Here is a 57,671-nt window from a genome sequence, read left to right as displayed (position 1 = left end):
ATTCCAAATTTCGGTCGACTGTTGTTGTAGCCACTGCGACTCAGGTTGATCGGCTCCTCTCCTCCACTCGCTTTCACAAGCCCGATGTCTTCATTCCAGCGATTGGTTGCGAGGTACTGAACAAGGAGCCATTTGCTGTCTGGTGCCCAGGTGAAATACTGATCACCATCGGCATAAGAGTAGTTTTTGCTTCCCGGAAGAACTGTTCTTGTCTCACCACTTTCGATGTTCAGCACCTTTAAAGTTGTACGATCCTCGAGGTAAGCCACTTCTTTTCCATCGGGTGAATACATTCCCTGGAATTCTTCTTCGTCTGTTGCAACCAACGGCTCTTCCTTTATCACAGTGGCGTTGTAGAAATATTTGTCTTCTTCTCTACCGAGCGAAGCCTGATAAATGTTCCAGGTGCTATCTCGCTCAGTCGAATACAAAAGGTGTTTCCCATCAGGGCTGAACTGGACGGAACGCTCCATCTGTGGAGTGTTCGTAATTCTCTTCGTGTTGCCGTACTCGATTGAAGTCACGAAAACCTCACCTCTTTCTACAAAAGCGATTTCCTTTCCGTTTGGTGAAACGTCAAACTCCTCCGCTCCGGACTTAATCATTTTCACCACTGTTTCATTGTAGCGATCGTCCGTAGAAATTCGGATATCGATCAATTCGGGTTCTCCACCTTCAGTCATTTTGTAAATCTCACCATCATAACTGAAAAGCAGTGTTCCACTATTTGCCCGCGACAAAAAGCGAACAGGGTGTGTGTCGAAAGATGTAACTTGAGTGGTGTTCGATTCTGAACCTGAAGAAATATCAGTCTGCCAAACGTTAAACGAACCGCTTCGTTCGGTAAGGAAGTAAATAGAAGTGCTGTCCTTCCAAACCGGGTTGCGATCTTCGCCTTCCCAGGCAATTACTTTTTGGTACTCACCGGTATTTGTGTTGTAAGTCCAAATGTCTCTGGTGACAGACGAAGTGTGATGCTTACGCCACTCGTTCTCATAACCTTTCCGATCATGGAAAATCAGCTTTGAGCCATCCTTATTGTAGCGTGCCAACTCAGCTGGCGTAGTAATCACCTGCATTTCTCTTCCACCATCCACACTCACTTTGTAGAGTTCTGAAAGCACTCCAGAAGGAAACTGAATCGACTCAGGCGCATCCAGTCTCGATGAAGTGTAAATCACATGTTTGTTGTCTGGAGTGAAATCCGAAGGATGGTCATCTGCAGAGTGATAAGTCAGTCGCTTAGCTTCCCCGCCTTCTGCCGGAATCACAAACACATCGAAGTTTCCGTGACGATCGGAAGCAAAAGCAATGTGCTTTCCATCCTTGCTCCATACAGCCTCGAAATCGTGGGCTTCGTGAACTGTCAGTCTCTCGGCATCTCCTCCATTAACGGATACTTTGTAGAGATCACCGCCATAAGAAAACACAACTTGCGACCCATCGGGCGAAATGGCCGGATAGCGCATCCAAAGAGGTTTTTCTTGAGCAAAAGAAATAGTAGAAAATAGACAAAGCAGAGCGATAGTAAGCAGACGCATGATTAGAGTGGTTTTGGTTAATAGATGCTGAAATTAGGGAAAACGCTAGAACTCCCTTTAAGCGCTATGTGTTAAAAAAAGCGAAGTGATGAACCTATCCAAAGAATTCTCCTAGAATCTCATCACCTCAATGCAACCAAAGATGATTATAATTTGTTTAGTCTTGCTACTCCAATCATCAGCTTTGATATATTTTATTTCAAAATAATATTTTATCGCAGATTATCTGCAACTAAAATATTATTCCATTAGTCTTTCACCCCACAAAGTAAATCCTTTAGATAGAGAATAAATTTCGGTTGGCTTTCTCTATCGGACAGCCCATTTCCCGATTTTCAGGAAAATGGGCTTTGTTCTTTAACAGCAAATCCAGAACTAGCAAAATTAAATAACAACCCTCAATAAGGCACTAATCAACAACACATTATTCAATCTATAACTGATAACCATCAATCCTCTCAAAGCCAGATCAGAAGTTATTTTGCAATCACCTGCAACTTTCCCAAAGTGGAATGAGTCTTTACACCGCCAGCCTCAATTAAAATACTTATAACCATGTTTAGAAACACCCTTATACTTTTAGGCTTCCTTTTTTTTGCTTTTTGCCTAAATGCTCAGCAAACTCAAACGGTCTACACTTATGGTCAAATGACCAACACCAACGGAGCCTCAATTGATATTACATTTGTCGTAGACGCAGGTGGAATAGTGACCACAGGAATGGCAACCACAGAGCCCGATGGTGGCTTCATCACTCAAATTTCATGGGATGGCTCATCCTGGAGCTCAATAACAGCAAGCTTCATGAATTGCGACTCCACACTCACCTCAGTTGTTTTGAACAACAATCCGAATGAAGTAGACAACCCTGTTGATATACCCTTTGAACTCAATTACTGTGAGGCGTTGAACATCTCTGGTTGCACTGATCCAGCAGCATCTAATTACAATCCCGATGCTAATACAGATGACGGCTCCTGCATTTATGAAGAATGCGAGGGAGTTGAATATCTACTCACAGTTTCTACAGAGTCGTTGGGAAACAACCTCGACTACGAATTGATTTTTAACAATGAGTACGTTTCCAGTTCTACTTCCAGTAATTCGGCTACTCTCAGTCTGCCGTTTTGCCTCGAAGACGGTTGTGGAACACTGATCCTAGAACCAGGTGATCAAAACACAGGCGGAACTTATTTTAATTTCACTACTGGATTTGATTCGTTCGACTCAGGTCAGATCTACCCGGGCGAGCAAGTTTTTGTCAACTTTGGAAATCAGGAAGATTGCCAAATGCAAAACATTCACTTCGGTTGCATGGACAATGAGGCACTCAACTTCAACCCCTGGGCTACAGTTGACAATGGCAACTGCGAGTACGAAGGAACCGAAGAGGTCGAAAATGATCTATGCGAAAATGCTGCCCCACTTCTTGAAGGAACTCAACTTATCAGCAACGTAGGAGCAAATTCCAACGAAGGAATATTTGGCGACTGCTGGGCCTTTGGAAATGGAAAAGGTGAACAGTCGAGCGTTTGGTACACTTTCACTACACCCGAAGAGCCTGCAGCCATAACCATCGAAGCGATCACTGACGGCACAAACACTTTCACCGACACACAGTTTGGACTGTTTGAAGAATGTGGCGGAGAGATGATCTTTTGTGATGGCAACTCTGGAAACGGATTGATGTCAAAGTTCGAATTCGAATGCGGAGAGCTTGAGCCAAATACCACTTACATCCTTTTGGTTGACGGTTACCAGGGCGACAACGGAACTTGCTACCTCGAATACACGGTGGATGGCTCATGTGAAGGAAGTGACGAATGCGAAGCAAATCCAGCTGTGGTAAACATTGTCACAAACACCTGGTCGGAAGAAATCTCGTGGGCGATTTTGCAGGAAGGTGAGATTGTGGCAGAGGGCTCCGACTATGAAGAAAACAATTACCAGTACACTGAAGAGATTTGCCTGGAAGACGGCTGTTACACCTTTGAGATGTACGACTCCTACGGTGATGGTTGGAATGGTGGTGAGTTCTCGATATGGCTTGAGAACGGAACTTTTATCACCAGCGGAGAGCTAGAGACGGGAGAGTATGGCTCAGTAACTTTTGGTGTAAATGCAGATTGTGAAGAAGAAATTGAAGGGTGTATTGATCCAGAAGCCTCAAATTACAATCCAGAAGCTACTATTGATGATGGTTCTTGTGAATACAGCGATTGTGAAGCGAACGAGATTCTGGTTCAACTAAATGCAGGACCGGGAGCGCTTTTTGAGTGGTCTTTCGAGAATACTGAAGAATACCTTGAGGGAGGTGGATACGATGGTCAGGGCGCAATCGAAGAGTACACATTTTGTGTTGAGGATGGCTGTTATAATTTTACAATCTACGATTTCTCTGATAGTGATTGGACAGGTCTGGTTTGTATCTACATCAATGGTGAGGTATACTTAATTGAAGAAATCTCTAACGACACAAACCTCTCTTTTGACATCCCTGTCAATAGCAATTGCAGTGACGAAATTGAAGGCTGTACTGATCCTGAAGCCCTTAACTACAACCCCGAAGCTACTGTTGATGATGGCTCTTGTGAATATGAAGAAGTACCATGTGAGGCAAACAATGTTCAGGTGATTATTGAAACAGAAGCATGGGGTGGAGAAGTATCCTGGGCCATTTACGGAGACGAGCAACAAACTATAGCAGAGGGTGCAGGTTATCAAAGTTATTCTACCTACACCATCGATTTGTGCCTGGAAGATGGCTGCTATCAATTTGGAATGTACGATTCTTACGGTGATGGCTGGAATGGCGGAACTTTCACAATTCTACTTGAAGGAGATGTAATTGACTCTGGAACACTTGAAGACGGAGATGCAGATTGGGAAGGTAGCTTTGACTCCATTGACTTCAGCATTAATTCTGACGATTGTTTCTTTCAGGGCTGCACCGATCCGGAAGCCGAAAACTACAACCCAGACGCCACTATCGATGACGGCTCTTGTATTTATCCTTCGGAATGCTCTATCTCATTTGATCTCACGGCAGACTCATTGAACCTCAACACGCTTTTCGTGATTCCTTCGGATAGTATCGGGGATGCTGTTGGCGTGCTTTGGGATTTTGGAGACGGGTCAACTTCTACTGACCTCTTCCCAGACCATGAGTACGAGGGTGACGGACCATACAACCTATGTCTCACGGTTTATTTTGAAGTTGGTGAAAATGATACTTGCGATGTGACATTCTGCATGGAGATAACAGCGGATATGATTCCAGACCTCATCCCTGGTGCTGGAGGAAACAGTACTGGCTTCTTCATTAACATTATCGAAGATGCTTCCACCATTGGCATCGATGAAGAGCAGCATTTGGAAAGCATCGAAGTGTACCCAAATCCCGCTACGGATTTCGTCATGCTTTCATCGAATGTGCACTGGAAAAGTGAAACGACTGTTACCGTTTACAATGTCCACGGAGCTACCTTGAAATCCCAAAAAGTAAATTTAGAACAAAACGGTGGAGAATATAAAGTTGACATTTCTCAGTACAGCTCTGGATTATACTTTATCAATGTCAGCACTAAAGGTCAATACAAGACATTCAAGATTCTGAAAAACTAAAAACAAAAACCTTATAATTAAGCAAAACCCCGGGAGTTTACTCTCGGGGTTTGTTGTATTCTCAAATGCGCTGACTCCCTTTTATTTAAGGCATTTGCAACTTATCCGCTTTTATCTGTGTCACATAAAAAGACATCATCTAAAAAATCTAATAACCAATGTATAGAGCTACCTTATTAATCGTTTTTCTGATCACTTTCGGCTTCAATGCCAGTTCTCAGATAGAATTCAATTGTGACGACAACCAAACCGCTGTTCTCATTCAGCTTGACGTCAACCTCGAAGCAGAGGACATCGAATGGGGACTAGTCTCGGGAGATACGCTTATTGCTGATGGCTACACCGGTGCCACAGAATCTCACGAGCTTTGCCTCTACGATGGCTGCTACGAACTTTCACTTTACAACATCACCGATACTGAATGGGACGGAGTCGTTTCTGTACTGATGGAAAATGGCGTGGTGGCTTCGGCCGACCTCGACAGCGACCCAACAGTGCTTCACTTCGGAGTCAACTCCGAAGGCTGTGGAGAGGGCTGCACCGATCCGGATGCGCTCAACTACGAAGAAGATGCTACCATCGATGACGGCTCTTGCATTTTGCCTGGAGACTGCGATGGCAGCTGGGTAGAGATTGAGTTAGAAACAGAGTACGAGGCCGATGAAATTACCTGGTACTTGCTCAATGCAAATGAAGAAGAAATTTATGCTGGAACCGGCTTTGAGAATTTTTCAGAATACCATGAATGGCTGTGCCTGGAAGACGGATGCTACACGTTGCAAATGTTTGCAGTAAATGGCTGGAATGGAGCTGAATTTTCTCTATCAATAGGTGACGAAGAGATTTTCGAAACGGGAATGCCAGATGGAAACTTTGGATATATCAACTTTGGAATAAATGCCGAGTGCGATGAGACAGTCTACCTGGAAGGATGCACCGACCCAGAAGCTGTGAATTACGACCCAGAAGCGACTGAAGACAATGGTTCGTGTGAATATCTCGAGTGTGATAATATTCCTGTAACAATTGATTTCGAAACGAATGTGGGACTCGAGGACATAGAATGGGAACTCGAGCTTGTAACGTTTGATTTTGATATTGAAGAAGGGAATGCCGGTGGGTCCCAGAACATTAATCTCTGTCTTGCAGACAGCGGATGTTATGCTCTCAATTTGTCCGACAACTCTTTTACAGGATGGAATGGAAATGTGAGCATTATTGCCAATGATGAAGTTGTGGCTTTCTACGATTTCAATGATGATGCAACAGAAGCCTCCCTAAACTTCTCCTTTAATGTTGACCCCTGTGGTGAAGGCTGCACAGATCCTGCTGCCGTAAACTACGATGATGATGCCACGATCGATGATGGCTCTTGCCTCTATCCTGACGACTGCGAAGTAAGTTGGGTTGAACTTGAAATAGAAACTGAAGATGGCGGTGGTCAGGTTTCGTGGAACATCGTGCAGGACGAAGTAGAGATTTACGGAGACGGTGGATACGAAAGCTACAGCGAAAACTCACACTGGATATGTCTCGAAGATGGTTGCTATACTTTTGAGCTTTTCGACTCAGCTGGTAACGGCTGGAATGGCGGTGAGTTTAGTATCGAACTTGACGGAGAAGATATTCTCGAAGGTACTTTGCCAAACGGAGAGTACGGATTCATGCAATTCAACATCAATTCTCCAGATTGCGGTGACGAAGTGAGCCTTCCGGGATGTACAGACCCAGAAGCGACAAATTACTCTGAGGTCGCTACAGTGGATGATGGCTCGTGCATCTATCCTGAGTGCTCCGGAACAGTTGTTTCCTTTCAGGTGGATGTAAACCTCGGTGAGAATGACATCGAGTATGGAGTTTTCAGTGGAGACACGCTCTTTGCCGATGGCTACACCGGAGGCACCAACATCGTTGAAGTTTGCCTTCAGGATGGCTGCCACACTATTGAACTGTACAACCTCACCGACACACAATGGGACGGGGTAATCACTGTTTTTGCGGATAATGAAATGATAGCAGGTGGAAACCTCGGTGAAGGTGACCCGCACATCGTTTACTTTGGAATTAATGAAGAAGGTTGTGGCGAAGGCGAAATTGCTGGTTGTACAGACCCCGAGGCTCTCAATTACGACCCTGAAGCCAACGTGGATGATGGCTCTTGCATTTACCCGCCTGAGTGCTTCATCGACTTTGTTCTCACGGCCAGCGAAAACTTCCCAAATACCATTTTCGTGATCCCGAATGACAGCATTGAAGATGCAGAAAGCATTGAGTGGGACTTTGGTGATGGAAGTGTTTCAGGAGAAATTTATCCAGATTATGATTATGATGGAGACGGGCCTTACACCCTCTGCCTCACAGTAGTTTTCGAAACAGAAGATGAGGAAGAGTGTGAAGCGACTTTCTGTCTTGAGATTTCAGCGGATATGATTCCAGACCTCATTCCGGGCTTTGGAGGATCTGCAGGGTTTAGCATCAATGTAATTGACGATGCAAGCACCATCGGAGTCGGAGAACTCGAAAACGAATTATCTTTCGAATTCTATCCTAACCCGGCCGGAGATCAGTTGAATGTAGATGTATTCAATAGCACTTCTCCAGAAGCCGAGTTACTCGTGAGAGACCTCAACGGAAGAGTTGTGAAGTCGGTTGATCTCGATCTGGCTGGAAGTTCGTCAGAAAACTCCATTGATGTTTCGGAAATCAGCTCTGGTGTTTATATCATCACCCTAAAAACCGAGCAAAGCAACATCAACAAAAGAATGATTAAGAAATAACCTATACAGGTACACTCTAAATACTAATTATTGCAAAGCCCGCATTCTCTTCCCGGAGAGTGTGGGTTTTGTTTTTTAAAAAATTCCGTTCCTTCGCACCCCTCATCGCCACAGTCATGGAAAGATTCTATTACCTCATCCACATTCAGTATCTCGGCTTTCGGTTTCACGGCTGGATGGTACAGCCTGACGTGAAAACCATTCAGAAAATGGTCGACAAAACTGTGAGGTTCATCTGCGGTCACGAAAACTTTAAAACCCTCGGCTCTAGCCGAACAGATGCGAAAGTCTCTGCCACCGAAATGGCATTTGAACTCTTCATTTTCGAAAAGTTGGATGAAGTAGAGTTTCTCGATTTGCTAAATTTAAATCTACCCAACGACATCCGGGCGACAAGTGTGAGAGAAGTCGACAGCAAGTTCAACGTGATTCAGCACTCCAAGATCAAGGAATACATCTACTTCTTCGCCTTTGGAGAAAAGCCGCATCCTTTCAGTGCTCCTTTCATCGCCACTTTTCTGGAAGATCTGGATGTGGATGAAATGAAAAAGGCAGCAGCTCTTTTCGAAGGCCGCCACAATTTTAGGCAGTACTGCAAAAAACCGAGTCCGCACACTATTCTGGAACGAGAGGTTCTCACGAGCCACATCGAAGAAAACGACATCTACACCGCCAACTTCTTTCCTGAGAAATCCTTTGCCTACCGTGTGAAAGCTTCAGGCTTTTTGAGAAACCAGGTGCGACTGATGATGGGACAACTGCTCGAGGTCGGCCGGGGAAACAAAACGATTGAAGACATCCGCGAATCGCTCAAAGGCGAATCAGGTCAAACCTTCGACACCATCGCTCCGGCAGCTGGATTGGTGCTTCACAGCATTGAGTTTGAGTAGAGTGAAAGCAACAAAACCGAAGAGTCCTTACTTCTTCTTTCTGGCAAGGATATAAACCCGCGGAGAAGTCAGGTCGAGCAAATCAATGTTTGGATAATTTCTTTGACATTGCGTCAAAGTTTCTCTGTCAACCATTCGCAAGTGTTGCTCTTTAGGGAAAGGTATAATAGTGATATCCTCAAATCCAGCTTCTTCAAGTTGAGTTCTTACATCTTTTTGAGAAGTTCTGTTCAGTCCCGTCTTAAAAAAAGACATCGCCCTTTCTTTTTCCTCGGGTCGGATTTCTTCGAGATAGCGCGCAAAGTCTTCATCATTAAGCCTGACATGACCCCAGAGAAAATCCAGCGTACAAAAGCTGTGGCCACCATTTAGCGAAAAGAAAGGATTGTATTCGTGAAAAAGAATTCCATCATCTTTGAGCAAATTGTACATCGATTTGAATGCATTTGCTGTGTCGTGCACATGCTCGAGAACCTGCCAGCTACAAACTATGTCGAAAGTACCGGGCTCCAAACGAGAATTTGAAATATCATCTTCAACAAATTCAACTTTGTCGCTATCCGCACTCATTGACGCGATTCTCTCTCTTGTCGCTTTAAGTTCTGCATTTACCTCTTCAAGTTGCAAGCTCCTGTCATCATCTTTAGACTCCACAGATTCCACTTTATAGCCGGTGAATTCTGAACCAACCACCTTCTTCACACCGCATTCAGCTAAAGAATAAGAAGTCGCTCCAAAATTGCAACCTACCTCCAGAATTGTTGCATTGTCCAGGCTTTTGCCAAAAGAGCTTATCACCGGTGTTGCCTTTTCCACAGCAACCTGTCCAATTTGCTTTTGTTTGCGACAATACTCATCATTGCGCTCGGGTAAGGCTCCTTTTGCCAGCATTTCCCAGCCGGGCTTTACTTTGCTCCTGAGCCCAGAACGAAGCACAAATTTGTTCCCGTGAGAATCTGTGAACTCGCCACTCTCGGGAAACTTCGACAGATCAAAAGGTGATTCAAATATGTTCTGAATGAATTTATTTGTCTTTGCCTTGTTGATGGTATACTTTACAAGAGGGGTGACAAGATTTTTCATTGAGTACAAGTTAAATTTAATTGGATAACAATTTGCTAAAAAGCATCTCCTGAATAAAACTCAAAGACTGAGCAGGGAGCAAAGTTAATATTCTAAAAATTCAATCAAATATACTTTTTGCCAGCACTGGTACACTACAACATAGAATTTGAAGAATAGAACAAGATTAAGTCAGCGTTAGCGAACTCATCCGACTTTCGTCAAAAATCTCGTTGGCAATTTCGATTAGATCTTCAGAAGTCACTTCTTCGATCTTTCTAAAAACCTCCTGCAAAGAATCCACCCGATCGTAGAGCAGGTAGCTTTTCCCAAGCGCCAGCATCGTTCCCGCACCGCTGTCTTGAGCGAGGGCAATTTGTCCAATCAATTGCTTCTTTGCCTGTTGAAGCTGAGTGGCACCAAGTTTCTTTTCGCGAAGGCTTTTCAGCTCTTTGGCGATAAGGTTCTTACTCTTCTCGAAATAAGTAGGGTCGGTACCCAGATAGATCTCAAACACTCCCGTGTCTGAGTAAGGCGTATAGTTCGATTCCACATTGTAGGCAAGACCGTACTTTTCACGAATCCCCATATTGAGCCTACTGTTCATAGCCGGACCACCGAGGAAATTGTTGAGCACAACAAGCCCAGTCTTTTTGGGGTGATCGAAGTGATAAGCCGTTGAACCCAACAGGTGATGCACCTGGTGAGTATCCGCATCTTCTACTTTGTGTCGCGGCTCGTAGCCGGTGTATGGCTTGCGATTTTCTTCAGCCATGTGGTGTTGGTAACCACCAAAAAACTTCTCTGCCAGTCGCTTCACTCGTTTGAAAGGAATATTCCCCACCGAGCTGAAAACCATGTTTTCGGTGACGTATCTGCGTTTTTTGAAGTTGAAAATATCTTCCCTCGATAGAGACTTCACACTCTCCAGCGTACCGAGAATATTTCGTCCGATGGAATGGCCTTCGAAGAGCAGTTCTTCGAAGTCGTCAAAAATCTGCTCTCCGGGATTGTCGCGGTAAGAGTTGATCTCATCGATAATCACATCGCGTTCCTTCACCAATTCCTTTTCCGGGAAAGTAGCGTTCAGGCTGATGTCTGCAATGAGTTCCACAGCTCTTTCAAAATCCTTGTTGATGAAAGAAGCGTAAATCCAGATTTCCTCTTTGGTAGTGTATGCGTTGATCTCTGCCCCCACTCTGTCGAGACGGTTGAGGATGTGGTAAGGCTTTCGCTTCACGGTACCTTTAAAAATGGCATGCTCAATGAAGTGAGCCAGGCCTTGCTCGTGCTCTTCTTCATCGCGCGAACCGGCATTGATCACCAATCCGCAGTGAGCAACCTCGCGATTGGTCTCCTTGTGGATCAGTCGAATGCCGTTAGGCAGCGTGTATGTGTGAAACTCCATCATCTGAAAGGCCGACAAAGATAATCAAGTGAGTTGGTGAATTGCTATATCTCTAATGGCATTTCTTCTTGAACTCTTTATTCTTTTTGTTGAAACCCATCCTCGATTGGTTGACTCCTGGAACTTTTAAGAGTTAGGAAAAGTAAGCTTTTCAGTTTGCTCGAGCGCTGTCCTCCTTTGGAGGAGGTGGCTTTAACTTCGAAGCTCAGCGGAGAAGTTAAAGTCGGAGGAGGACTCATACCTGTATTAAATTTCCTGCATTACCCACTCGCCCCCAATTTGTTGCGCTTAACATTTTTTGATCAACCCGGTTGCAAAAAGGCGTAATTTCATCTGCCATAACAACATCACAAAAACCCTATAACCATGAAACCGAAAATGCTTTCATTTGCAATTGGCGTTCTCACGCTGATAATTTTCTCATCGGCTCCCACAGATGTGGCGGCACAACAAGGAAAATCCGCGAAAATGGAAAAACCCAAACAGTACCCCTTAGAAGACTTTTTTAGAAACCCAGAAAAATCGAGCTACCAGATTTCTCCCGATGGCGAGCACATCTCTTACATGGCTCCTTACGAAAACCGAATGAACGTTTTTGTGAGAAAAGCAAAAGGCGAAGAAGCCACGCGAATCACGGAAGTGACTGACAGAGATATTGCAGGCTACACCTGGGCCAACAACAATAGGATTCTTTACCTCAAAGATGATGGCGGAGATGAAAACTACGCGCTCTACGCAGTGAACCTCGATGGAAGCGACTTTAAAGAACTCACCAATTTCGATGGCGTTAGAACCCAGCTCATCGATGACCTCGAAGGTGATGACGACCATATTTTGGTGGGGCTCAATAAAAGGGTACCCCAAATTTTTGATCCTTACCGATTGAACATTGTGAGCGGTGAGTTGGAAATGCTTGCCGAAAATCCCGGAAACATCTCGGGCTGGATGACCGACCACGATGGTAAACTCCGAGTGGCACTCGCTACCGATGGTGTAAACCAAAGTCTCCTCTACCGCGACACCGAAGATGATGAGTGGGAAAACATCATGACCACAAATTTCAAAGAATCGATGTCACCGCTGTTCTTCACTTTCGACAACGAGGATCTTTACGTTTCTACCAACATCGGCAGAGACAAAAGCGTGATTGCTGTTTACGACCTCGACAAGAGAGAAGAAACCAAAGTGCTTTTCGAGCACCCGGAAGTGGACGTGTCGAGCTTGAACTACTCCGAAAAGCGCAAAGTGCTCACCAGCATTTCGTACACTACGGATAAGCGCCACCGAAAATTCCTCGATGACGAAACCGAAAAGATTTACGGATTTCTCCAAAACAAACTTCCTGGAAAAGAAGTGGTAGTTACCGGACTCAATAAATCCGAAGACAAGTTTATCGTGCGCACCTACAGCGACCGATCGCTCGGAGCCTACTATTTTTACGACAAGAGCACTGGCGAATTCAACATGATCGAAGAAGTGAGCCCATGGCTCGATGAAAACGACATGGCCGAGATGACTCCAATTACCTACAAATCGCGTGACGGCCTTACCATCAATGGATACCTGACTTTGCCGAAAGGCGTGAAAGCCAAAGATCTTCCTGTGGTAATCAATCCTCATGGTGGACCCTGGGCCAGAGACACCTGGGGCTTCAATCCCGAAGTACAATTTTTGGCCAACCGCGGATATGCTGTTCTGCAGATGAACTTTAGAGGGTCTACCGGTTATGGCCGTGAGTTCTGGGAAAGCTCGTTTAAGCAGTGGGGACAAACTATGCAAGACGACATTAGCGATGGCGTGAAATACCTCATCGACCAGGGCATTGCCGACCCGAATCGCGTGGCCATTTACGGAGGGTCTTACGGTGGATACGCCACACTTGCAGGATTGGCATTTTCGCCAGAGCTATACGCATGTGGTGTAGACTATGTGGGTGTTTCCAACCTCTTCACTTTTATGAGCACCATCCCGCCTTACTGGGAGCAGTATCGCCAGATGCTCTACGAAATGGTGGGTGATCCCGAAAGCGAAAAAGATTCGCTGATGTTGCGTGCAGCTTCACCGGTTTTCCATGCCGACAAAATTGACGATCCGCTGCTGATTGCCCAGGGAGCTAAAGACCCGAGGGTAAATGTGGACGAAAGCGACCAAATGGTTGCTGCCATGAAAAAACGCGGAGTGGACGTGGAATACCTCGTGGAGCCCGAAGAGGGCCATGGCTTCAGAAATGAAGAAAACAGATTCAAATTCTACCGCGCCATGGAAGCCTTCCTCGGCAAACACATCGGCACAGCCCAAACGGTGAAAGCGAAGAAGTAGAAAGAAACTCATTGGACATTAAAAACCCCGAAAGCTGGTGCTTTCGGGGTTTTTGTATTTTGGTGCTGTTTGCAAAGGAAAATTCATACTGAAAAAGCCATGATTAACTTTCGATTAGTCTTACTCTCCGTAGCTTTCACACTAATCACTAAAGCACTACTTGGCCAAACGCTTCTTATTGGATCAGGATTGCAAGAAGATACTTTATTGGTCCTATCTGAAAGAGATACCATTTTTCATGATGTCATCTCTTCTCAGGATCATATCGATATTTACAAGCAAGTACAATTATCTGAGGAAAACCGTTTGTTAAGTATTTATGTTAATGGATTGAGAGTTTCTACCCTCTTCCTTAACAAGAAGATTGTTTCAAGAAAAACCGAAATAGTAGTCGACTTTAACTTTGGTGAGTGCGATGGAGAACAAGAGCTTCTAAATGTAAGCTTCAAGTTTATTTGATGCTCAAACATCCAAACCACGGCCTCCAATAGATGGAAGCTTTCCAAGGGAAACACATCGGCACTGCCGAAATGGTGAAAGCGAAGAAGTAGAAAGCAATTCAATGGAAATTAAAAACCCCGGAAGCTGGTGCTTTCGGGGTTTTTGTATTTTAGTTCAGAATGATTATTCTAAATTATTCACATCTGAATTCTAGTAATTCACCTTCTACTCTTGACTCTTCGCATAAATGCTTTCTTGAATTTATTCAAATTCCTTTTGTCTTTCCCAAAGGTAATTGAAGACACACTCCCTCTGCTATTCATTAGAACCAAATCATCAACCAGGGCTAAATAGACAATCTCCCCCCAGGAGAACCAAGAAATCGGAGTAGAAGCAACATACTCCAATTCCGAGAGTTTCTCGTAATTCCAGTTCAGCTCTTCGAAACACAACTTAACATCTTCATGTACATCTGCGTCTGCATAATTTCCAATTTCTGTCAGCTTGAAAGATTTATTAATCGATAGGAGAATAAAAACTACTACGATGGTCAACAATAGGGATATGCATGTAAATAAGCTACTTGGTACTTTTCCATTCAGTACTTGATGAACAAAAGGCACAATAAAAACCAACCAAGGCACACCAACGATAAAAATCAAAGATAAGTAGGATAGAACTAAATCAAGCACACCAACTTGAACTCTCCTTTTACTTCTTAAAAAATCAATCTTCTGCTTTTTCATCAGCCTCATTAATCAAAGAAATCATTTGAATCATTAAAACTCATAAAAATCAAATCAAAGCCCTCGACAGCGGCAATGGAAGACAAACCAAACGAAGCCACTAGTTAATAATTAACTCTTTGTACGTCCACCGAAATATTTTATCGATTGCTATCAATTTTTGAGTCTTTTCCACAGAACAAAGTAGCTTGGCTTTTTCTACTCGATAATGATCATACTTCGTTTCGATGTCAAAACAACCTCGAATGCGATGAATAGCCGTTAGAAAATTTTGCAAGCTCATGCTGTAGCCATAATATCCCTCACCAAATAGCATGTGAGTTCTTGACTCAAAGAATTCAATACTATTTAAACCCGTATCTCGCTTTGCTTCCAGTCCTTTTGGCGGTGGTGGAATCAATGATGAACTATTGATGTAAATTGAGTCTTGGCAAATTGGTAGCTCTCCTTCATTTCCAGCACTCATAGTTTCCATGGCTCCATTAGAGGTATGGAGAAAGAGAAACAATCTCTGCCCAGTTCGATAGTCCGTCCAGCGGTGAGCACAAGGCCAGTCCTGAAATCTCTTAACTGTAACATTTCCTGTATCTCCAGTCACGCTTCCTTCTATTTCTAAAGTGAAGGTTAATGAGTCAAGAGAAATAATCTCTCCGTAGACTATCTTTTCGGCCTTTAGCATCATCGCATACAAGTCAACGGGCACGTAATCAGCCTTGGCTGTTATTGTCGAAAATGAAATCAGAATAAACGATAGAAGTTTCTTCATAACTGGTAGAACCATTTGACCAAAGCTAGTGCGGCTTTCCGAGAATTTGAAAGTATGGAAAAATACTTTCTTCAGACGTCCTGATCAACCGAAGAGGTGATGGCCGCTTTTACCTTATTTTTTGTTGGGCTTAACTTTTATTTGTTTTATTCAAGAAATATTTCTGGCCTCCAACATCTGACATACATGGACTCAATTTTCTGGTCAGGATAAATTACTGAAACGATAGTTAAACTCCCTCCAAAACAGTCGTCTGTTCCATAATCAAACGGATTTGAGTTCCAATCTTTGTTCTGAGCTAAATTTCGATGAATTTCAAAAATATCACCGTACTGCATCTTGTAACGTGTGTTTTCTGAATCAGGCTCAAATTCAATTTTCTCAAAATCATATGTTGGTCGGAAAACAGAATCTGTCTCGGTTGGAATGAAAAGATCTCTTTTAGCTATATAAATTGTGTCACCTTTTACAAATCGGAGTTGATGACTCGGACAAGAACCACAAGTTTCCTCGTAATCTTCGATCAAAATTATCGGTGTCTTCGAGTCGGAAAACAAAGCGCTTTTAAAATTTTCGGGAAGCATTGTTTCTCGAAATTTCTTTTGAGGACTGATTAAACCTACACCAATCTGGTAATGAGACTCTTTGATTGCCTGTTTTTGTGATCGATCTAGTCTATGATTCACTGTCGAACAGCTTGTTGTCAGAATGACTAATATGATGGTGAGAAGTTTCATTTCAAATTAAGCCCAACGGCTCGGGTATGAAACGTAGGGCATTTCGAAGCACTTAACTGTCCGCCCGAAACAAACTTGGTGAAGAGCCGAAAACTTACGGAAACCACTGTCCGCCCTATGTTTTATACCCATTGTTAGTGGCTGTTTTTATTTTCTTCGTCTTACCGTTATTTGGTTTTCATAAATGTCCAAAATACCTTCCACTTCTTGATTTTTGAAAAAGACAATCATATGTCCATTATCTTTCACGAAAACTTCTGGGTCGTAAGTCCAAATGCTGTTATCGGAAATAGTGTCAATTGTTACAAATTTATTATTCTCGATTTTGCTTAAGAATGTCATTTTAAAATCGGTAACAATATGATACAACTGTCCATTGTATGGAAATGTAGCCAGTGTCAATACACCAATACTGTCAACCAACTGTTTTGTCCCTTTTGTTGATTTTGATTCGTCATCTCCAACGTATCTAACAATGGTTTTTCCTTTTTTGCTTCTCGGTTTAGGCAACTCAAAAACGGTCATTAATTCTGGATTGCTAATTTCAAGAATTTCTGAAAAGCCACTTAAATGAGCCAAAGTATTTGTTATGTAATATTTTCCGTTCAGTTTATTAACCACAACAGGACAAGTAGAAGCGGCTGAATATTCAATGCCTGTCTTTTTGTTCTTAAATTTTATTGTTCCACCCCATTCGCCACTACAAGTTTTTGAAACAACGTATAAACTGTCTTCAAAAATATTGCTCGGATTCATCTTAAAGTCACTTCTGTTAATCCCGTCCAGTCCAACAACGTCTTTGATAATAAACGCGTTTTGTCCGAAACAATTCGTTGCCAAAAAGAGTGTCAATAATATAATTAGTCTGTTCATTTTTTGGTCGTCTTTAAATAGCCACAAACGTATCAATAAAGGAAGTATTACCTTTATCTAACTATGTCGGTTTGTTGTTTAAGTTATTGTTATTCAGTTTTGTACCCTCATAAATGGCATCAAGGAGGCTTGTGTTTTTGTGGAAATCTTTCCTGCCCACGTGCGCACATTTTTCGAAGTGCTTATCAATAGTTAGGTTTTCGAGTAGCTCGTATTTTAGTTCGTGCTTTTCCAAATATATTGAAAGCAAACTGATCTTTTGAGCTCCAACGATTGTCAATCGCACTTTAGCATTGCTGGCGGAAGCCTGAAGCCTTCTCTTCCTTTGAAAGATGTTTCAACGGGTAGCACTCACTTTGAATAGCACCTCAATCTGCGTTAGGGATTGCAGTGGAAATCCTTTATTGATGGGATTGCTTTTGTGCGCGTGGGGAGCAATAAAGATTGAAACGAAAAGCCCGACCCGCGAGGGTAACGCCCAAAATCAGGGAATAAAAAAAGGCTGTCCTCACAACGTGTTTGGACAGCCTTTTTTCGAACAATTATCACCTTAACTAATTAATCGCAAATTGATCCAAATTGACTTAAGAAATCGAGGAGATCGGTCGCATCGACCATATCATCTCCTGAAATATCTGCATCACAGTTTGAAGTGCAACCGAAGTCGCCCACCAAAATTAGCAAGTCGCTGGTACTGACTACCTGATTGCCATCCAGGTCTGCTGAACAGCCTGAAACAATAGGAGTTCCCTCGCAACCGCAATCTTCTGTGACCACATCATTTTCTGTATCGGGATTTCCATCATCACACGCATCTCCTATATTGGCTCCAAGCTCAACACAGTCTACTTCAGCCAGTGTGGTGAAAGAAACCGGACCTATCCATTCGCTAAATCCATCTCCGCAATTTGTTCTCACATAGACATCGTACGCAACTTCAGCGTCCAGTCCCATGGCAGAGTAAAATGGTTCAGAAACCGGGGTTCCGTTTTCAGGGACTGGATATCCAGAAGGCACTACTGCAATTTCCCAATCGGTCTGTCCATCTTGAACTGACCAGGAAATTTCCGCAGAGGATGAAGTCACTTCAGAAACTGACACTTCACCAGGGCCAAAGCAGCCTTCGGCAAAACGCATGCTGACAGCAAAAATATTTACCACTCCACCACCTGAGTCTTTTACAATATCGATGCTTTCAATTGTTTTGGACTGGTTGCCCGTGGCTACATCAACTGTAAGCTGATAAATTCTCGGGTTGTTAAAAGGAGTTTGAACAACATAATCTGCCAGGCTAATTCGACCGATACCAGAAATAATTACTGGCTGGTCATTAGAATTGAACCAATCGGGGATGATTGACGATTCAATGGCCTGCGATGTGCCGTCTGTAAAGTTGATCGATCCTGTGATAAACGCATTACCACTTCCGGAAACACCCGCCAAATAGATTGTCTGAGCAGGTGATGCATTGGCAATCTGCAATGTGCCGCCATTTCCGGCTGTTTCAATTCTCAAAGAGTTGTTTCCTTCGTAAGGATCGGCAAATGGTGACATTTGATAAGTCAGGCCGGGAACATTCGGGCTGGTTAGCATTCCATCTGCAGGAAGTCCCAGCCCCAGAAACGCATCTCCCTCCTGTTGCTGATAGTCTTCAGAGAAATAAGCATAACTCACGCCATCGAGGTCGTTTGTAGTTGTTGAGTCAGGTGTTCCAACTCCATTTGCAATCACATCATCAGAAAAACCTGAAGTCACTTCCAGGACAGTGTATCCACCAAAAGTGTATGGTCCTGCCCAATCGCTCCAGCCAAATTCTTCTCCGCAATATCCGCGAACGTAGAATTCGTAAATGGCTCCGCTCGACAGTCCATCGGCATCGAACGATTCAGTGGCTGCTGGCGAACCAGCTTCGGTGGGCCCTCCAGTTCCTTCGAGCTGCACAACTACTTCCCATTCTGTATGGCCTTCTGTACCTGTCCATGAAAGGTCGGCACTCGTGGCCTGAATGTTTGTTGCTGAAAGGTTGGTCGGCATTTCACAAGCAATTGGAGTCGTAAACTCTACAGGCCCAACCCAATTGCTAAAACTAGCACCACAGGAAGTTCGGATATAAACATCATAGGTAGTATTATCATCGAGTTCGGTAGCATCGTAAGTAACATCAGCTACTGATACACCGGCACCCGGAATCTCTGCGCCAGACTCAACGATTGCGATTTCCCAGGCGTCCTGTCCTTCGGGAGCTGTCCAGTCGATGGTAGCTGAAAAAGGAGCTATATCAGAAACTACTGGTTCACCAGGAATGATGCATGTTGGCGTAAAGCAAAGACTAGCTGCGAAGATGTTCATCACACCGTTTCCAGACTCTTTTACAATCTCCATGCTCTCAATTACCTTGGTCTGATTCTCCGGGTTGATAGGAATCTCTAATTGATAGACTCTCGGGTTATTCGGGTCACTTTCTACATTGTTGTTATTAAGGTTTAACCTACCCATACCCTGAATAATGATTGGCTGAGAATTTTGAAAATACCAATCCGGTACAAGGGTAGTTTGAATCGGTTGGGTTGTGCCATCTGCAAAATTGATGGTACCGTTAAGACTGGCACTGCCATTTCCTGAGACCCCGGCCAGGAATACCGTCTGAGCGGGTTGATCGTTGTTAAACTCTAAAAGTCCACTGTTTCCGGTTGTCGCAATTCTCAATGAGTTGTTTCCTTCATAAGGAGTAGCTTCCGGAGACATGTGGAAAATCAGTCCTGGTGTGTTCGGACTATTCAGAACTCCGTTGGCTGGCAATCCAAATCCTTGCAGTGGGTCACCAGCTTGTTCCTGATAATCTTCTGACATGTAGACATAATTGCCCCCATCAATATCGTTTGTAGTAGTAGTATTTGGATCACCAACTCCATTGGCGATAACATCGTCTGAAAGACCTGCTGTAATTTCCATAGCTGCATAACCACCGAACACAAAAGGTCCGGCCCAGTCGCTCAACCCGAGATCTACTCCACAGTTTCCGCGAACGTAAAACTCATATGTAACGCCCGGATCTATTCCAGTAACAAAAGATTCTGCCGGAAGAGTTACATCTGCCTCGGTAGGTACGCCTGATCCTTGCGGTTGTACGGCTACTTCCCATTCGGTTTGGTCGGGTGTGCCCTCCCAATGCAATTGAGCACTTGTAGGAGTTACATCCGACACGCTCAGATTAGTTGGCGCTGGGCAGGCAATGGTCGTTGTAAACCCGACTGGCCCTTCCCAGAAGCTGTATCCATCTGCACCACAATTGGCTCTCACGTAAACTTCATACTCCGTTTCAGAATCAAGATCAGATGCTGTGAAAGGATTGTCCATAGTTGGCGTTCCAGCCTCAGTTGGCTCACCTGTTCCGGCAGGTTGAACTACAACTTCCCAGTCTGTTTGTCCTTCTGTTGCAGTCCACCCAATCTGAGCAGAAAGAGCACCAACATCTGAAACAGATAAGTCATCAACGCGAACACATGCCGCTGTCGACTCTGAGCAGTAAACCTCATAATCCAATTCTGTTTGCTGACCTGTTGCGCAGGAGTTAGTGAAATCTGAAGTGAGGGTAATGTAGATGCTACCTGACGAAGCTTCAAATTCCATTCCTGCAAGTTCTTCACTGTCCACATCGCTGTTGTAGAGTACAGTTCCACTGTTGTCCGAGCCATCATAAATAACAAGGTCATCGTAAGTCTGCGTGCCAAAACTTTCTTCCATCGACCCAGCATTAAAGAAGAGGGTTAATGCTGTCCCATTATCGGACATATAACGGAAAGAAGTGTTTTCGTTGTTGGCATAGCAATAAGTGTAATTGTAAACACCCTGATCGCAGCCAATTTGTGCCGGAGTTGAAAAGTTCACTGGTCCTATCCATTCGCTGAAGCCATTCGCATCGCAATCAGCTCTCAAGTAAACTTCGTAGTCGACATCTGAGTCGAGGTTTGACAAACTGAGTGGATTCTCAGTTGTAGATGTCCCGGCTTCAGTAGGCTGGCCCGTGCCAGCGGGCTGCACTACATACTCCCAGCTACTCTGCCCCACAGCCGCAGACCAGCTCACTTCGGCAGAAGTTGGAGTTACATCACTCACTGAAAGGTCGGACGGTGCCACACAAGAAGGAGTTTCTTTGTAGCTCATTGCGAAAACATTCACAACGCCTCCAGATGAATCTTTTTCGAAATCCACGCTGGTTATTATCTTGTTCTGATTTACTGCTGCAATGGCTATTGATAACTCATAAACCCGTGGGTTGTTGAACGGATTATCCACATCTTCGCTAGCGAGATTTACCCGACCAATTCCACTAACTGCAGTGGGTAGGGAGGTTCCGTTGTACCAATCTGGAATACTTGTAGAAGGAATTGCCTGAGAGGAACCATCCAGGAATTGGATCGTCCCGGTAAGGCTACCGCTTCCGCCACCAGACATTACCAAAAAGTGAACACTCTCTGCCGGGTTTAGATCCGCAAAATCAAGAGTTCCTGTAGCTCCATTGGCTTCCAGCCTCATAGAGTTGTTACCAGCATAAGGCGTGGCAAAGGGCGACATTTGAAAATCCATTCCAGTTTCCGTTGGACTTTCAATTATTCCATTTGAAGGAAGTCCAAAACCAAGCGGTGCGTCACCGGCATCCAGTTGATAGTCTTCTGAAATGTAGACGTAATCACCTCCGTCAATATCGTTTGTAGTTGAAGATGAAGGTGTGCCAATCCCGTTGGCGATCACATCCTCCGTAAGTCCAGAGTTGAATTCTACCTGATTGTAAGTTTGTGCTGTTGAGAAAGCAGGATAAATCAGAACAACAAAAAGAGTCATTCCAACAAGCCGCTGGAGAGATTTAGTAAGCATGAGGTTAAAGTATTATAGTTGGTTAAAAATTTGGAATCAAGAATTCTAAAAAAAGTATTTTCTGCATTAAGTTTGTACTGCAGAGCCAAGGCTTAAACCTAGACAGAGTTAAATGTATAGCACCTACTAAAATCTAAAGAGAAACTCACTACACAATCAGTTCTCTTTCTTTAAAAACGACCTACACAACGAGTACCTCATATCTGCTTAGAGACCGTTATCCGGGAATTTAGCGTGGTTGCCAGACAGAATTAAACCAACTGTAGAGATCTTAATTTGCCGGTCTATCGAGTCCTTCCGAATCCTTCACAAATGGGGAAACAGAGATTGTTTTTCAAAATGTAGTTGAAAATTTAGTCAGAATTTCAATCAGACCTCACCACTCTGTTTCACACTTTCGATCCGCGTTAGGGACTGCAGTGGAAATCCTTTATTGCTTCCATCAGATAGCTCTGCGCGTGGAAGGAGCAATAAAGATTGAAAGGGAAAGTCGGCTGCACAGGATTTGCAATCCGCAACAACTCGAATAGAACAAAGAAAATAATCCAAAGCGACAAGCAGGACTGCCGTGCATTGGACAGGCTTACTCTATAACTCTAATTTTTCGGGAATGAAGCTGTGAAAGTAGTACCGACTTTTGGTTCGCTTGATACTTCAATTTTGCCCTTTGCAATTTCCATCCTCCTTTTTACAAGATACATTCCTATGCCGGCACCTTCAATGTTCTGGGGTTGTTTTCCGTGAACACGTTTATACTTCGAAAAAATATCCCTCAACTTGTCTTCTTTTATTCCAATTCCGTTGTCTGTGACAGATAACGTGATATAACCTTCTACTTCCCTAGTCCGAACCACAACTTCCAGCCTCCTGTCGGGAGATCTGTACTTTATGGCATTAGACAAGAGGTTAAGAATAACACTTCTCAGGTTTTTCCGCATGAAGTTAATTTTATCTACTTCAAAGTCGGTTTTAAGAACTGCTTTCGATTCTTTCAATTGATCACTCAATGTGGTTTTAATCTCCTTCAACAGGGTTTTCACGCTTATGTCTTGAGAATGCTCTTCTCGAATTTCCTTTTCTGTCAAAGCAATATCGGTTAGGTCATTTATAACATTCACTAGCCCCTGGGCTGATCTATAAACAAAGCTTCCGATATTCTTTACCTCATCATTATTCATTTGATCAAAATTTTGATACAAATGCTTACTGGACAATAAAAGGTTTCCAACTTCTCCTCTTAGGTCGTGTGATACGGAATGGATAAAGGTATCGTGGTCGTGAATGATTCTGGTGAGAATTTCCTGGGTTTTCTTCAGTTCAGTAATGTCGTTGAAAGTGATCACTACCCCATCAGTCTTATTACCCTTCTTCCTCACATACGGGTTTATGCTCATTTGATACCATTGGTCATTCAATGTTTGCACTTCACCGTCATAGCGATTCGAAGTAGCCATAACTTCCTCTATATCGGAGATCAGTGTTGTGAACTTGATATTGGATGAAATGTCGTGGAGCGGTCGGCCAATGTCAGATTCTTTCAAGTTGATCTGCTTGAATGCGGTTGGAGTGAATTTTCTGATGATTAAATTCCTGTCGACATACAGCTGGCTGTTGGTTGTACTTCTGAAGTAATTATTGAGCTCATCGTTCAGGTCGCTCAACTGTTTCATTTTCTGCTGATTGTCATTGTTGACCGTTTGAAGTTCTTCGTTAATAGATTGCACTTCTTCGTTGGTGCTCTGTAGTTCTTCGTTGTTTGAAATGAGTTCTTCGTTGTAAGCCTGCGCATTATCCACACTCACTTTCAAAGAATCCTCAGCCTCTTCCAGTTTCTGGCGCGCTTCTTTGAGCTCCTCTTCCAATTCAGTCACATACCTTTCAGCAAATAAAGACTCATCGAACACCTCCTGCTCCTTTTGTTTCGAGCTTTTCTTTACCACTTTGCGATCTTTATAAAGAACAAGGAGCAGCTTTCCTGAATTTTTGGTTTCAGGTAGAACTTTTACGATAATGTCTACTGAATATGCCTTTTTGTCTCTGGAGAACTTGACCTGCTTCAAAACAATTTCTTTCTTTTCTTTGACAGCTCTCTTCATACTGCTTGATGTAGCTATTGAAAGTTCACGTGGCAATAGCTCGAGCAACTCGAAATTGAACATCTCAGGCAGAAGGTATTTCTTATAATCCCCCAGGGCTTTAACAATCTTAAAATCCTCGTCTACGCACACTCCAGCGTAGTTCAACTCACTTAAGAGCTCATTGTTTAAGACGGAATACAAATGATTTTGCATTTCATTTCTTTCGGGCTTCTCGGCTGGTACAGGCCTTGGAGCTTGCCGGGTATAAGATGGCGGTGAATAGGTGCCGTTCTCCAAAAAGCTTGTGGGTTTAACGTTCTTAAAGATTTTCCATTTCTTACTTATCTCTTTAAAACTCCCTTTCACATTTCCTAAGCTTTCACTCGGTCCTAAGTGCAGGTAACCGCCATCATTGAGGCAAAAGTGCAGCGTACTCAGTACTTTTTTCTGAAGAAAAGGATTTAGGTAAATAAGCAAATTGCGGCAGGAAATGATATCCAGCTTATAATAAGGCGGATGCTTGGTAATATCGTGTTCTGCAAAAATTAGCATTTGCCTCAAGCGTTCCTTTACCTTGTATTTGCCATCTTCCTTATCAAAATACTTGCTAAGCCTTCCGGAAGAAATGTCCTTTTCAATGCTTTTTGGATAAATTCCTTTTGAGCCCACAGCCAAAGCTTCATGGTCCACATCTGTGGCAAAAATTTTAACCTCTATGCTCTTCTTCTTTTCAGTGAGAAATTCGTCAATTACCATCGCAAGGGAATAAGCCTCTTCCCCTGTGGCACATCCAATAGACCACACCTTCAAGGGAGCATCCGGTTCTTTGTTTTTAATAACCTCTGGCAGGGTTTCCTGTAATATTTCAAAAGGTTCAATGTCCCTGAAAAAGCTTGTAACGCTTATTAAAAACTCCTTGGCAAGCGCTTTGACTTCATCTGGTTTCTCCTTCAAAAATTCAATGTACTTTGGCAGAGAGTCAAATTTTCCGGCATTCATTTTCTTGATAATCCTTCTCACTAAAGTGGTCCGCTTGTAATCTGCGAAATTGAGAGACGAATGATCCTTAATAAGCGAGATTACCTCAAGAAGGTCCTTTTCGTTGTTATCAGTGAATTGGCTGTACAGAGCTTTATGATTCAGGTACTCTTTTATTTCTTTCATTATGAACTCAGGAGCTACAACCACATCGGCATAGCCCGAAGTTATGATACTCGCGGGCATATTTCCAAAGAAAGTTGTTCCGGGGTCCTGGGCAATTACACATCCCCCTGCCTGTTTGATGGCATCCGAACCTTTGGTCCCATCTTCGTTGGATCCTGAAAGAATGACTCCTATGCTCTTAGCTCCATAGTCTTGGGCTATGGAGCTAAAAAATAAGTCTATCACATTGTTATGCGGTTCTTTAGAATCCTCTAAAATTATTGTCCCATTTTTGATGACAACATTCTTTTTCTCACTCATCACATAGATAGTTCCGGGCTGTATGCTCATGTCATTTTTCACTTCAATAACCTTTTGACCACTATGCTTGGCGAGCAACTCAGAGGTATTACTCTTGTAATGAGGTGGGAGGTGTTGAATGATAATGAAGGAAGTGTTCTTGGGTGATGGGGAGTTAAAGAGTTTATAAATCGCCTCCAGACCTCCGGCAGACGCACCGACTCCAATAATGTATTGATCTGACAATTTGTTTTTTGGCTTGGTCATTTGATTTCGGTTAATTCAGTAAAAGGAAATTTCTCCTTTTACTGGATTTGACAAAAGGTACAACTTTTAAATACCCATGACGAATAAAAACTTGTAAACCAGTAAATTAAATCAGAAGAAGCCCGCAGCAAATGAGTTGAGTGAAAATTACGAAGGCTTTGAAACCCAACGCTGATTGCGTTAGGGATTGCAGTGGAAATCCTTTTATTGCTTCCATCAGATAGCTCTACGCGTGGAAGGAGCAATAAAGATTGAAACGGAAAGCCCGACCCGCGAGAGTAACGCCCAAAATTAGGGAATAAAAAAAGCCACAGTGCAGATCCTGAAACGAGTTCAGGATGACAGACTGTGGCTCTCAAATCTTATCTTAGTAAGTAGCTCGGCCTTACGCCTCCACTACGTCCATGTCATCGAGGATGTTCATTACTTCTCTCACTGAGTTGGCAGATTCGAGGAGTAGTGATTTTTCATCGTCATTGAGGTCGAGCTGAATGATTTGCTCGATTCCGTTTTTACCGAGTTTCACTGGCACTCCGAGGTAGATGTTGTTCAGGCCATATTCGCCATCCAACCATGCGCAGCAAGGGAAGATACGTTTTTGGTCTTTCACAATGGCTTCTACCATTTGCGCTGCAGCAGCTCCGGGAGCGTACCATGCAGAAGTTCCAAGAAGGTTTACGATTTCACCTCCACCTTTTTTGGTGCGCTCTACAATCGCCTGAAGTTTTTCTTCTTCGATCATTTCTGTCACTGGAATTCCGGCAACGGTAGTATAGCGCGGTAGTGGCACCATGGTGTCACCGTGGCCACCCATGAGCACTGCCTGAATGTCTTTTGGAGAAACGTTGAGCTCCTCTGCCAGGAATGCGCGGTAGCGAGCCGTGTCCAGGACTCCGGCCATACCAAATACTTTGCTTGAGTCTTTTTTGGCAGTGAGGTAAGTGCAGTACGTCATCACGTCCAATGGGTTGGAAACACAAATCAAAATGGCATCCGGAGAGTGCTTTATCACGTTTTCTGTAACGCTCTTCACGATATTGGCGTTGGTGGCGATCAAGTCATCGCGGCTCATGCCCGGCTTACGCGGCAAGCCCGAAGTGATAACAACCACATCAGAATCGGCAGTTTTTGAATAATCGTTGGTAGACCCCACAGTGCGGGTGTCATACATATTGATTGGTGCAGTTTCCCAAATGTCGAGTGCTTTACCTTCGGCAAATCCTTCTTTAATATCGAGAAGGACGACCTCGTTAGCAACTTCTCTTGTGGCCAAAACATTGGCACAAGTAGCTCCGACATTTCCCGCTCCAACTACTGTAACTTTCATGTTTTCTATCGTTTTTTAAAATGGATTAAAAATTGATCTTCAAACCAGCCGAAAGGCAGCTAAACTCTTGTCCGCTTTGCCTATGGCCTGCCGGACAAAAGTAATAAACTTCTGCCGGCCTCGGGTACTGGTTGTATAATATCTTTGCCCTTTATTTGTTTAAATTTACGAGACTTGATTTTACAACATGCGAACAACGATTTTAACTCTCTCTTTCCTTTTTACTTCTCTTCTCGCTTTTGCGCAACCCGACCTTCCAGAAGGTGAGGCCGGTGTGGACTACAACGTGGAAAATGCCAATGGCAAGCAAGGCGAATGGATCCGGGTTTACGAAGACGGAAGCCTCTACTACTCTGGTCAGTTCAAGAACGACAAACCCTTTGGTGTTTTTAAATACTACTACGAATCGGGCGAGCTAATGGCGCGTCACGAGTTTGTAGAAGGTCACACAGTGGTAGAAGGAAAAACCTACTACCGAAACGGAATGCTCCAATCGGAAGGTCGCTACGTGAACCAGAAGAAAACAGGCGAATGGAGATTTTACAACCGCGATGGTAAGCTGGTACGTGTGGAGCAGTATAAAAACGACATGGCCCACGGTCCGGTGAAACTCTACTACCCAAGCGGTGAATTGCTGGAAGAATCGACTTACGAAAATGATCAGCGCCAGGGAAGCTGGACGATGTACTACGACAACGGCAAGCCAAAAATCGAAGGCCAAAGCGTGGACGACAAGTACGATGGCGAATTTGTCTACTACTTTGAAAACGGGCAAAAACAGCTCGAGGGACGCTACGAAAAAGGAATTCAGGAAGGCCAGTGGATTGAGTACCACAAAGACGGCCGCATTCGACTGATCCTGCTTTATGAGGATGGCAAAATCAAGAAAAAACAATACATGAACGGTACTTTTCTGGATTACTATCTTACCGATATTCCCAAGAGTGAGTATCGCTACAAAGACGGAAAGAAGCACGGCATGTTCACCGAGTGGTACGATCAGGGGGAGTTTAAAAAAGTGCAAACCCAGGCAGAAGGTCCGGGGAGCGAAATGCAGTGGAAAGAAAAGCTAGTGGGGCAACAAGTTCGCGTGGAAGGCGAATACTACATGGGTGAACCTGATGGCGAGTTTGTATATTTCAATGAAGAGGGCCGCCTGATGAAAACAGAAATTTATGAAGAAGGCGAACTCGTGGAAACGATTGAAAATTAAATGCAAGTCTGATAGTCAGAAAGATTAAGGTGTTTGAAGTATTGGTTTTTAGAAGGTGTGTAGGCCGGATCTCGAGCGGAGTCGAGAGAGTGCCCGCAAGAGAAAACCTCGGTTCATCTTCAATAAGATCTCATTCTTGAAGCTATAAAACATCCTGACCTGCATGTCTCGACTCCGCTCGACAATCGGCTTGCCCTCGAATTGATCTTCAAACTGACTTATAAATTGCAATAGTTAATTTTTTAAAGTTCTCCCCATGCGCATCCCAACTGCTCTTACACTACTCTTACTTCTAACATCAAGCACCCTTTTTTCGCAGACGGAGCCGGGAAAATATTTGGTGTTTTTCACAGATAAAGAAAACACGCCTTACTCCATCGATCAGCCGGAGGAGTTTTTATCGGAGCGCGCCATTGAAAGGCGCGAGCGATACGACATCGCTATCACAGAGCTTGATCTCCCAGTGGATCCGAGCTACCTGAGTCAGTTGGAAGCGATTGACGGAGTTGAAATTATTCATCATTCAAAATGGTTTAATGCGGCTACCATTGCCACCGATCAAGCTGGATTGGAAGAAGCTCTCATGCTGCCTTTTATCAGCAGTTATAAAATGGTGGAGAATGACGAAGTGGACGAAAGTCTTAATGATAAATTCGCAACGCAGCCATCCAACAGAAGCTGCCAGTTTGCCTGGCCCGAAAGCGATTACGGACCTTCTTTTAATCAAATCGCTATGCACAACGGACATTTACTTCACGATGCAGGCTTTCGCGGTGAGGGAATGCAAATTGCTGTTTTGGATGCCGGATTCACGGAGGTCAACAACCTGGCTGTCTTTGACGATCTCTACGAAGAAAACAGGTTGCTCGGCACTCGCGATTTTGTGGATGGCGACAACGATGTTTACCACGGCAGCTCGCACGGAACTTACGTGTTGAGCACCATGGCCGGTTTTCTCACCGACTCAATAATCGGAACAGCTCCCAAAGCTTCTTACTACCTAATGCGCACGGAAAACTCTGTTTCGGAGTATGTAACCGAAGAAGACAACTGGGTGGTTGCTGCCGAATATGCAGATAGTCTTGGCGTGGACATCATCAACTCTTCGCTGGGCTACAGCACTTTTGACGATACCACTCAAAACCACACGTACGCTGACATGGACGGAAACACAACTCGAATTTCCAGAGCAGCCGACATTGCAGCATCGAGAGGAATCCTGGTGGTGACCAGTGCGGGAAACAGCGGAGCTTCCGATTGGCACTACATCACCGCTCCTGCAGATGCCGACAGTGCCCTCACTGTAGGAGCTGTTGCTGCGGACAGTACACACATTTTCTTTAGTTCATTTGGACCCACGAGTGATGGCAGAGTGAAACCAAACCTTGTTTCTCAAGGCTACCAGAGTGTGATCTGCAACTTTGACGGTGGTGTGCAAACCGGAAACGGGACTTCTTTTTCCAGCCCGATTTTGGCTGGAGTTGCAGCTTGTCTGTGGCAGGCGCACTATCAACAAAACAACATGACCATTCTGGGAGCGCTGGAAGAAAGCGCTACTCACTTCACCAACCCAAACGATTCGCTCGGCTATGGAATTCCCAATGCTTGGCTCGCTCACGAATCACTGCCGAACGACACTTCAGTACCAGAGCTAAACCTGCAAGAGGGCGTAGCTGTCTATCCTAATCCTTTTGGAAACGCATTTCAGGTCGCAGTGAAATGGGAAAATGCGCATTCCATCGAAGTCGAATTCTTTGACCTTGCTGGTAGAAAAGTAGCAACGGAAACAAGTCACGAATGCCTTCCCGGTGACGTCAGTCGAATTTCAATTGACGGAAGCAAATTGCCAACCGGCACTTACTTTGTCAGAGTGAAAAGTGATTCGGAAACTTTCGTGACAAAAGTCCTAAAGCGCTAGTAACGGTAGCGATTTTTCCACATGGCTTTTAGAGAAGCCAGCAATCCTTCTTCTCGTTTGTTGTTGCCCGGCTGATAGATTTTCTTGCCTGAAAGCTCCTCCGGCATAAATTCCTGGTCCTTAAAATTCCCCTCATAGTTGTGGCTGTACTTGTAGTTTTCGCCATAGCCGAGATCCTGCATCAGCTGAGTAGGAGCGTTTCGAATGTTCAGTGGGATGCCGAGGTTTCCAGTCTGTCTGACGATCTGCTGTGCATCGTTGATCGCAGCGTAAGCTGAGTTGCTCTTTGGCGAAGTGGCCAGATAGATGGCGCACTGTGAGAGAATGATTCTGCTTTCAGGCCAGCCGATTTTCGAAACGGCATCGAAGGTGGTGTTGGCCATCACGAGTGCTGTTGGATTTGCAAGTCCGATGTCTTCACTGGCGAGGATGAGCATTCTGCGAGCAATGAATTTTGGATCTTCTCCACCTTCAGCCATCCGCGCCAGGTAATAAACTGCAGCATTGGGATCGCTTCCTCGAATCGATTTGATGAAAGCCGAAATCACATCGTAGTGCATCTCTCCGGTTTTGTCGTACATCGACATGTTTTGTTGCACGACTTCCTGCACCATTTTGTCGTTGATCTCCACCTTCTTCCCTCCTGCTGAACTCACCACAAGCTCAAAAACGTTTAGCAACTTTCGAGCATCGCCCCCTGAAAGCTTGAGCAGGGCATCGGTTTCTTTCAGGGTAATATCGTAATCAGCAAGCCACTTGTCTTTCTTCATAGCCCTATCGATCAATTGAAGAAGATCGTCTTTTCCGAAAGGCTTCAAGACATAAACCTGACTTCTGGAAAGCAGTGCCGAAATCACTTCGAAAGACGGATTTTCAGTAGTGGCTCCAATCAAAGTGATCAGACCCTTTTCTACTGCACCGAGCAACGAGTCCTGCTGCGACTTGCTGAAGCGGTGAATCTCATCGATAAATAAAATCGCATTGTGCCCACCAAACATCCCTTGTTTTTTGACCCGATCGATCACTTCGCGGATGTCTTTCACTCCCGAGTTGATCGCGCTTAGGGTGTAAAAAGGTCGGTCGAGCGTTTGCGAAATGATAGTGGCGAGGGTGGTCTTCCCCACTCCCGGAGGTCCCCATAGGATCATCGAAGGAACAGTTCCCGACTCGATGACTTTTCTGAGAACGGAAGTTTTTCCAGTGAGATGTCCCTGAGCGAGGTAATCATCAAGCGATTCGGGACGCATTCGTTCTGCCAGCGGTGTAGATTCCATCTGGCAAATGTCCGAAGAAAAAAGAAGAGGTCAATGGTTTTTAACCAACAGGAAACGATTCAATTTTGAAGAGTCGTAGTGACATTTTTAATGTGTCCTGGCCTATGAAAGGAGAGTGCCATCGGCACGATTCACATTGTAGCCGATGGTTTTAACCATCGGGTTTAGGGCCACCCAATGAAAGAAAATGTCGTAGACATGGCCGACAATAACCATTGAGCTGATTGGTCAAAAATGGATTTGCCTGTGTAACTCATTGTAGTTCCTGAAAAATATATTTCTCGTCAAAATCCACATCATACCTTTTGAGAAAACTCAAGTATTCGTCTCTAAAGTTCGTCTTCTTATGATGCTCATCCTGATTCTGGATGTAACTGTAAACATCCTTTAATTGATTTTTACTGTGCGAAAAAACTCCGTATCCTTTTTGCCATTCAAACTTTGACCCTAGAAATCCATTTTCATTGATCCATTTGGATGATTTTGCTTTGACTGACTTCATCACCTCAGCCACCGAAACTTTAGAGGATAGAGCGAATAATGAATGAACATGGTCCGAAACTCCATTAGTTATTACAGACTGACAGCCAGTTTCATTGATCAGATTTCCGATTACGTGAAACAATTGATCTTGCCAGTCTTCTCCAATACATGCACTACGGTATTTTACTCCATAAATTGAATGCACATAGATTTGGTGGTAGGTATTTGCCATAGTTCAAACATCTTAGATTAATCCCTTCAATTTCGGGTTTTAACCACTGAAAATCAAATGAAGAAGTAACAAAAATGTCGGTCGTACCTACGGCACTTTGCTTACAACCTGGATTGAACCGCGGGTTAAAACCCGCGGCTACACAGTCGTCCGTGGCGACTGCCACTAATGGCATTCATCAATTCAAAATTAAATAGCAACAAAGTGCCATCGGCACGATTCACATCGTAGCCGATGGTTTCAACCTTCGGGTTTAGGGACACCCAATGAAAGAAAATGTCGTAGACATGGCCGAAAAAAATAAATTGATGTCTTTTCGTTGATGTCGGCCATACCTGCGACACCTGGCTTACAACTACTCATCCGAAACCTAGGGTTTAAATCATGGGCTATTAGAATGTCGTCCCTCTGGGACTCCAACCCACTAATAAAATCACTCTTGCGATCTCGTAAACTGCTTAAGCTCGTGCTCCGGAGGTCGGGTGTGCTTCCAGCGCTTGTGGCTCCAAAGCCAGTGTTCTGGCTGATCGATGATATCTTTCTCTAATCTACGCGTCATCTTCTCGGTGATTTCACCATACTCCGTTTCTCGCGGTTCTGGAACTAAATCTTCAAAGCTCACTTCGTAATATCCACGTTTCACTTTTGCAATCTTGCCATAAACCACGGGCAGGTCGTATTCTTTTGCGTAACGCTCAGGTCCGAAAAGCACAGGCGTATCCTGATTTAAAAAAGTAGTCCAGTACGCACGCCTCTTTTTGAACGGTGCCTGATCCATTATCAGGGCGAGAACATAACGCTCATCGTGATTCAAGTACTCTCTGAACTTATTCTTAAACTCTTCTGTGTTGAGCAGTGCTGTGCCGTATCTACCCCTTATGTGCTTCATTTTTCTCTCGAAAAAAGGATCGTTGAGCTTTTTGTAAATACCGAGTAATGTTCCCTTCATTACCGATTTCGAGGCAAGCACCAACAGCTCCCAATTTCCAAAATGCCCACAGACAACCAAACAATGGCGACCAGCTTCCGCATATTTGTCGACCACCTGTCGATCTTTGGAAACCATTCTTTTTGAAGCTTCGGAATAAGACATCGAAAAACCCTTTACTGTTTCGAGTAGCAGGTCGCAAAAATGGGTGTAGAACTTCCTCATTATTTTTCGGATTTCTCCGTCTGACTTTTCTGGAAATGAATTTCTCAGATTTGTCACGATAACCTTTTTCCGATACGGGAAAATGTAAAATAGAAATGCTGAGAACACGTCCGAAACTCTCAGAAGAATCCACATCGGCAACCAGCTGACGGGAAGTAAAATGCAGTAATAAAGCACGCGACTCAACATGTGGCAAAATTAAGATTTCAGTCAAACGGAAATCTTCAATCCATCGTGAGCAATAGAAATATTTTCTGGAAGCTCTTGGGATACCTCTTCATGAGTGCCCATCAGGTGACTTATGTGCGTGAAATAAGCCTTTTCTGGTTTTAGGTCTTTAACAATTTCAATAGCCTCCTCAAGGTTTAAATGCGACAAGTGCTCTTCCTTTCTGAGCGCATTCAAAACCAAAACTTTCACTCCGCGAAGCTTCTCGTATTCCTCGGGAGCTATGGTTTTCGCATCTGTGATGTACGCAAAATCTCCAATCCGAAACCCCAAAACAGGCATTTTGTAATGCATTACTTCCAGAGGCTTAAAGGTTAAGTCAGCAACTTCAAAACTGGTTTCTTTATCTATGTTTACGATGTTGAGCAACGGAACACCGGGATATTTTTTTTCGCCAAAAGCATAGTAAAACTCACGCTTCAGAGCTTTCTCGACAGCCGGTGTGGCGTAGAGATCCATGTCCTTTTTTTGCTTAAAGTTAAAAGCCCTTACGTCATCTGTTCCGGCAATGTGATCCTTGTGTTCGTGTGTAAAAACAATGGCTTCGAGCGACTGTACTTTTTCGCGAAGCATTTGCGCTCGAAAATCCGGGCCGCTGTCAATCACCACATTTTTGCCACCATTAGAGACCATGATTGAGGTGCGCAACCTACTATCCTTAAAGTCATTAGACTGACACACTTCACAATTACAAGCAATAACCGGTACACCTTGCGAAGTGCCCGTTCCCAAAAAAGTAACTTCCATAAAAGACGTTCATCTATTTACAGGATTCGACTTCAGGGGTGAAAATAAGCCTAATTTTGTACTAAACTCGCAAAGCGTTTAACTTTGTAAAAAAACATCAAGGACATTGGAATTAGACAGGGTTGTGTTATCAGCGAAGCAAAAAGCACTTCGCGTCAATTTAAACCAGGACATTTACGGAACCTTCGCAGAGATCGGAGCGGGCCAGGAAGTTGTCCGTCACTTTTTTAGAGCTGGTGGCGCTTCCGGAACAATCGCCAAAACCATGTCGGCTTACGACAAAGATTTTAGCGATGCTATCTATGGCAAGGAAGAGAAAGGTCGCTACGTTTGCAAGTCGCGACTTCTCAAAATGCTGGGCCATGAGTTCCACCTTATCGAAGACCGCCTCGACCGCAAAGACCACCCCAACAAACTATTCTTTTCTTTTGCCAACACTGTCGCCACAATCAATTTCCAAAAGACCATTCAGGGCCATGGCTGGCTGGGGATTAAATTCCAAACCAAACCAGAGAAAGAACCCAACACTGTCATCATCCACGTTCGCTTTCACGAAAATGAAGCGATTCTGCAACAGCTCACGGCCGGAGTCCTTGGCGTAAACCTGATTTACGGTAGCTTCTTCTTTTACAAAAAGCCAAAAGAACTGCTCCAGTCGCTCTACGACAACCTCAGTCGCGACCAGGTAGAAATCGATATGGTGCAGATGAGCGGACCTGATTTTGATGATGTTGACAACCGATTGCTCAGTCTCCAACTGGTAAAAAACGGCATGACCGATGCGGTGATTTTCAGTCCTGACGGCAGAAACCTCCAGGCAGCAGATGTGCTCTACAAGAAAAATATTCTTGCTATTCGCGGTAGCTTTCGTCCAGTGACGAAAGTGAACATCGACATGATTATGAAGGGCTACAACATGTTCGAGAAAGAACACAAAGTGGACCCCGACAACATTCAGGTCTTGTTTGAAATCACACTAAACAACCTAAAAGCCGAGGGAGACATCGATGAGAAAGACTTCCTCGATCGAGCCGATATTCTCTGTTCACTAGGTCAAACGGTTTTGATCTCGAACTACATGAAATACTTCAAGCTCGTTGAGTATTTCTCAAGGTACACCAAGAAGCGAATGGGCTTAATCATGGGTGTCAACAACCTGATTGATGTCTTCAATGAAAAGTATTACCGCAACCTCAATGGTGGAATTCTCGAAGCCTTTGGAATTCTCTTTTCTCGAGATCTCAAGATGTATCTTTATCCATGGAAAACGGAAGACGGCAAACTGCTCGACAGCGAAAACATGCCCATCCACCCTCGACTGCGACCGCTTTACGATTACCTGCTCAACAACAAGCGCATTGTTGACATCAAAGACTACAACCCGGAAGTGCTCGACATTCACTCGCGCGATGTATTGAAGATGGTGAAGAACAATGAAACCGGCTGGGAAGAAATGGTTCCGTCTTATGTAGATACAATTATCAAGGACAACGAACTATTCGGTTCTTCAAAAGAATCGGAAGACAGTGATGAGGAAAAAGAAAAAGTAGCTGAATAGATTTTAAAAAAGTAGCTATATTTCTTTCATGATTAAAAAAGACCTTCTTTTTAGCCTTAAGCTTTTGCTCATCGTAGGTGGAGCTCACCTTTTTACATCCGTTGCCCAGCAAGACTTTTCCTACTACACCGATTGGAAATATTACGCCTTTCTTGTCCTTTTGATGGTTGGTGGAGGAGCGGCTCATCACTACTTTGAGCTTTATAAAAACAAGAAGAAAAAAGAGAGCCTTACTTCTGAATCTTAAGAGTATGAACAGAAAAGATTTTTATTTCGGGCTGAAACTGATTGCTACAGCAGTAGCAGCAAATGTGGGAGTTGAACTTCTAATGGAGGGAAATCTCTCATCCCTATTTTCATGGAGGTTTACCATCGTGGTACTAACAATTTGCACAGCGGTCGTTTTCTTCAGGCATTTTTTCAAAAAATTGCAGAAACAGGACAATTGATTAGATCTGACCTTGCGAGCTTGCAAACTAGATGCACAGGATTTGCAATCCTGCGCATTAAAATATTCGGATTTGTAATCCGTCATGAAAAAGTCTGTAATCGCGGATTTAGACGTATAACTTCTTCCAAAACCAAGTCATTTAATTCCATGTAGTTCGCAGCAGACGAGTATTTCCAATCTTCTATGCGCTTTACAAATCCAGCTCTGACAGGATTGTTGTGTATGTAATTGATTTTATCCCATACAAACTTCTCTGAGTATAATCCTATAGCGTGATTTCCAGCTTGCCACAGTCGATATTCTTTGTGCTTAGAGCTTGTTTTTGCAGCAAAAGAAAACAAGTTCAACATCCATTCTCGTCTGCTTTCTGGTTCTTCCTTAATCTGTTCGATGATTTTCTTTGAAGTGAATTTTTTGAAATCTCTGATGGTATCTTTCAACTGGAAAGGCTCATCAGCATTGACAATCATATTAAGGTGATTTGTCATCAGGCAATAGGCGAATAAGTTCAAGCCTTTTTCTTTGATGCAGTATCTGAGCGAATCGATGATCACATCTCTAAGGTTAGGTCGTGTGAAGACATCAACCCATCCGACAACAGTCAGCGTCAGATAGTAAGAGCTGTTCAGCTTTATAGTATGTTTGATTCCAGGCTTGATCTAATAAAATTAATTGAACTAGGTCGGGATTACAAATCCCTGTATTTCCCACCGCAGGATTGCAAATCCTGCGGAACACTATCATTCAAGTGAAATCTTTCCCTACAAAACCCTTCTTGTCAAGAAACCACAAGAAACGATTTGTGAATCAAACTGAAACGTGCTCGGGAAGGGCTGCGCAGGATTTGCAATCCTGCGCTTTCAAACTTTCGGATTTGTAATCCGATAAAAACCAGGGCACAAAAAAAGCCCGAACGATCTCGTCCGGGCTTTCTTGCTTAGAGCTTAGACTCTAATTATTCTTCTGCTTCTGCCTTTTCTTTTCTGGCAGTTAGTGTTTCGTACTCTTCTTTGTTTCCAACAATGAGTTTCTCCCATCTTCTCACTCCCGTACCGGCAGGAATCAAGTGACCAACGATCACATTTTCCTTCAGTCCGAGCAAGTTGTCGGTTTTTCCACTCACGGCAGCTTCGTTGAGCACCTTTGTTGTTTCCTGGAAGGAAGCAGCAGAGATGAACGACTTGGTCTGCAGCGATGCACGAGTAATCCCCTGCAACAATGGACGAGAAGTAGCGGCAATCACCTCACGAGTTTCAACAAGTTTGAGATCTTTTCTTCTCAACTGAGAATTTTCGTCTCTCAATCTTCTAGCTGTGATGATCTGACCTTCCTTCAACTCTGTAGAGTCTCCGGCATCGGTTACAACGAGCTGTCCGTAGATCAGGTCGTTTTCTTCCATGAAGTCATTCTTCTCGACAGCCTGATTCTCGAGGAAGCGAGTATCTCCTGCATCCTGAATCACAACTTTACGCATCATCTGGCGAACTACCACCTCGAAGTGCTTATCGTTGATCTTCACACCCTGCAGTCGGTACACTTCCTGTACTTCGTTCACAATGTATTCCTGAACCGAAGTTGGACCTTCAATTGCAAGAATATCCGCTGGAGTAACAGCACCATCTGAAAGCGGCATACCTGCTTTCACAAAGTCGTTCTCCTGAACGAGAATGTGTTTAGAAAGCGAAACGAGATATTTTTTCTTATCTCCAAACTTAGACTCCACGATGATCTCGCGGTTACCACGCTTGATTTTTCCATAAGAAACAATTCCGTCAATTTCACTAACTACTGCTGGGTTCGATGGGTTACGAGCCTCGAAGAGCTCCGTAATTCTAGGAAGACCACCGGTGATATCACCAGATTTACCGGCTACACGAGGGATCTTCGCCAGGATAGCTCCTGTACCCACTTCTTTATCCTCGCGAACAGAGATGTGAGCGCCTACAGGCAAAGAGTATGTTTTAACAACCTCACCCTTCTGAACGATGTTAATGGCTGGGTTCTTTTTCTTGTCTTTTGTCTCGGTAATTACCATTTCGGTAAACCCGGTTTGCTCATCGACCTCTTCACGGAAAGTGATTCCCGCCTCAACGTGCTCAAATTGAACTTTACCAGACTCCTCGGTGATGATCACAGAGTTGTAAGGGTCCCAAGAGCAAATGACATCGCCCTTCTTAATCTTGCGCTTGTTCTTAGCTTTAAGAATAGCACCGTAAGGAATGTTGTTGGTCATGAGCGCAACACCGGTTTCCTCATCGATAATTTTCAACTCAGAAGAACGACTTACTACAATCGTTTCTACTTCACCGTCAGCAGTTGTTCTGTCAACGGTTCTGAGTTCTTCGATTTCGAGTTTACCAGAGTATTTGGCCGTAATGTTCGATTCATCAGAAATGTTTGCGGCAGTACCACCAACGTGGAATGTACGAAGTGTCAGCTGTGTACCTGGCTCACCAATAGACTGCGCAGCAATAACACCAACGGCTTCACCACGCTGCGCCAAACGGCTGGTAGCAAGTGAACGTCCATAGCACTTAGAGCAAACCCCTCTCTTCGACTCGCACGTAAGTACTGAGCGAATCTCAACTTCTTCCATACCGAGATCTTCAACGCGTTTGGCAACTTCTTCGCTGATTTCATTTCCAGCTTCGAGAAGCACTTCACCTGTTTCAGGATCTACGATATCGTGAACATTCACGCGACCGAGAATTCTGTCGTAAAGAGACTCAACAAGCTCATCACTCTTGCGAAGTGGAGTTGCAACAAGTCCGCGGAGTGTTCCACAATCTTCTTCAGTGATAATCACATCCTGAGAAACATCCACAAGCCTACGAGTAAGGTAACCGGCATCGGCAGTTTTAAGGGCCGTATCGGCAAGACCTTTACGTGCACCGTGAGTTGAGATAAAGTACTCGAGAATCGAAAGTCCTTCCTTGAAGTTGGAAAGAATAGGGTTCTCGATAATATCCTGACCTCCGGTAGCAGAAGATTTCTGCGGCTTGGCCATCAGACCACGCATACCTGAGAGCTGACGAATCTGCTCTTTGGAACCACGTGCTCCAGAATCAAACATCATGTAAATCGAGTTGAATCCCTGGTTGTCGTTTTTCAGACGCTCCATAAGGATGTTGGTCAACTTCGAGTTGGTGTGTGTCCAAATATCAATGATCTGGTTGTAACGCTCGTTGTTTGTGATGAGACCCATGTTGTAGTTGTCCATCACAGTCTGAACTTCGGCATTTGCCGCTTCTACGAGCTTATCTTTTTCTGGTGGAATGATAATGTCATTCAGGTTGAATGAAAGACCACCTTTGTAGGCCATGTCGTAACCGAGGTCCTTAATATCATCCAGGAACTGAACTGTGCGGGCAGTACCCACCTGCTTCACAACATCACCAATGATATCGCGAAGTGCTTTCTTAGTCAGCAACTGATTGATGAAACCAACTTTCTTTGGTACGAGGTCATTGAAGAAAACTCGACCGACAGTGGTTTCTATAATTTCTCTTTCACCATCCATGTTTTCCCATCTCAATTTGATGTGGGCGTGCATGTCTACGCGTCCTTCGTTGTGCGCAATACGCACTTCTTCCGGAGAGTAGAAAGTCATGCCTTCACCTTTCACAGTGCGCTCTTTAGTAGAAGTTCTACCTTTAGAGATGTAGTACAGTCCAAGAACCATATCCTGAGAAGGTACAGTCATTGGAGCACCGTTGGCCGGGTTCAAAATGTTGTGAGATGAAAGCATCAGAAGCTGGGCTTCCAAGATGGCTGCATTACCTAGTGGCAAGTGAACGGCCATCTGGTCACCATCGAAATCCGCGTTGAATCCAGTACAAACAAGTGGGTGAAGCTGGATGGCTTTACCTTCGATGAGTTTTGGCTGGAACGCCTGGATACCGAGTCTGTGAAGTGTTGGAGCACGGTTGAGAAGAACAGGGTGTCCTTTCAACACATTTTCCAAAATATCCCAAACAACTGGCTCTTTCTTATCTACAATTTTCTTGGCTGATTTTACCGTCTTCACAATTCCACGCTCGATCATTTTACGAATGATGAACGGTTTGAAAAGCTCAGCAGCCATATCTTTAGGAATTCCACATTCGTGGAGTTTCAAGTCGGGACCAACAACGATTACCGAACGACCAGAGTAGTCGACACGCTTACCGAGAAGGTTCTGACGGAAACGTCCCTGCTTACCTTTCAAACTATCTGAAAGAGATTTCAGTGGACGGTTCGATTCAGTCTTCACAGCGCTCGATTTTCTCGAGTTGTCGAAAAGTGAATCCACAGCTTCCTGGAGCATACGCTTCTCGTTACGGAGAATCACTTCAGGAGCTTTAATTTCTATCAACCTTTTCAAACGGTTGTTACGGATAATCACTCTTCGGTAAAGGTCATTCAAATCTGAAGTCGCAAAACGACCACCATCCAATGGCACGAGAGGACGAAGTTCTGGTGGAATCACCGGAACCACTTTCACGATCATCCATTCTGGACGGTTTTCAATTCTTGTATTTGCCTCACGCAAAGACTCAACAACCTGTAGACGCTTAAGTGCTTCGTTTTTACGTTGCTGAGAAGTCTCTGTGTTTGCCTTGTGGCGCAAGCTGTAAGAAAGCTCATCCAACTGCAAGTTTGCAAGCAAATCGTGCAAGGCGTCAGCTCCCATTTTAGCGACAAACTTGTTTGGATCTTTGTCGTCCAAATACTGGTTGTCTTTAGGAAGCGTCTCGAGAATATCGAGGTATTCTTCTTCGGTGAGGTATTCCATTACCTCTAGCGGCTCACCTTCCTTGTTAACTGCCGGCCCTGGATTAATCACCACGTATCTCTCGTAGTAGATAATCTGATCGAGCTTTTTAGTTGGCAATCCGAGGAGGTAACCAATTTTATTAGGAAGAGATTTGAAGTACCAGATGTGAGCTACAGGCACAACCAACTGGATGTGGCCCATGCGCTCTCTTCGCACTTTTTTCTCCGTCACTTCCACACCACAACGATCGCAGACAATCCCTTTGTAGCGAATACGCTTGTATTTACCACAGTGGCATTCGTAATCCTTTACAGGACCGAAAATGCGCTCACAGAATAGTCCATCGCGCTCTGGCTTGTAGGTACGGTAATTTATGGTTTCAGGCTTGAGAACCTCCCCGTGCGATCTTTCTAGGATCTGCTCTGGAGAAGCAAGACTGATTGTGATTGATTTAAAATCACTACTAAGTTTTTGATTCTTTCTAAGCGCCATAATTGCTATTATCTTGAATAAGCTATGAACAATCCCGACAAACCCCAAAATGGGGTTCATCAGGACGAATCATTTTTTAATCTAATGAAATATTAAGACCGAGACCTTTCAGCTCGTGCATAAGCACGTTGAATGATTCCGGCACTCCTGGTGTCGGCATGTTCTCACCTTTCACGATGGTTTCGTATGCTTTCGCACGACCGATAACATCGTCAGATTTAACTGTGAGAATTTCTTGCAGGATGTTCGATGCACCGAATGCCTCGAGTGCCCAAACCTCCATCTCACCAAATCGCTGACCACCAAATTGTGCTTTACCACCGAGTGGCTGCTGAGTGATGAGTGAGTAAGGTCCAATCGAACGAGCGTGCATTTTGTCGTCAACCATGTGAGCAAGTTTCAGCATGTAAATCACACCAACTGTTGCTGTCTGGTCGAAACGCACTCCGGTTCCACCATCGTAGAGGTAAGTGTTCCCTCCGGCAGGAATACCTGCTTTTTCAGTGTACTCATCGATTTGATCGAGTGAAGCACCGTCAAAAATTGGAGTAGCGAATTTGAGACCGAGCTTTTGTCCGGCCCATCCGAGAACAGTTTCGTAAATCTGTCCGAGGTTCATTCGCGATGGTACACCAAGTGGGTTCAACACGATGTCCACAGTAGTTCCGTCTTCCAGGAATGGCATGTCTTCTTCGCGGACGATTTTTGCCACAATACCTTTGTTACCGTGACGACCGGCCATCTTATCACCTACTTTTAGCTTACGCTTTTTGGCGATGTAGATCTTAGCGAGTTTTACAATTCCAGATGGGAGTTCATCTCCAACAGTAATCTGGAACTTCTTGCGCTTGTAACTTCCCTGAAGATCGTTCATTCTCAGGTTGAAGTTGTGCACCACTCGTTTTATCAGTGAGTTGGTCTTTTCGTCTTTAGTCCAGCCAGCAGTGTCTACGATTGAGTAATCAATTGTAGAAAGTGCTTTTTGGCTGAATTTCACGCCTTTCTTAATCTGCTCCTCTTTGAAGAAGTTGAGCACACCCTGAGAAGTTTTGGTTCCAACGATCTTCATGATCTTCTCAACCAATACTTTCTTGAGATCTGCTATATCCTTTTCGTATTCTTTGTCCAGTTCCTCAATCAGAGACTTGTCAGCTGCTTTGAGCTTTCTGTCTTTAATCGCTCTGGAGAAGAGTTTCTTGTCAATCACAACACCGCGAAGTGAAGGCGAAGCTTTGAGTGATGCATCTTTCACATCACCTGCTTTGTCACCGAAGATCGCGCGGAGAAGCTTTTCTTCCGGAGAAGGGTCAGTTTCACCTTTCGGAGTAATCTTACCAATAAGAATATCTCCTTCGCGAATTTCAGCACCGACACGGATCAATCCATTTTCATCGAGATCCTTGGTCGCTTCCTCACTTACGTTTGGAATATCTGCTGTGAGTTCTTCCATCCCTCGTTTTGTGTCACGTACTTCAAGCGTGTACTCATCGATGTGGATAGAAGTAAATATATCTTCACGAACTACTTTTTCAGAAATCACAATCGCATCCTCAAAGTTGTAACCTTTCCATGGCATGAATGCCACTTTCAGGTTACGACCGATTGCGAGGTCACCATTGTCGGTAGAGTAACCTTCAACCAGGATCTGATTGTTTTTCACCTTCTGTCCTTTCGTTACAATCGGACGGAGGTTCATGCAAGTGCTTGCGTTCGTTTTCTGGAATTTAGTGAGGTTGTAAACTTTCACATCGCCTTCGAAGCTCACCAATTGGTCAGATTCGTCACGGTCGTATTTAATGTGAATTTCGTTTCCATCTACGTATTCAACCACACCGTTACCTTCTGCTCTTGTCAATACTCGAGAGTCACGAGCAACCAATGGCTCAAGTCCAGTTCCCACAATAGGAGCATCTGGAATAAGCAATGGTACCGCCTGACGCATCATGTTCGATCCCATCAGTGCACGGTTGGCATCATCGTGCTCAAGGAAAGGAATAAGCGATGCAGCGATAGATGCAATCTGGTTTGGACCTACGTCCATCAAATCCAGTTTGTCTGGCTCCACAACAGGGAAATCACCTTGCAGACGAGCCTTAACAACTGGCGTCTGGAAACTTCCGTCTTTTCCTACCTGAGCATTTGCCTGAGCAATCATCTTTTGATCTTCATCCTCGGCACTGAGGTAAGTTACTCCTTTGTCACCGGCTACAGCTTTACCGTCTTTTACTTCACGGTAAGGCGTCTCGATGAATCCGAGTCGGTTCACTTTTGCAAATACACAAAGTGACGAAATCAGACCAATGTTTGGACCCTCTGGAGTTTCAATTGTACAAAGACGTCCGTAGTGCGTGTAGTGAACATCTCGAACCTCAAATCCGGCACGCTCACGTGACAGACCGCCAGGTCCAAGGGCTGACATTCTACGCTTGTTTGTTACCTCAGCAAGTGGATTGGTTTGATCCATAAACTGAGAAAGCTGGTTGGTACCGAAGAATGAGTTGATCACAGAAGACAAAGTCTTCGCGTTGATCAAATCGGTCGGTGTAAATACCTCGTTGTCTCTCACATTCATTCTCTCACGAATAGTTCGAGCCATACGAGCCAAACCAACTGCAAACTGGTTGTAAAGTTGCTCACCAACAGTTCTTACACGTCTGTTACTAAGGTGATCAATATCATCAACGTCTGTCTTGCTATTAACGAGCTCAATCAGGTACTTGATGATGTGAATCATGTCGTCTCTGGTCAGCGTTCGCTGATCCATTGACACGTCAAGATCTAGTTTTCTGTTGATTCGGAAACGACCAACTTCACCCAAATCATAACGCTGCTCTGAGAAGAACAATTTATCGATAACGCCACGAGCCGTTTCCATGTCTGGCGGCTCAGCATTACGCAATTGACGGTAGATGTGCTCTACCGCTTCTTTTTCTGAGTTTGATGTATCTTTTTGAAGCGTGTTGTAAATGATTGTAAAATCACTTGTATTCACATTCTCCTTGTGGAGGATAATGGTTTTAGCACCAGAATCGAGGATATCCTCAATGTGCTCGTTCTCAATCACAGTCTCGCGATCGATCACCACTTCATTACGTTCGATAGAAACTACTTCACCTGTATCTTCATCTACAAAGTCCTCAACCCATGATTTAAGAACACGGGCTGCTAGTTTTCTTCCAACTACTTTTTTGAGTCCGGTTTTGGAAACCTTCACTTCATCAGCCAGATCGAAGATTGAGAGAATGTCTTTGTCACTCTCATAACCGATGGCACGGAGAAGGGTTGTTACCGGTAATTTCTTTTTACGATCGATATACGCATACATCACATTGTTGATGTCGGTAGCGAACTCCATCCAGGATCCTTTAAAAGGAATAATTCTGGCTGAGTAGAGTTTCGTTCCGTTTGCGTGACGACTTTGTCCGAAGAATACACCAGGAGATCGGTGCAACTGGGATACGATTACACGCTCAGCACCATTCACGCAGAATGAACCTTTAGGAGTCATGTAAGGAATTGTACCCAGGTAGACGTCCTGTACAATCGTTTCGAAGTCCTCGTGCTCCGGATCGGTACAATAGAGTTTCAACTTTGCCTTCAGCGGTACGCTGTAGGTTAGTCCACGATCGATACACTCTTGAATGGTGTAACGCGGTGGATCAATGAAATAATCCAGAAATTCGAGAACGAATTGGTTGCGAGTATCCGTGATTGGAAAGTTCTCGCTAAATACTTTATAGAGTCCTTCTTCTTTACGATTTTCTGGATTGGTTTCCAGTTGGAAAAACTCCTGAAACGACTTAAGCTGGATGTCTAGAAAATCCGGATAGTCGAATCTGTTTTCTGTTGAAGCGAAATTTATACGCTCTTCAGCTTTATTTTTTGTTATCAAGGCCTTGTAAATTATAGATAATCAAACAATTGCGAAATACGTGCGATTAGGCTGAAGCGAAAATAGGTTTAGGCCAGAACCGTTGGGTTAAGGCCTAAACCATCAGAGATATGTTGCTTTTTCTTACTTAAGCTCAACTTCTGCTCCTGCTTCCTCTAGTTGAGATTTCAAAGAGTCAGCCTCGTCTTTAGCGACACCTTCTTTGATTGGAGAAGGAGCTTTGTCTACGATCTCTTTTGCTTCTTTAAGTCCCAAACCTGTAAGTTCCTTAACAAGTTTTACGACAGCAAGTTTAGATCCACCTGGAGCTTTAAGAATTACATCGAATTCGGTTTGTTCATCACCTCCAGCGCCTTCGCCACCACCGGCAGCAGGTGCAGCAGCAACTGCAGCAGCAGCTGGTTCGATTCCGTATTCTTCTTTCAAAATTTCAGCCAACTCGTTCACCTCTTTTACTGTGAGGTTTACTAGATCTTCGGCCATTACTTTCAAATCCGCCATTTTATTTCGTTTTAAAAGATTCTTGTTTTTGTAATTGTTCTAAAAATTATTCGCCTCTTTCCTGAAGCGTTTTAACCAATCCTGCAACGGTGCTTCCACTCGATTTAAGAGCAGATACAACATTTTTGGCAGGAGACTGAAGCAGTGATACAATTTCACCGAGCAACTCGTCTTTAGACTTGAGCTCGCTGAGCATGGTCAACTGATCGTCACCGAGATAAATTGATTCCTCGATAAACGCTCCTTTGAGAACTGGCTTTTCGTGTTTTTTTCTAAAATCCTTGATCAGCTTAGCTGGTGCATTACCCACCTCTGTAAACATGATTGAAGTCGGACCGCTTAGAATTTCATAGAAACTACTAAAGTCTTTTCCTTCTACTGTTTCCAGAGCACGCTTGAGAAGTGTGTTTTTCACAACCGACATCTTGATCGATTTTTTGAAGCACTCTCTTCTCAGTTTGCTAGTAGATTCCGCATCCAGTTCAGAAGTATCAGCAAGGTAGAACATGTCGTTCTCCTGAAGCTGTTCTGAAAGCTGAGCAACAATTTGATTTTTTTCTTCTCTAGTCATATCGTCATGCGTTATTCAGCTACTAGCTTGCAACTGATTTGGGTTCAACATTCACTCCAGGGCTCATTGTACTCGAGAGACTAATGCTCCTGATATAAACCCCTTTCGATGCAGCCGGCTTCATTTTCACGAGAGTCTGGATCAATTCTTTTGCGTTGTCAGTAAGTTTATCAGCTTCAAAAGAAACTTTACCTACTGTCGCGTGAACAATTCCATACTTATCTACTCGGAAATCGATTTTACCGGCTTTCACGTCAGCTACAGCCTTTCCAACATCCATTGTAACAGTACCGGTCTTCGGGTTCGGCATCAGACCACGAGGTCCGAGGATTCTACCCAAAGCACCAACTTTACCCATTACGTTTGGAGTGGTAATAATTACATCCACATCGGTCCATCCGTCCTTGATTTTTGTCAGATACTCATCCAGCCCAACGTAGTCAGCACCCGCTTCTTTTGCTTCTTCTTCCTTGTCAGGATTACAAAGCACAAGTACTCGTACATCTTTACCCGTTCCGTGGGGCAAAGAGACGGTTCCGCGTACCATCTGGTTGGATTTTCTGGGATCTACGCCAAGGCGAACAGCGATGTCTACTGTAGCATCGAACTTCACATTCGTGATATCCTTTACTATCGAAGATGCTTCTGAAAGAGCATATGACTTTTCCAAGTCGTGCTTTTCAATAGAAGCTTTCCTGTTCTTGGTTAATCTTCCCATTGTTATTTACTCAATTTTGATCTGACTAAAACGGACGTTGGCCTTTTACTGTAATGCCCATGCTTCGTGCAGTACCTGCTACCATGTTCATGGCAGACTCAACAGTAAAGCAGTTCAGGTCGGGCATTTTATCTTCTGCAATTGCCTTCACCTGATCCCAGGATACAGCAGCTACCTTTACTCTGTTGGGCTCGGGAGATCCTTTTTTGGATTTCGAAGCCTCAAGCAGTTGCACAGCAGCGGGGGGAGTTTTGATGATAAAGTCAAAAGACTTGTCACCGTAAACCGTAATCACAACTGGTAGTACTTTACCAGCTTTATCCTGGGTTCTGCCGTTAAATTGCTTGCAGAATTCCATGATATTCACCCCTTTGGCACCCAATGCGGGACCAACTGGCGGTGAAGGGTTTGCGGCTCCTCCTCTAATTTGCAGCTTGATAATCGCGCTTACTTCTTTAGCCATTTTATTTATATTATTTCTACTTCTGAAAATTGCACAAGGGGAAGCATTCTAAAAACAATGTACAATTAACAAGATCTTTAACTTTCTTTTTCTACTTGCATATACTTGAGCTCGAGAGGAGTCTTTCGCCCAAATATTTTCACCATCACTTTCAATGTCTTCTTCTCTTCGTTGATGTGTTCGATTACACCGTTGAAGTTGTTGAATGGTCCGTCAATTACTTTGACTGTTTCACCGACAATGAAAGGAACGTTAAGTTCTTCATCTGTCTCAGCGAGTTCATCCACTTTTCCGAGAATTCGGTTGATCTCCGATTGTCTTAGCGGCATCGGATCACCTTTTTTCTCAGCACCGAGGAATCCAATCACATTGTTGACATTGCGAATGATGTGTGGTATCTCACCTACCAGATTCGCTTCAATCAAAATGTATCCCGGAAAGAAGTTTCTCTCTTTCGAAATTTTCTTTCCATTTCTGAGCTGATAAACCTTCTCGGTAGGAATTAAAACCTGCTCAACATAATCACCGAGTCCAAGGGCATTGATTTCACTTTCAATGTGCTCTTTAACCTTTTTCTCTTTTCCGCTAATGGCTTTTACTACATACCATTTTTTCTCTACATCCGCCATCGAAATCCTTGTTATTCGGGATTAGTTAATGAATAAATCGTAGATATATCCGAGAATTCCTTTCCACTGAAAGCCTTCAGCATCGGCCTCAATAGTCCTTACTCCAAACACGTAATCCATAAGGAATACCAGTCCGGCAATGATCAACGAAGCGACAAACACCAACACTGTGCTCGACTGCAATTCTTTCCAGCTCGGCCAGGTCACTTTGTGGAGCAACTCGTTGTAGGACTCCTCTACATATGATTTAATACTCGCCATCTTATTTTTTATTAGCACGGGTGGTAGGACTCGAACCCACAACCAATGGTTTTGGAGACCACTACTCTACCAATTGAGCTACACCCGTAAGTAAAAACAGGAAAATGAAGGCGAAGACTGACGAGCAGCTTCACCTTCATTAGATCCTTTTTTATCTTGTCGATCTTACTCGATCACTTCAGTTACCTGACCTGCACCTACGGTACGGCCACCTTCGCGGATTGCAAAGCGAAGACCTTTGTCCATCGCTACTGGCTGGATCAATTCAACGTTAATTGAAACGTTGTCACCAGGCATTACCATCTCGCGTCCTTCTTCCAGGTTAATTTCACCTGTTACATCGGTGGTACGGAAGTAGAATTGAGGTCTGTATTTGTTGTGGAATGGAGTGTGACGACCACCTTCATCTTTCTTCAACACATAAATTTCAGCTTTGAATTTAGTGTGAGGAGTGATAGAACCTGGGGCAGAAATCACCATACCACGCTTAATTGCTTCTTTTTCGATTCCACGGAGAAGAAGACCAACGTTGTCACCTGCTTCACCGCGATCCAAGATCTTACGGAACATCTCAACTCCGGTAACAGTTGACTTCATCTTCTGCTCTTGCATACCAACGATATCAACTTCATCACCTGTGTTGATTACACCAGCTTCGATACGTCCTGTTGCAACAGTACCACGACCAGTGATTGAGAATACGTCCTCAACTGACATCAAGAATGGCTTCTCGTTATCACGAGGTGGAATTTCGATCCAGCTGTCAACAGCTTCCATAAGCTCTTCAACAGTTTTCACCCATTTCTCTTCACCATTCAATGCACCAAGTGCAGAACCGCTGATGATTGGAGTGTTGTCACCATCGTAATCGTAGAATGAAAGGAGATCACGGATTTCCATTTCTACAAGCTCGAGAAGCTCTTCGTCATCTACGAGGTCTACTTTATTCATGAATACCACGATACGAGGAATACCTACCTGACGTCCAAGAAGGATGTGCTCGCGAGTTTGTGGCATTGGACCGTCAGTGGCCGCAACAACCAAAATCGCACCGTCCATCTGAGCAGCACCAGTTACCATGTTTTTCACATAGTCAGCGTGACCTGGACAGTCTACGTGAGCGTAGTGTCTAGAATCTGTTTGATATTCTACGTGAGCAGTATTGATGGTAATACCCCTTTCTTTCTCCTCAGGAGCGTTATCGATCGTATCGAAATCTCTTCTCTCAGAAAGACCTGATCCTGACAACACAACAGTGATTGCAGCGGTCAAGGTGGTTTTACCATGGTCTACGTGACCGATAGTACCGATGTTCAAGTGCGGTTTGGAACGGTCAAAATTTGCTTTAGCCATAGCCAGTTGATTTTAATTTTACCTTTTTATTGTTCGAATTAATAATGAAAGAAACATTTTCAACTTTGAGCCAATGACGGGACTTGAACCCGTGACCTCGTCCTTACCAAGGACGCGCTCTACCACTGAGCTACATCGGCAAAAGAAAAAAGAGCGGGAGACGAGGTTCGAACTCGCGACATTCAGCTTGGAAGGCTGACGCTCTACCAACTGAGCTACTCCCGCTTTTAATTTCAATTCACTTGTGGGGAGAGCAGGATTCGAACCTGCGAAGGTGTATACCAACAGATTTACAGTCTGTCCTCGTTGGCCGCTTGAGTATCTCCCCTTACAAAATTATGAGCCGGTGGAGGGATTCGAACCCCCGACATGCTGATTACAAATCAGCTGCTCTGGCCAACTGAGCTACACCGGCATTTCACTAAATAATGAACTTCTCTGTGCAAAAAAAAGCACCCCTTTCTTTCAAAAGGAGTGCAAATGTAAAAAAGGAAAGTAATTACGACAAAACAATTTCATTTATTTTTTGAATTGTTTTCTCCTTCCCACTTCTGTCAGGCTCTTGCAGCCGTTTTGGCTTTGTGTTTCTTGATCTGCCTACGCAGCGCTTCAACTACCTCATCTGTAGATTCTTCAAACGATTTGCATTGCTTTTTAGCAAACAAATCTTTCCCCGGAACCGACACTTTAATCTCTGTCAATTTATTTTCGTTGCTCTCGGATTTATCGAGCCTCAAAAAGACTTCTGCTGAGATGATCTGATCGTGAAAAACTTCCAGCTTATTCAACTTCTCTTCAATGAAGTTTAAAAGCTTGCGGTCGGCATCGAAATGGATTGAATGAACTTGTAGTTGCATATCTGTTCCTCCTATTTTTTATTACCCTTTTGGGTGGGTTTGTTTATGAATATTCTTCAACTGTTCAATTGTGTTGTGTGTGTAAACTTGTGTTGCAGCCAAACTGGCGTGACCAAGTAGTTCTTTAATAGAATTTAGTTTTGCTCCGTTGTTGAGCATGTGGGTGGCAAATGTGTGCCTGAGTACATGCGGACTTTTTTTCTTGAGTGTTGTTACATGACTAAGGTAAAAATTAACCTTACCGTAAACAAGTTTTTGACTGAGTTTTTGACCGCTGTCAGAGACCAGTAAAACACTATGGTTTACAGATGTTTGCAACCCTTCCTTCAACTCTAAATATTCGGTGATTAATCGGGTGGTAGCCGGCAGCACAGGAATGATTCTCTCCTTATTTCTCTTACCCAAAACCTTGATCTGATTTTGACTAAAATTAACGTTAGAAGATTTCAAATTGATGAGCTCTGAAAGACGAACTCCAGTCTCGTAGAACAAAAGAATCATGAGCTCATCGCGAACCCCAGAGAAGTCGTCTTCAAACAGATCGGAACTGAACAACTTGTCCATGCTCTTTTGTTCGACAAATACGGGCAGTTTCTTATTCATCTTTGGACCTGTCACCTTTGTCATTGGGTTTACGTCAATCAGGTCGTGCAGTTGCAAGTATCTGTAAAAACTTCTGAGGGTAGAAATCTTGCGATTGACGCTTCGGGCCGACAAGCCTTCTTCCATCATAAGTGCCATCCATGAACGGATGATCTGGTGTGAGACTTCTTCCAGTTTGATGTCTGAATAGAAAACCTCTATGTAGTCTTTAAATTGAATCAGGTCTCTTCGATAAGCATCGAGAGTGTGTGGAGAATACCTTTTCTCGGATTCGAGATAATCGAGGAAGTCATCAAAGTTCATTGAATAAAAAAGGGCGAAAATTCGGATTAATCCAAATTTTCGCCCTTAAATATTATTATAAAGTGAGAGAGGCCCCGGCCTATTCTTCTTGTTTCATCTGGTTGCTGTAGATTGCTTTTTTCAACTGCTCTCTACGTGCTACAGAAGGCTTAGTGTAGTGCTGACGAGCTCTAACTTCTTTCATCCCACCTGTTTTTTCAAATTTCTTTTTGAACTTCTTGAGGGCTCTTTCGATGTTCTCTCCCTCTTTAATTGGTATGATTAGCATATCTCTCCTTTTCTATTTTTCATTGCAAGGGCGCAAATGTATGAATTTTTCTTTTTTCTCCGCAAATAAATTACTCATTAAGTAATTCTCTGGATATCACAAGTTTTTGAATTTCCGAAGTTCCCTCTCCAATTGTGCATAGTTTAGAGTCGCGATAGTGCTTCTCTACAGGGAAATCTTTGGTGTAACCGTAGCCTCCGTGGATTTGAACTCCCTCGGTAGCGCATCTCACTGCAACTTCGGAAGTGTAATATTTGGCCATAGCCGAAATCTTTGTCACCTTCTGATTTTTGTTTTTCAAATCGGCAGCATAGTAAAGCAAAAGCTCCGATGCTTCAATCTCTGTAGCCATATCAGCCAATTTGAACGAAATACCCTGGAAGCTGCTGATCGGCTTACCAAACTGGTGACGTTCCTGAGAATATTTTACAGAAGCCTCAAGTGCACCTTTTGCTATTCCCAGACCAAGCGCTCCGATAGAGATCCTTCCGCCATCGAGAATTTTCATGGCCTGAACAAATCCGTCTCCTTCTTTGCCCAACATTTGACTTTCGTGAACGCGGCAGTTGTCAAAAATCATCTCGGCTGTTTCCGAAGCGCGCATGCCCAGCTTGTTTTCTTTTTTACCTGCTTTGAAGCCTTCTGTTCCTCTCTCAACAACAAATGCCGAAATTCCTTTGCTATCGAGCGGCTCACCCGTGCGGACAAGAACAACGGCAACATCTCCGGAAATCCCGTGAGTGATCCAGTTTTTGGCACCGTTGATCACCCAGTACTCACCGTCTTTCTTAGCTGTGCATTTCATTCGCATAGCGTCCGAACCTGTGTTTGCTTCTGTCAAGCCCCAGGCACCGATATATTCGGCAGTAGCGAGCTTTGGTAAATATTTTTTCTTCTGCTCTTCGTTACCGAACTGCAAAATATGATTTGTGCAGAGGCTGTTGTGAGCTGCTACACTCAACCCGATCGAGCCACACACTTTTGCAATCTCCTCGATCACTGTGATATACTCAAAGTATCCGAGTCCAGCACCGTTGTATTCTTCGGGCACAAGCACTCCCATGAGGCCAAGCTCACCGGCTTTCTTGAACACCTCTACAGGAAATTCTTGAGATTCGTCCCACTCCATCATGCGTGGGCGGATTTCTTTCTCCGCAAAATCTTTCGCCATTTGGGCGATCATTTCTTGATTTTCGCTTCTGTCAAAATTCATTTTTCTTCCTCGGTTTAATAAGCGGCCAAAGTTATAATTTTTCCTTCGTTGTCCTTGAGCTTTTCGCGGCCCTTTAAAAACTCCAATTCTATAATAAAGTTGTATGCCACCACATTGGCTTCTCTCATTTTCACCAATTCGGCAGCTGCGGCTGCAGTGCCGCCCGTTGCCAGCAAGTCATCGTGGATTAAAACATTCCAGCCCGGCTGAATGGAATCTTCGTGAACCTCCATTTCTGCTGAGCCATATTCTAAGTCGTATTTGTAGGAAAGTGTTCGCGCGGGCAGTTTTCCTTTTTTGCGAATCGGAATAAACGGCACTCCAAGTCGCAATGCCAATGGGAACCCAAACAAAAATCCCCGACTCTCAATGCCAACAACAGCATCAATCTTTTGTTCCGCGTAGTCGGCCACCAGATGGTCCACTATTTCATTGCACGCTTGGCTGTCTTCCAAAAGCGGGGTTATGTCCTTAAAAACAATTCCTTCTTTGGGAAAATCCGGCACGTCTCTGATGTGGCTTCGGACGAGTTCTTCTATTCTATTCAATGGTCAGATAGGGTTTTATTTTGTCAAATCTGCTTTGGTCAATGATAACGATTTTGAGAATATCGGAGGTGGATTTATAAAGCCCATGCTGCTCGCGATAGCTGACAATGGCATTAGCGTGTTTCCATTCGAGATAGGGATGCTTCCAAAGTTCTTCGGCTGTTGCAGTATTCACGTTGAGCTTTCTTAGACTAGAAGAATCCAACTCCAGTTGTGACTTCCATTTTACGACTTTTTCTTCTTCGGCCAAATAGACTTCCATCAGCTGATCAAGAGAGTGATAGCCACCCAATTCTTCGCGATATTCAACTATTTGTTCCGCGAAAAAACTTCCGATACCTCTCACCTTTTTCAGCGAAGCCGTGTCGGCAGAATTGATCTCAACTTTCACGATCTCGGCCTTTTCCTTGTAGCGTTCAAAATTTTGCTCAAAAGTTTCTGGCAGCAGAATGTACGGCTTTAGTTTTTCGTAAAGATCCTCATCGACCTGCCAGAGGTTGAGAACATCTCGCTTCGTTTCGAAAGAACCACCGCTCGCTTCGTAGCGCTTTATCGTTTCAGCTTGCTTTCTGGTTAACCCCAACTTCATCCACTTTTCGACTGGCAAGCCATTTGGATCAAATTCGAAAGGTTCAAAAACAACTTTCTCTGACTCTGACTCCCATTGTGGTTTCCGCTCTTTTTCATCGGGCAAAAGAATGAAGGACTCCAATTTTTCATAAAGAGCACTGTCAACCGGATAGAGCTTAAGCACGTCCTTTTTCACCTCGAACTTCCCTCCTTTCGATTCGTATTTCTTCACGATCTCGGCTTCTCGTTCGGTGAGACCGAGTTTCATCCAGTCTTCTTTATCGAGTCCGTTTGGATCAAACTCAAAAGGCTCAAAGACAACTTCCTCTGGTTTAGAATTCGAATCAAATTTTAAAGCCGCTTTTTTCTCAGCCGAAGCAAGAAAAAGCTTCACCTCTTTCAACTCTTCCTCAGAAACACTTTCACCATCCACAGCATAGAACCGTGGCATCAGAAAATAAAAAATGGCAACCCCTGTGAGAGTTGCCATTAGAATGATAAGTCCATTACGTTCCCGACTATTAAAGTGAAAAAAGTCTTTCAGAGAGTCGGGAAGGCGCATGATTCATCTTATTTGTATTTCTTGATTTCACCAGTTTTCACGCGTTTGAAGTAATCCTGCAAGTCGCGATAAACCTCTTTACTCAGAATATAAAGTCCCAAAATATTCGGGAATGCCATACCGAGAATCATCATATCCGAGAAGTCGAGCACAGCTCCGAGACTACTCGATGCCCCCACAATGATGAAGAGCAAGAAAAGTCCTTTATAAATATACTCCGAAGTATTGGAAACACCGAATAGGTAAGTCCAGGATTTGAGTCCGTAGTAAGACCATGAAATCATCGTAGAAAATGCAAAAAGGATAATTGCAACCAGCAACACGTAATTGAACCATGGGAACACGCTTGAGAACGCCTCAGCAGTAAGTGCTGCTCCTGAGAAATCTGATGAACCATCGGCAAACCCAGTGAAGATCAACACGAGTGCAGTCATTGTACAAACCACAACCGTATCGATAAATGGCTCCATCAATGCAACGATACCTTCACTAATCGGCTCGTTTGTTTTCGATGCAGAGTGAGCGATAGATGCAGAACCAACACCAGCCTCGTTGGAGAATGCGGCTCGCTGGAATCCTATCACGAGCACCCCGATAAATCCACCTTTGAGAGCAGTAGCGTTGAAAGCTCCATCGATGATTTGCGAGAATGCAAAACCAATCTTGTCAAAGTTGAAGAAGATGATCAGAAGTGCAAAAATTACATAAACACCAACCATCAGTGGGACAATTTTGTCTGTCACTTTCGCGATACTCCTGATTCCACCAACGATTACGATCCCTACAAGCACTGCTAACACAACACCAAACCAGAATCCATACTGACCAATATTTTCAAACTGTCCACCGAAAACGTTTCTCACTTGCTCAAACGCCTGGTTCGACTGGAACATGTTTCCCCCACCGAATGAAGCCAGGATACAGAGCACTGCAAAAACGATAGCCAGCGTTTTACCCAGGCCAGCCATTCCTCTTAGCTTAAGTGCCTTGCTCAGGTAGTACATCGGACCACCGTAAACTTTCCCGTTTTCATCGATGTCACGGTATTTCACAGCAAGTGTACATTCAACGAATTTGGAAGTCATCCCGAGCAAACCGGCAATAATGATCCAGAACGAAGCTCCAGGACCACCGAGGGTAATAGCGACAGCTACACCAGCGATGTTACCCAAGCCGACAGTTGCAGAAAGTGCAGTAGCCAATGCCTGAAAGTGAGAAACCTCACCTTTATCGTTAGGATTACTAAAGTCTCCACGGACCAACTGAACCGCGTGCTTAATTCCGCGGAAGTTGATAAACTTCATTCGAAAAGTGAAGAAAGTGGCTCCGAGAATTAGCCATACCACAACAATAGGAATACTGTTTTTCTCTGGGATTGGCTCACCTTTAGGTGTGGTGAGGTAGCGACCTTTGTCATCAACTTGAATAAGCGGCTGCTCCTGATCGAAGTGAATCGTAGCTACCAAGTGAGAGCGAACATCGATCGCCAGCTCATCGTCATTAGGGTCGTAAACCTTTTCTCCTTCTTTTGCATCGAGCTGAATCGTTCCTTCTTCGCGGGCATAAATTCCATGAACGCCTCCGAGGTTTGTTTCCACCTCACCAATTTTCTGTGCTCTCTCTACTCTGTCGCCATCTTCCACCAGCCACCTTTTGATGTGAAGTGTTTCCACTCCTTCTTTTTGCCAGCCGCTAGCTTTGAGTGAAACCTTATCGGTGATTACTCGCGGATCATAAATTCCAATCGCTTCAAACGGATCCCAGAACAGAACCTCTGTTAGAGCAGCTACTACCGGTTCAAAAACACTGTTGATGGCCGCTGTAACTCCGCCCTCCTCTTCAATGGCCTCTTCGTGCTCATTTCCAAGTTCCTGATTCGCTTCTTCCTTAGAAACTACATTCGAAGATGAATCGTCTTGAATGGAGTCATTTTGAGCGTAAAAAACACTCGAGAAGGAAAATAAAACTGCTACTAGAAATACGCGTGTAATCGTCTTTCCCATAAGGTTCGTTGGTTATTTCGGTTTCGCAAAAAGCCAAATATAACTACAATTTGCAATTGACAAAAGGTAATTGGTCTTGCCCAGCTCCTTCAAGGAAATTGAAGAACAAAGGACCGCTCTGAACATTGACCGCCCGAAATTCCTTAGAATTGTCATAAATCGTTTAATTAGTCAGTTATGAGCCACTGGAAAATCTGGATTGACACGGGAGGAACTTTTACCGATTGCATAGCAAAAAACCCTCAGGGAGAAACCGTTAGAAGAAAAGTGCTGAGCAGCGGAAAATTGCGTGGCAAAATACAATCCACCGAGAACAGCAATGTATTGGTTTCGGAAAAATGGAAGATTGATAAGGATATTTTTAAGGGTTATCAATTCTCAATCCCCGATCTGGATTTTAAAAGTGTGGTCATCAAATTTGATTCTGACCAGAATCATTTCGATCTGCAAGATCCCATTCCAGAAAACTCAGCAAACAAAGATTTTGAAATCACGGCAGGTGAAGAGGCTCCGATTCTCGCAGTGCGACTGATCACTTCAACTCCACTTGGTAGTGATTTTCCTGAAATAGAAATGAGGCTGGGCACCACCAAAGGAACAAATGCCTTGTTGGAAAAAAACGGTGACGAGCCTCTGCTGATCGTCACCAAAGGCTTTTCTGACCTTCTAAAAATAGG

The 57,671-nt window shown here is 43.9% G+C and carries 41 protein-coding genes and 5 tRNA genes (2 of these 46 cut by a window edge); 10 read left to right on the top strand and 36 right to left on the bottom strand.

The annotated features are described in order from the left end of the window. Nucleotides 1-1,541 carry the beginning of a S41 family peptidase gene (locus ABHV44_RS12150; protein WP_459074963.1) on the bottom strand. Its footprint begins 1,702 nt before the window's first position, so 1,541 of the gene's 3,243 nt are visible here — the first part of the coding sequence; its start codon is at nucleotides 1,539-1,541; its stop codon lies off the left edge, out of view. A gap of 555 nt (nucleotides 1,542-2,096) precedes the next feature. Between ABHV44_RS12150 and ABHV44_RS12145 the strand changes: the two genes are divergently transcribed. The 3 genes from ABHV44_RS12145 (at nucleotide 2,097) to ABHV44_RS12135 (ending at nucleotide 8,832) form a co-directional block, all read left to right on the top strand. Further along, nucleotides 2,097-5,165 (top strand): T9SS type A sorting domain-containing protein, encoded by a 3,069-nt coding sequence (locus tag ABHV44_RS12145; protein ID WP_459074962.1) that lies wholly within the window; start codon nucleotides 2,097-2,099, stop codon nucleotides 5,163-5,165. A gap of 158 nt (nucleotides 5,166-5,323) precedes the next feature. Then, the gene (locus ABHV44_RS12140; RefSeq protein WP_459074961.1) at nucleotides 5,324-7,942 is read left to right on the top strand and encodes a T9SS type A sorting domain-containing protein; all 2,619 of its coding nucleotides are present in this window, start codon (nucleotides 5,324-5,326) and stop codon (nucleotides 7,940-7,942) included. Between the two features lie 116 nt (nucleotides 7,943-8,058). Beyond that, a complete protein-coding gene (locus tag ABHV44_RS12135) occupies nucleotides 8,059-8,832 on the top strand; it encodes a tRNA pseudouridine synthase A (RefSeq protein ID WP_459074960.1) in 774 nt (257 codons plus the stop codon). 27 nt (nucleotides 8,833-8,859) lie between these two features. Here ABHV44_RS12135 and ABHV44_RS12130 read toward each other — a convergent pair whose 3' ends face one another. Both ABHV44_RS12130 and ABHV44_RS12125 read right to left on the bottom strand, forming a co-directional pair. Further along, complete coding sequence (locus ABHV44_RS12130) at nucleotides 8,860-9,915, bottom strand: class I SAM-dependent methyltransferase (RefSeq protein ID WP_459074959.1); 1,056 nt, start codon at nucleotides 9,913-9,915, stop codon at nucleotides 8,860-8,862. Between the two features lie 166 nt (nucleotides 9,916-10,081). Further along, the gene (locus ABHV44_RS12125) at nucleotides 10,082-11,320 is read right to left on the bottom strand and encodes a M16 family metallopeptidase (RefSeq protein ID WP_459074958.1); all 1,239 of its coding nucleotides are present in this window, start codon (nucleotides 11,318-11,320) and stop codon (nucleotides 10,082-10,084) included. Between the two features lie 348 nt (nucleotides 11,321-11,668). Here ABHV44_RS12125 and ABHV44_RS12120 point away from each other — a divergent pair, with 348 nt between their 5' ends. Together ABHV44_RS12120 and ABHV44_RS12115 are read left to right on the top strand one after the other, a co-directional pair. Further along, nucleotides 11,669-13,621, top strand: coding sequence for a S9 family peptidase (locus ABHV44_RS12120; protein WP_459074957.1), 1,953 nt, complete (start codon nucleotides 11,669-11,671; stop codon nucleotides 13,619-13,621). 99 nt (nucleotides 13,622-13,720) lie between these two features. Then, entirely contained in the window at nucleotides 13,721-14,080 is a 360-nt protein-coding gene (locus ABHV44_RS12115) for a hypothetical protein (protein ID WP_459074956.1), read from the top strand. A 200-nt stretch (nucleotides 14,081-14,280) separates the two neighbouring features. Here ABHV44_RS12115 and ABHV44_RS12110 read toward each other — a convergent pair whose 3' ends face one another. The 7 genes from ABHV44_RS12110 to mdh all read right to left on the bottom strand — a co-directional run bounded on the left by ABHV44_RS12110 (nucleotide 14,281) and on the right by mdh (nucleotide 27,174). Further along, the gene (locus ABHV44_RS12110; protein ID WP_459074955.1) at nucleotides 14,281-14,808 is read right to left on the bottom strand and encodes a hypothetical protein; all 528 of its coding nucleotides are present in this window, start codon (nucleotides 14,806-14,808) and stop codon (nucleotides 14,281-14,283) included. Nucleotides 14,809-14,908: 100 nt separating this feature from the next. Then, nucleotides 14,909-15,574, bottom strand: coding sequence for a hypothetical protein (locus tag ABHV44_RS12105; protein ID WP_459074954.1), 666 nt, complete (start codon nucleotides 15,572-15,574; stop codon nucleotides 14,909-14,911). Between the two features lie 146 nt (nucleotides 15,575-15,720). After that, nucleotides 15,721-16,311: a hypothetical protein gene (locus ABHV44_RS12100; RefSeq protein ID WP_459074953.1), complete on the bottom strand. Its 591-nt coding sequence runs from the start codon at nucleotides 16,309-16,311 to the stop codon at nucleotides 15,721-15,723. A 147-nt stretch (nucleotides 16,312-16,458) separates the two neighbouring features. After that, a complete protein-coding gene (locus ABHV44_RS12095) occupies nucleotides 16,459-17,184 on the bottom strand; it encodes a hypothetical protein (protein ID WP_459074952.1) in 726 nt (241 codons plus the stop codon). Nucleotides 17,185-17,742: 558 nt separating this feature from the next. Continuing rightward, nucleotides 17,743-22,059 (bottom strand): fibronectin type III domain-containing protein, encoded by a 4,317-nt coding sequence (locus ABHV44_RS12090; RefSeq protein WP_459074951.1) that lies wholly within the window; start codon nucleotides 22,057-22,059, stop codon nucleotides 17,743-17,745. Nucleotides 22,060-22,655: 596 nt separating this feature from the next. Continuing rightward, entirely contained in the window at nucleotides 22,656-25,847 is a 3,192-nt protein-coding gene (locus tag ABHV44_RS12085; protein ID WP_459074950.1) for a CheR family methyltransferase, read from the bottom strand. Between the two features lie 385 nt (nucleotides 25,848-26,232). Further along, a complete protein-coding gene (gene mdh, locus ABHV44_RS12080) occupies nucleotides 26,233-27,174 on the bottom strand; it encodes a malate dehydrogenase (RefSeq protein WP_459074949.1) in 942 nt (313 codons plus the stop codon). A gap of 187 nt (nucleotides 27,175-27,361) precedes the next feature. On the opposite strand from mdh, the gene ABHV44_RS12075 reads away from it, so the two are divergent. Together ABHV44_RS12075 and ABHV44_RS12070 are read left to right on the top strand one after the other, a co-directional pair. Next, entirely contained in the window at nucleotides 27,362-28,387 is a 1,026-nt protein-coding gene (locus ABHV44_RS12075) for a toxin-antitoxin system YwqK family antitoxin (RefSeq protein WP_459074948.1), read from the top strand. Between the two features lie 256 nt (nucleotides 28,388-28,643). Continuing rightward, complete coding sequence (locus ABHV44_RS12070) at nucleotides 28,644-30,305, top strand: S8 family serine peptidase (RefSeq protein ID WP_459074947.1); 1,662 nt, start codon at nucleotides 28,644-28,646, stop codon at nucleotides 30,303-30,305. Here ABHV44_RS12070 and ABHV44_RS12065 read toward each other — a convergent pair. The 4 genes from ABHV44_RS12065 to ABHV44_RS12050 form a co-directional block, all read right to left on the bottom strand. Continuing rightward, complete coding sequence (locus tag ABHV44_RS12065) at nucleotides 30,302-31,579, bottom strand: replication-associated recombination protein A (protein WP_459074946.1); 1,278 nt, start codon at nucleotides 31,577-31,579, stop codon at nucleotides 30,302-30,304. The genes ABHV44_RS12070 and ABHV44_RS12065 overlap by 4 nt on opposite strands. Nucleotides 31,580-31,832: 253 nt before the next feature. Continuing rightward, entirely contained in the window at nucleotides 31,833-32,294 is a 462-nt protein-coding gene (gene tnpA / locus ABHV44_RS12060) for an IS200/IS605 family transposase (protein WP_459074945.1), read from the bottom strand. 433 nt (nucleotides 32,295-32,727) lie between these two features. After that, on the bottom strand, nucleotides 32,728-33,636 hold the full coding sequence (locus tag ABHV44_RS12055; protein ID WP_459074944.1) for a lysophospholipid acyltransferase family protein: 909 nt from the start codon (nucleotides 33,634-33,636) through the stop codon (nucleotides 32,728-32,730). 21 nt (nucleotides 33,637-33,657) lie between these two features. After that, nucleotides 33,658-34,422, bottom strand: coding sequence for an MBL fold metallo-hydrolase (locus ABHV44_RS12050; RefSeq protein ID WP_459074943.1), 765 nt, complete (start codon nucleotides 34,420-34,422; stop codon nucleotides 33,658-33,660). A 106-nt stretch (nucleotides 34,423-34,528) separates the two neighbouring features. Between ABHV44_RS12050 and ABHV44_RS12045 the strand changes: the two genes are divergently transcribed. Further along, complete coding sequence (locus ABHV44_RS12045; protein ID WP_459074942.1) at nucleotides 34,529-35,980, top strand: TonB-dependent receptor; 1,452 nt, start codon at nucleotides 34,529-34,531, stop codon at nucleotides 35,978-35,980. Nucleotides 35,981-36,008: 28 nt separating this feature from the next. Then, a complete protein-coding gene (locus tag ABHV44_RS12040) occupies nucleotides 36,009-36,227 on the top strand; it encodes a hypothetical protein (RefSeq protein ID WP_459074941.1) in 219 nt (72 codons plus the stop codon). 284 nt (nucleotides 36,228-36,511) lie between these two features. Here ABHV44_RS12040 and ABHV44_RS12035 read toward each other — a convergent pair whose 3' ends face one another. From ABHV44_RS12035 to ABHV44_RS11930, 22 genes are all read right to left on the bottom strand, one after another. Beyond that, nucleotides 36,512-37,060, bottom strand: a complete 549-nt coding sequence (locus ABHV44_RS12035) for an REP-associated tyrosine transposase (protein ID WP_459074994.1) — start codon at nucleotides 37,058-37,060, stop codon at nucleotides 36,512-36,514. Between the two features lie 326 nt (nucleotides 37,061-37,386). After that, on the bottom strand, nucleotides 37,387-41,679 hold the full coding sequence (gene rpoC, locus ABHV44_RS12030) for a DNA-directed RNA polymerase subunit beta' (RefSeq protein ID WP_459074940.1): 4,293 nt from the start codon (nucleotides 41,677-41,679) through the stop codon (nucleotides 37,387-37,389). Between the two features lie 76 nt (nucleotides 41,680-41,755). Then, nucleotides 41,756-45,571 (bottom strand): DNA-directed RNA polymerase subunit beta, encoded by a 3,816-nt coding sequence (gene rpoB / locus ABHV44_RS12025; protein ID WP_459074939.1) that lies wholly within the window; start codon nucleotides 45,569-45,571, stop codon nucleotides 41,756-41,758. Nucleotides 45,572-45,694: 123 nt separating this feature from the next. Further along, nucleotides 45,695-46,072, bottom strand: a complete 378-nt coding sequence (gene rplL, locus ABHV44_RS12020; protein ID WP_459074938.1) for a 50S ribosomal protein L7/L12 — start codon at nucleotides 46,070-46,072, stop codon at nucleotides 45,695-45,697. A 46-nt stretch (nucleotides 46,073-46,118) separates the two neighbouring features. Next, the gene (gene rplJ, locus ABHV44_RS12015) at nucleotides 46,119-46,643 is read right to left on the bottom strand and encodes a 50S ribosomal protein L10 (RefSeq protein ID WP_459074937.1); all 525 of its coding nucleotides are present in this window, start codon (nucleotides 46,641-46,643) and stop codon (nucleotides 46,119-46,121) included. 22 nt (nucleotides 46,644-46,665) lie between these two features. After that, nucleotides 46,666-47,361 carry a 50S ribosomal protein L1 gene (rplA, locus tag ABHV44_RS12010; protein WP_459074936.1) on the bottom strand — a complete coding sequence of 232 codons (696 nt, stop codon included), beginning with the start codon at nucleotides 47,359-47,361 and terminating at the stop codon, nucleotides 46,666-46,668. 25 nt (nucleotides 47,362-47,386) lie between these two features. Continuing rightward, nucleotides 47,387-47,824: a 50S ribosomal protein L11 gene (gene rplK, locus ABHV44_RS12005; RefSeq protein WP_459074935.1), complete on the bottom strand. Its 438-nt coding sequence runs from the start codon at nucleotides 47,822-47,824 to the stop codon at nucleotides 47,387-47,389. Nucleotides 47,825-47,901: 77 nt separating this feature from the next. After that, nucleotides 47,902-48,453: a transcription termination/antitermination protein NusG gene (gene nusG / locus ABHV44_RS12000; RefSeq protein ID WP_459074934.1), complete on the bottom strand. Its 552-nt coding sequence runs from the start codon at nucleotides 48,451-48,453 to the stop codon at nucleotides 47,902-47,904. 21 nt (nucleotides 48,454-48,474) lie between these two features. Then, a complete protein-coding gene (secE, locus tag ABHV44_RS11995; RefSeq protein ID WP_459074933.1) occupies nucleotides 48,475-48,714 on the bottom strand; it encodes a preprotein translocase subunit SecE in 240 nt (79 codons plus the stop codon). A gap of 15 nt (nucleotides 48,715-48,729) precedes the next feature. Next, nucleotides 48,730-48,802, bottom strand: a tRNA-Trp gene (locus ABHV44_RS11990). Between the two features lie 77 nt (nucleotides 48,803-48,879). Further along, nucleotides 48,880-50,067, bottom strand: coding sequence for an elongation factor Tu (tuf, locus tag ABHV44_RS11985; RefSeq protein WP_459074932.1), 1,188 nt, complete (start codon nucleotides 50,065-50,067; stop codon nucleotides 48,880-48,882). Between the two features lie 68 nt (nucleotides 50,068-50,135). Further along, a tRNA-Thr gene (locus tag ABHV44_RS11980) sits at nucleotides 50,136-50,207 on the bottom strand. 12 nt (nucleotides 50,208-50,219) lie between these two features. Further along, a tRNA-Gly gene (locus ABHV44_RS11975) sits at nucleotides 50,220-50,292 on the bottom strand. A gap of 20 nt (nucleotides 50,293-50,312) precedes the next feature. Beyond that, a tRNA-Tyr gene (locus ABHV44_RS11970) sits at nucleotides 50,313-50,395 on the bottom strand. Between the two features lie 13 nt (nucleotides 50,396-50,408). Continuing rightward, nucleotides 50,409-50,482, bottom strand: a tRNA-Thr gene (locus tag ABHV44_RS11965). Nucleotides 50,483-50,621: 139 nt separating this feature from the next. Beyond that, nucleotides 50,622-50,924, bottom strand: a complete 303-nt coding sequence (gene hpf, locus ABHV44_RS11960; RefSeq protein WP_459074931.1) for a ribosome hibernation-promoting factor, HPF/YfiA family — start codon at nucleotides 50,922-50,924, stop codon at nucleotides 50,622-50,624. A 21-nt stretch (nucleotides 50,925-50,945) separates the two neighbouring features. Further along, on the bottom strand, nucleotides 50,946-51,830 hold the full coding sequence (locus ABHV44_RS11955) for a tyrosine-type recombinase/integrase (protein WP_459074930.1): 885 nt from the start codon (nucleotides 51,828-51,830) through the stop codon (nucleotides 50,946-50,948). A 79-nt stretch (nucleotides 51,831-51,909) separates the two neighbouring features. Next, on the bottom strand, nucleotides 51,910-52,098 hold the full coding sequence (gene rpsU, locus ABHV44_RS11950) for a 30S ribosomal protein S21 (RefSeq protein WP_459074929.1): 189 nt from the start codon (nucleotides 52,096-52,098) through the stop codon (nucleotides 51,910-51,912). Between the two features lie 70 nt (nucleotides 52,099-52,168). Beyond that, nucleotides 52,169-53,311, bottom strand: coding sequence for an acyl-CoA dehydrogenase (locus ABHV44_RS11945; protein ID WP_459074928.1), 1,143 nt, complete (start codon nucleotides 53,309-53,311; stop codon nucleotides 52,169-52,171). A gap of 14 nt (nucleotides 53,312-53,325) precedes the next feature. Further along, on the bottom strand, nucleotides 53,326-53,859 hold the full coding sequence (locus ABHV44_RS11940) for an adenine phosphoribosyltransferase (RefSeq protein WP_459074927.1): 534 nt from the start codon (nucleotides 53,857-53,859) through the stop codon (nucleotides 53,326-53,328). Beyond that, a complete protein-coding gene (locus ABHV44_RS11935) occupies nucleotides 53,852-54,991 on the bottom strand; it encodes a helix-hairpin-helix domain-containing protein (RefSeq protein ID WP_459074926.1) in 1,140 nt (379 codons plus the stop codon). The genes ABHV44_RS11940 and ABHV44_RS11935 overlap by 8 nt, the downstream gene beginning before the upstream one ends. A gap of 8 nt (nucleotides 54,992-54,999) precedes the next feature. Next, on the bottom strand, nucleotides 55,000-56,994 hold the full coding sequence (locus ABHV44_RS11930; RefSeq protein WP_459074925.1) for an amino acid carrier protein: 1,995 nt from the start codon (nucleotides 56,992-56,994) through the stop codon (nucleotides 55,000-55,002). 177 nt (nucleotides 56,995-57,171) lie between these two features. Here ABHV44_RS11930 and ABHV44_RS11925 point away from each other — a divergent pair, with 177 nt between their 5' ends. After that, nucleotides 57,172-57,671, top strand: partial view of a hydantoinase B/oxoprolinase family protein gene (locus tag ABHV44_RS11925; RefSeq protein WP_459074924.1) — the 5' end (the start) only. 3,244 nt of this gene lie beyond the right edge of the window; only the first 500 of its 3,744 coding nucleotides appear in the window; the start codon lies at nucleotides 57,172-57,174; its stop codon lies off the right edge, out of view.

It is taken from the genome of Halocola ammonii, assembly GCF_049334165.1.
Classification (GTDB): domain Bacteria; phylum Bacteroidota; class Bacteroidia; order Flavobacteriales_D; family Sanyastnellaceae; genus JBEGHD01.
The sequence above is the reverse complement of the archived record's forward strand: the minus strand, read 5'-3'. Positions and strand labels throughout refer to the sequence as shown.

Coding starts and splice junctions, on each gene's coding strand:
- rplA (WP_459074936.1), bottom strand. CDS start 47,361: ATGGGAAGATTAACCAAGAACAGGAAAGCTTCTATTGAAAAGCACGAC.
- rplK (WP_459074935.1), bottom strand. CDS start 47,824: ATGGCTAAAGAAGTAAGCGCGATTATCAAGCTGCAAATTAGAGGAGGA.
- hpf (WP_459074931.1), bottom strand. CDS start 50,924: ATGCAACTACAAGTTCATTCAATCCATTTCGATGCCGACCGCAAGCTT.
- ABHV44_RS12105 (WP_459074954.1), bottom strand. CDS start 15,574: ATGAAGAAACTTCTATCGTTTATTCTGATTTCATTTTCGACAATAACA.
- ABHV44_RS11935 (WP_459074926.1), bottom strand. CDS start 54,991: ATGCGCCTTCCCGACTCTCTGAAAGACTTTTTTCACTTTAATAGTCGG.
- ABHV44_RS12110 (WP_459074955.1), bottom strand. CDS start 14,808: ATGAAAAAGCAGAAGATTGATTTTTTAAGAAGTAAAAGGAGAGTTCAA.
- mdh (WP_459074949.1), bottom strand. CDS start 27,174: ATGAAAGTTACAGTAGTTGGAGCGGGAAATGTCGGAGCTACTTGTGCC.
- tuf (WP_459074932.1), bottom strand. CDS start 50,067: ATGGCTAAAGCAAATTTTGACCGTTCCAAACCGCACTTGAACATCGGT.
- ABHV44_RS12115 (WP_459074956.1), top strand. CDS start 13,721: ATGATTAACTTTCGATTAGTCTTACTCTCCGTAGCTTTCACACTAATC.
- ABHV44_RS12095 (WP_459074952.1), bottom strand. CDS start 17,184: ATGAACAGACTAATTATATTATTGACACTCTTTTTGGCAACGAATTGT.
- rpoC (WP_459074940.1), bottom strand. CDS start 41,679: ATGGCGCTTAGAAAGAATCAAAAACTTAGTAGTGATTTTAAATCAATC.
- tnpA (WP_459074945.1), bottom strand. CDS start 32,294: ATGGCAAATACCTACCACCAAATCTATGTGCATTCAATTTATGGAGTA.
- ABHV44_RS12050 (WP_459074943.1), bottom strand. CDS start 34,422: ATGGAAGTTACTTTTTTGGGAACGGGCACTTCGCAAGGTGTACCGGTT.
- ABHV44_RS12135 (WP_459074960.1), top strand. CDS start 8,059: ATGGAAAGATTCTATTACCTCATCCACATTCAGTATCTCGGCTTTCGG.
- ABHV44_RS12085 (WP_459074950.1), bottom strand. CDS start 25,847: ATGACCAAGCCAAAAAACAAATTGTCAGATCAATACATTATTGGAGTC.
- ABHV44_RS12065 (WP_459074946.1), bottom strand. CDS start 31,579: ATGGAATCTACACCGCTGGCAGAACGAATGCGTCCCGAATCGCTTGAT.
- ABHV44_RS12100 (WP_459074953.1), bottom strand. CDS start 16,311: ATGAAACTTCTCACCATCATATTAGTCATTCTGACAACAAGCTGTTCG.
- ABHV44_RS11945 (WP_459074928.1), bottom strand. CDS start 53,311: ATGAATTTTGACAGAAGCGAAAATCAAGAAATGATCGCCCAAATGGCG.
- ABHV44_RS12055 (WP_459074944.1), bottom strand. CDS start 33,636: ATGTTGAGTCGCGTGCTTTATTACTGCATTTTACTTCCCGTCAGCTGG.
- nusG (WP_459074934.1), bottom strand. CDS start 48,453: ATGGCGGATGTAGAGAAAAAATGGTATGTAGTAAAAGCCATTAGCGGA.
- rplL (WP_459074938.1), bottom strand. CDS start 46,072: ATGGCGGATTTGAAAGTAATGGCCGAAGATCTAGTAAACCTCACAGTA.
- ABHV44_RS12145 (WP_459074962.1), top strand. CDS start 2,097: ATGTTTAGAAACACCCTTATACTTTTAGGCTTCCTTTTTTTTGCTTTT.
- ABHV44_RS12040 (WP_459074941.1), top strand. CDS start 36,009: ATGATTAAAAAAGACCTTCTTTTTAGCCTTAAGCTTTTGCTCATCGTA.
- ABHV44_RS11955 (WP_459074930.1), bottom strand. CDS start 51,830: ATGAACTTTGATGACTTCCTCGATTATCTCGAATCCGAGAAAAGGTAT.
- ABHV44_RS12070 (WP_459074947.1), top strand. CDS start 28,644: ATGCGCATCCCAACTGCTCTTACACTACTCTTACTTCTAACATCAAGC.
- rplJ (WP_459074937.1), bottom strand. CDS start 46,643: ATGACTAGAGAAGAAAAAAATCAAATTGTTGCTCAGCTTTCAGAACAG.
- ABHV44_RS12140 (WP_459074961.1), top strand. CDS start 5,324: ATGTATAGAGCTACCTTATTAATCGTTTTTCTGATCACTTTCGGCTTC.
- ABHV44_RS12130 (WP_459074959.1), bottom strand. CDS start 9,915: ATGAAAAATCTTGTCACCCCTCTTGTAAAGTATACCATCAACAAGGCA.
- ABHV44_RS12090 (WP_459074951.1), bottom strand. CDS start 22,059: ATGCTTACTAAATCTCTCCAGCGGCTTGTTGGAATGACTCTTTTTGTT.
- secE (WP_459074933.1), bottom strand. CDS start 48,714: ATGGCGAGTATTAAATCATATGTAGAGGAGTCCTACAACGAGTTGCTC.
- ABHV44_RS11930 (WP_459074925.1), bottom strand. CDS start 56,994: ATGGGAAAGACGATTACACGCGTATTTCTAGTAGCAGTTTTATTTTCC.
- rpsU (WP_459074929.1), bottom strand. CDS start 52,098: ATGCTAATCATACCAATTAAAGAGGGAGAGAACATCGAAAGAGCCCTC.
- ABHV44_RS12120 (WP_459074957.1), top strand. CDS start 11,669: ATGAAACCGAAAATGCTTTCATTTGCAATTGGCGTTCTCACGCTGATA.
- ABHV44_RS12075 (WP_459074948.1), top strand. CDS start 27,362: ATGCGAACAACGATTTTAACTCTCTCTTTCCTTTTTACTTCTCTTCTC.